The sequence below is a fragment of the Acinetobacter sp. F-1 genome (genome assembly GCF_022869025.1).
In the GTDB taxonomy this organism is placed as follows: domain Bacteria; phylum Pseudomonadota; class Gammaproteobacteria; order Pseudomonadales; family Moraxellaceae; genus Acinetobacter; species Acinetobacter pseudolwoffii.
In genome coordinates, this window is record NZ_JAJKFX010000001.1 from 230,686 (window position 1) to 288,356 (window position 57,671).

At 43.1% G+C, this 57,671-nt stretch carries 53 protein-coding genes and 2 tRNA genes (2 of these 55 only partly in view); 23 read left to right on the forward strand and 32 right to left on the reverse strand.

Going from position 1 to position 57,671, the window contains the following annotated elements; translation table 11 throughout:
- Both LOZ91_RS01220 and LOZ91_RS01225 read right to left on the reverse strand, forming a co-directional pair.
- Positions 1-1,002 carry the 5' portion of a sorbosone dehydrogenase family protein gene (locus LOZ91_RS01220; RefSeq protein WP_244782581.1) on the reverse strand. The gene continues 276 nt to the left of window position 1, outside the view, so only the first 1,002 of its 1,278 coding nucleotides appear in the window; its start codon is at positions 1,000-1,002; its stop codon lies off the left edge, out of view.
- Between the two features lie 499 nt (positions 1,003-1,501).
- Entirely contained in the window at positions 1,502-1,984 is a 483-nt protein-coding gene (locus tag LOZ91_RS01225) for a VOC family protein (protein ID WP_244782582.1), read from the reverse strand.
- A gap of 421 nt (positions 1,985-2,405) precedes the next feature.
- On the opposite strand from LOZ91_RS01225, the gene LOZ91_RS01230 reads away from it, so the two are divergent.
- Positions 2,406-2,987 (forward strand): 5-formyltetrahydrofolate cyclo-ligase, encoded by a 582-nt coding sequence (locus LOZ91_RS01230; protein WP_180075204.1) that lies wholly within the window; start codon positions 2,406-2,408, stop codon positions 2,985-2,987.
- Positions 2,988-3,133: 146 nt separating this feature from the next.
- Complete coding sequence (lon, locus tag LOZ91_RS01235) at positions 3,134-5,560, forward strand: endopeptidase La (RefSeq protein WP_100328791.1); 2,427 nt, start codon at positions 3,134-3,136, stop codon at positions 5,558-5,560.
- Positions 5,561-5,620: 60 nt separating this feature from the next.
- Here the strand turns inward: lon and LOZ91_RS01240 are convergent, their stop codons facing one another.
- Entirely contained in the window at positions 5,621-6,568 is a 948-nt protein-coding gene (locus LOZ91_RS01240) for a M28 family peptidase (RefSeq protein ID WP_100534394.1), read from the reverse strand.
- 151 nt (positions 6,569-6,719) lie between these two features.
- On the opposite strand from LOZ91_RS01240, the gene rlmH reads away from it, so the two are divergent.
- The 3 genes from rlmH (at position 6,720) to LOZ91_RS01255 (ending at position 8,995) form a co-directional block, all read left to right on the forward strand.
- Complete coding sequence (gene rlmH / locus LOZ91_RS01245; protein WP_005096341.1) at positions 6,720-7,202, forward strand: 23S rRNA (pseudouridine(1915)-N(3))-methyltransferase RlmH; 483 nt, start codon at positions 6,720-6,722, stop codon at positions 7,200-7,202.
- A gap of 110 nt (positions 7,203-7,312) precedes the next feature.
- Positions 7,313-8,089 carry a class III extradiol ring-cleavage dioxygenase gene (locus LOZ91_RS01250; RefSeq protein WP_005096339.1) on the forward strand — a complete coding sequence of 259 codons (777 nt, stop codon included), beginning with the start codon at positions 7,313-7,315 and terminating at the stop codon, positions 8,087-8,089.
- A gap of 132 nt (positions 8,090-8,221) precedes the next feature.
- Positions 8,222-8,995: an META and DUF4377 domain-containing protein gene (locus LOZ91_RS01255; protein WP_034609074.1), complete on the forward strand. Its 774-nt coding sequence runs from the start codon at positions 8,222-8,224 to the stop codon at positions 8,993-8,995.
- Positions 8,996-9,060: 65 nt separating this feature from the next.
- Here LOZ91_RS01255 and gdhA read toward each other — a convergent pair whose 3' ends face one another.
- Positions 9,061-10,404, reverse strand: coding sequence for an NADP-specific glutamate dehydrogenase (gdhA, locus tag LOZ91_RS01260; RefSeq protein WP_005096336.1), 1,344 nt, complete (start codon positions 10,402-10,404; stop codon positions 9,061-9,063).
- Between the two features lie 347 nt (positions 10,405-10,751).
- On the opposite strand from gdhA, the gene LOZ91_RS01265 reads away from it, so the two are divergent.
- Positions 10,752-11,543 (forward strand): RnfABCDGE type electron transport complex subunit B, encoded by a 792-nt coding sequence (locus LOZ91_RS01265; RefSeq protein ID WP_218209235.1) that lies wholly within the window; start codon positions 10,752-10,754, stop codon positions 11,541-11,543.
- Positions 11,544-11,547: 4 nt separating this feature from the next.
- On the forward strand, positions 11,548-12,261 hold the full coding sequence (gene nth / locus LOZ91_RS01270) for an endonuclease III (protein WP_244782532.1): 714 nt from the start codon (positions 11,548-11,550) through the stop codon (positions 12,259-12,261).
- Between the two features lie 117 nt (positions 12,262-12,378).
- Here the strand turns inward: nth and LOZ91_RS01275 are convergent, their stop codons facing one another.
- The 4 genes from LOZ91_RS01275 to LOZ91_RS01290 form a co-directional block, all read right to left on the reverse strand.
- The gene (locus tag LOZ91_RS01275) at positions 12,379-12,594 is read right to left on the reverse strand and encodes a hypothetical protein (protein WP_244782533.1); all 216 of its coding nucleotides are present in this window, start codon (positions 12,592-12,594) and stop codon (positions 12,379-12,381) included.
- Positions 12,595-12,680: 86 nt separating this feature from the next.
- A complete protein-coding gene (gene adk, locus LOZ91_RS01280) occupies positions 12,681-13,340 on the reverse strand; it encodes an adenylate kinase (protein ID WP_244782534.1) in 660 nt (219 codons plus the stop codon).
- Between the two features lie 75 nt (positions 13,341-13,415).
- On the reverse strand, positions 13,416-14,732 hold the full coding sequence (locus LOZ91_RS01285; protein WP_005096327.1) for a hypothetical protein: 1,317 nt from the start codon (positions 14,730-14,732) through the stop codon (positions 13,416-13,418).
- 65 nt (positions 14,733-14,797) lie between these two features.
- A complete protein-coding gene (locus tag LOZ91_RS01290) occupies positions 14,798-15,316 on the reverse strand; it encodes a hypothetical protein (protein ID WP_100534399.1) in 519 nt (172 codons plus the stop codon).
- A 238-nt stretch (positions 15,317-15,554) separates the two neighbouring features.
- Between LOZ91_RS01290 and mrdA the strand changes: the two genes are divergently transcribed.
- Positions 15,555-17,606 carry a penicillin-binding protein 2 gene (gene mrdA / locus LOZ91_RS01295; protein ID WP_244782535.1) on the forward strand — a complete coding sequence of 684 codons (2,052 nt, stop codon included), beginning with the start codon at positions 15,555-15,557 and terminating at the stop codon, positions 17,604-17,606.
- Position 17,607: 1 nt separating this feature from the next.
- A complete protein-coding gene (rsmD, locus tag LOZ91_RS01300; protein ID WP_005096323.1) occupies positions 17,608-18,165 on the forward strand; it encodes a 16S rRNA (guanine(966)-N(2))-methyltransferase RsmD in 558 nt (185 codons plus the stop codon).
- A gap of 92 nt (positions 18,166-18,257) precedes the next feature.
- Here rsmD and LOZ91_RS01305 read toward each other — a convergent pair whose 3' ends face one another.
- Complete coding sequence (locus LOZ91_RS01305; RefSeq protein WP_005171910.1) at positions 18,258-18,476, reverse strand: hypothetical protein; 219 nt, start codon at positions 18,474-18,476, stop codon at positions 18,258-18,260.
- A 245-nt stretch (positions 18,477-18,721) separates the two neighbouring features.
- Here LOZ91_RS01305 and LOZ91_RS01310 point away from each other — a divergent pair, with 245 nt between their 5' ends.
- The 3 genes from LOZ91_RS01310 to LOZ91_RS01320 all read left to right on the forward strand — a co-directional run bounded on the left by LOZ91_RS01310 (position 18,722) and on the right by LOZ91_RS01320 (position 20,772).
- Positions 18,722-19,456 (forward strand): sulfite exporter TauE/SafE family protein, encoded by a 735-nt coding sequence (locus LOZ91_RS01310; protein ID WP_100328797.1) that lies wholly within the window; start codon positions 18,722-18,724, stop codon positions 19,454-19,456.
- 99 nt (positions 19,457-19,555) lie between these two features.
- Positions 19,556-20,317, forward strand: coding sequence for a 3-oxoacyl-ACP reductase (locus LOZ91_RS01315; protein WP_159138045.1), 762 nt, complete (start codon positions 19,556-19,558; stop codon positions 20,315-20,317).
- Positions 20,318-20,451: 134 nt separating this feature from the next.
- Positions 20,452-20,772, forward strand: coding sequence for a hypothetical protein (locus LOZ91_RS01320; protein WP_005096317.1), 321 nt, complete (start codon positions 20,452-20,454; stop codon positions 20,770-20,772).
- Positions 20,773-20,850: 78 nt separating this feature from the next.
- Here the strand turns inward: LOZ91_RS01320 and LOZ91_RS01325 are convergent, their stop codons facing one another.
- Positions 20,851-21,399 (reverse strand): 1-acyl-sn-glycerol-3-phosphate acyltransferase, encoded by a 549-nt coding sequence (locus LOZ91_RS01325; protein ID WP_171304324.1) that lies wholly within the window; start codon positions 21,397-21,399, stop codon positions 20,851-20,853.
- 362 nt (positions 21,400-21,761) lie between these two features.
- On the opposite strand from LOZ91_RS01325, the gene LOZ91_RS01330 reads away from it, so the two are divergent.
- Positions 21,762-23,651: a hypothetical protein gene (locus LOZ91_RS01330; protein ID WP_244782536.1), complete on the forward strand. Its 1,890-nt coding sequence runs from the start codon at positions 21,762-21,764 to the stop codon at positions 23,649-23,651.
- Between the two features lie 38 nt (positions 23,652-23,689).
- Here LOZ91_RS01330 and LOZ91_RS01335 read toward each other — a convergent pair whose 3' ends face one another.
- The gene (locus LOZ91_RS01335; RefSeq protein ID WP_244782537.1) at positions 23,690-24,844 is read right to left on the reverse strand and encodes a helix-turn-helix transcriptional regulator; all 1,155 of its coding nucleotides are present in this window, start codon (positions 24,842-24,844) and stop codon (positions 23,690-23,692) included.
- Between the two features lie 229 nt (positions 24,845-25,073).
- Here LOZ91_RS01335 and LOZ91_RS01340 point away from each other — a divergent pair, with 229 nt between their 5' ends.
- Positions 25,074-25,568, forward strand: coding sequence for a copper resistance protein NlpE (locus LOZ91_RS01340; RefSeq protein ID WP_005096313.1), 495 nt, complete (start codon positions 25,074-25,076; stop codon positions 25,566-25,568).
- Between the two features lie 67 nt (positions 25,569-25,635).
- Here the strand turns inward: LOZ91_RS01340 and groL are convergent, their stop codons facing one another.
- The 4 genes from groL to LOZ91_RS01360 form a co-directional block, all read right to left on the reverse strand.
- Positions 25,636-27,270, reverse strand: a complete 1,635-nt coding sequence (gene groL / locus LOZ91_RS01345; RefSeq protein ID WP_005096312.1) for a chaperonin GroEL — start codon at positions 27,268-27,270, stop codon at positions 25,636-25,638.
- Between the two features lie 66 nt (positions 27,271-27,336).
- Positions 27,337-27,624 carry a co-chaperone GroES gene (locus LOZ91_RS01350; RefSeq protein ID WP_005096311.1) on the reverse strand — a complete coding sequence of 96 codons (288 nt, stop codon included), beginning with the start codon at positions 27,622-27,624 and terminating at the stop codon, positions 27,337-27,339.
- 168 nt (positions 27,625-27,792) lie between these two features.
- Positions 27,793-28,569, reverse strand: coding sequence for a metallophosphoesterase (locus tag LOZ91_RS01355; RefSeq protein WP_005096310.1), 777 nt, complete (start codon positions 28,567-28,569; stop codon positions 27,793-27,795).
- Positions 28,550-29,488 carry a diacylglycerol kinase family protein gene (locus tag LOZ91_RS01360; protein WP_244782538.1) on the reverse strand — a complete coding sequence of 313 codons (939 nt, stop codon included), beginning with the start codon at positions 29,486-29,488 and terminating at the stop codon, positions 28,550-28,552. Before LOZ91_RS01360 ends, LOZ91_RS01355 begins: the two co-directional genes overlap by 20 nt.
- 415 nt (positions 29,489-29,903) lie before the next feature.
- Between LOZ91_RS01360 and LOZ91_RS01365 the strand changes: the two genes are divergently transcribed.
- Positions 29,904-31,733, forward strand: coding sequence for a phosphoenolpyruvate carboxykinase (GTP) (locus tag LOZ91_RS01365; RefSeq protein ID WP_005096308.1), 1,830 nt, complete (start codon positions 29,904-29,906; stop codon positions 31,731-31,733).
- Between the two features lie 146 nt (positions 31,734-31,879).
- Complete coding sequence (locus LOZ91_RS01370) at positions 31,880-32,302, forward strand: hypothetical protein (RefSeq protein ID WP_159138049.1); 423 nt, start codon at positions 31,880-31,882, stop codon at positions 32,300-32,302.
- 61 nt (positions 32,303-32,363) lie between these two features.
- Here LOZ91_RS01370 and LOZ91_RS01375 read toward each other — a convergent pair whose 3' ends face one another.
- Together LOZ91_RS01375 and folD are read right to left on the reverse strand one after the other, a co-directional pair.
- Positions 32,364-33,032: a 50S ribosomal protein L11 methyltransferase gene (locus LOZ91_RS01375; protein ID WP_180075192.1), complete on the reverse strand. Its 669-nt coding sequence runs from the start codon at positions 33,030-33,032 to the stop codon at positions 32,364-32,366.
- Positions 33,033-33,167: 135 nt separating this feature from the next.
- Entirely contained in the window at positions 33,168-34,016 is an 849-nt protein-coding gene (gene folD / locus LOZ91_RS01380) for a bifunctional methylenetetrahydrofolate dehydrogenase/methenyltetrahydrofolate cyclohydrolase FolD (RefSeq protein WP_004646309.1), read from the reverse strand.
- 153 nt (positions 34,017-34,169) lie between these two features.
- Between folD and LOZ91_RS01385 the strand changes: the two genes are divergently transcribed.
- Together LOZ91_RS01385 and LOZ91_RS01390 are read left to right on the forward strand one after the other, a co-directional pair.
- Positions 34,170-34,243, forward strand: a tRNA-Cys gene (locus LOZ91_RS01385).
- A gap of 10 nt (positions 34,244-34,253) precedes the next feature.
- Positions 34,254-34,339, forward strand: a tRNA-Leu gene (locus tag LOZ91_RS01390).
- A gap of 119 nt (positions 34,340-34,458) precedes the next feature.
- Here LOZ91_RS01390 and LOZ91_RS01395 read toward each other — a convergent pair.
- The 3 genes from LOZ91_RS01395 to LOZ91_RS01405 form a co-directional block, all read right to left on the reverse strand.
- A complete protein-coding gene (locus tag LOZ91_RS01395) occupies positions 34,459-35,361 on the reverse strand; it encodes a WYL domain-containing protein (RefSeq protein ID WP_244782539.1) in 903 nt (300 codons plus the stop codon).
- Between the two features lie 154 nt (positions 35,362-35,515).
- On the reverse strand, positions 35,516-35,719 hold the full coding sequence (locus LOZ91_RS01400) for a hypothetical protein (RefSeq protein ID WP_005096298.1): 204 nt from the start codon (positions 35,717-35,719) through the stop codon (positions 35,516-35,518).
- A gap of 217 nt (positions 35,720-35,936) precedes the next feature.
- Entirely contained in the window at positions 35,937-36,929 is a 993-nt protein-coding gene (locus tag LOZ91_RS01405) for an NAD(P)H-quinone oxidoreductase (RefSeq protein ID WP_244782540.1), read from the reverse strand.
- A gap of 127 nt (positions 36,930-37,056) precedes the next feature.
- Here LOZ91_RS01405 and LOZ91_RS01410 point away from each other — a divergent pair, with 127 nt between their 5' ends.
- Positions 37,057-37,401, forward strand: a complete 345-nt coding sequence (locus tag LOZ91_RS01410; RefSeq protein ID WP_005171940.1) for a thioredoxin family protein — start codon at positions 37,057-37,059, stop codon at positions 37,399-37,401.
- A 76-nt stretch (positions 37,402-37,477) separates the two neighbouring features.
- Here the strand turns inward: LOZ91_RS01410 and LOZ91_RS01415 are convergent, their stop codons facing one another.
- From LOZ91_RS01415 to cysD, 3 genes are all read right to left on the reverse strand, one after another.
- Positions 37,478-37,747, reverse strand: coding sequence for a hypothetical protein (locus LOZ91_RS01415; RefSeq protein WP_005171942.1), 270 nt, complete (start codon positions 37,745-37,747; stop codon positions 37,478-37,480).
- 146 nt (positions 37,748-37,893) lie between these two features.
- Positions 37,894-39,510 carry a sulfate adenylyltransferase subunit CysN gene (gene cysN, locus LOZ91_RS01420; protein ID WP_244782541.1) on the reverse strand — a complete coding sequence of 539 codons (1,617 nt, stop codon included), beginning with the start codon at positions 39,508-39,510 and terminating at the stop codon, positions 37,894-37,896.
- Between the two features lie 138 nt (positions 39,511-39,648).
- Complete coding sequence (gene cysD / locus LOZ91_RS01425; protein WP_005096294.1) at positions 39,649-40,563, reverse strand: sulfate adenylyltransferase subunit CysD; 915 nt, start codon at positions 40,561-40,563, stop codon at positions 39,649-39,651.
- Positions 40,564-40,874: 311 nt separating this feature from the next.
- Here cysD and LOZ91_RS01430 point away from each other — a divergent pair, with 311 nt between their 5' ends.
- The 3 genes from LOZ91_RS01430 (at position 40,875) to LOZ91_RS01440 (ending at position 44,105) form a co-directional block, all read left to right on the forward strand.
- On the forward strand, positions 40,875-41,417 hold the full coding sequence (locus tag LOZ91_RS01430; RefSeq protein WP_100357254.1) for a hypothetical protein: 543 nt from the start codon (positions 40,875-40,877) through the stop codon (positions 41,415-41,417).
- Between the two features lie 308 nt (positions 41,418-41,725).
- A complete protein-coding gene (locus LOZ91_RS01435; protein ID WP_005096292.1) occupies positions 41,726-42,361 on the forward strand; it encodes a YqiJ family protein in 636 nt (211 codons plus the stop codon).
- Positions 42,362-42,398: 37 nt separating this feature from the next.
- Positions 42,399-44,105, forward strand: a complete 1,707-nt coding sequence (locus LOZ91_RS01440; protein WP_005096291.1) for a flotillin family protein — start codon at positions 42,399-42,401, stop codon at positions 44,103-44,105.
- A gap of 64 nt (positions 44,106-44,169) precedes the next feature.
- On the opposite strand, the gene sucD is transcribed toward LOZ91_RS01440, so the two are convergent.
- From sucD to sdhC, 9 genes are all read right to left on the reverse strand, one after another.
- Entirely contained in the window at positions 44,170-45,060 is an 891-nt protein-coding gene (gene sucD, locus LOZ91_RS01445; protein ID WP_244782542.1) for a succinate--CoA ligase subunit alpha, read from the reverse strand.
- 12 nt (positions 45,061-45,072) lie between these two features.
- Positions 45,073-46,239 (reverse strand): ADP-forming succinate--CoA ligase subunit beta, encoded by a 1,167-nt coding sequence (sucC, locus tag LOZ91_RS01450; protein WP_005096289.1) that lies wholly within the window; start codon positions 46,237-46,239, stop codon positions 45,073-45,075.
- A 172-nt stretch (positions 46,240-46,411) separates the two neighbouring features.
- Complete coding sequence (gene lpdA, locus LOZ91_RS01455; protein ID WP_005096288.1) at positions 46,412-47,842, reverse strand: dihydrolipoyl dehydrogenase; 1,431 nt, start codon at positions 47,840-47,842, stop codon at positions 46,412-46,414.
- A 95-nt stretch (positions 47,843-47,937) separates the two neighbouring features.
- Entirely contained in the window at positions 47,938-49,152 is a 1,215-nt protein-coding gene (gene odhB / locus LOZ91_RS01460) for a 2-oxoglutarate dehydrogenase complex dihydrolipoyllysine-residue succinyltransferase (protein WP_074383084.1), read from the reverse strand.
- An 18-nt stretch (positions 49,153-49,170) separates the two neighbouring features.
- Positions 49,171-51,993 (reverse strand): 2-oxoglutarate dehydrogenase E1 component, encoded by a 2,823-nt coding sequence (locus tag LOZ91_RS01465; RefSeq protein WP_074383181.1) that lies wholly within the window; start codon positions 51,991-51,993, stop codon positions 49,171-49,173.
- Positions 51,994-52,815: 822 nt separating this feature from the next.
- On the reverse strand, positions 52,816-53,526 hold the full coding sequence (locus LOZ91_RS01470) for a succinate dehydrogenase iron-sulfur subunit (RefSeq protein ID WP_005171970.1): 711 nt from the start codon (positions 53,524-53,526) through the stop codon (positions 52,816-52,818).
- Between the two features lie 14 nt (positions 53,527-53,540).
- Complete coding sequence (gene sdhA, locus LOZ91_RS01475) at positions 53,541-55,439, reverse strand: succinate dehydrogenase flavoprotein subunit (protein ID WP_005171973.1); 1,899 nt, start codon at positions 55,437-55,439, stop codon at positions 53,541-53,543.
- A 12-nt stretch (positions 55,440-55,451) separates the two neighbouring features.
- On the reverse strand, positions 55,452-55,817 hold the full coding sequence (gene sdhD, locus LOZ91_RS01480; protein WP_005096282.1) for a succinate dehydrogenase, hydrophobic membrane anchor protein: 366 nt from the start codon (positions 55,815-55,817) through the stop codon (positions 55,452-55,454).
- Positions 55,817-56,215: a succinate dehydrogenase, cytochrome b556 subunit gene (gene sdhC, locus LOZ91_RS01485; protein WP_074383085.1), complete on the reverse strand. Its 399-nt coding sequence runs from the start codon at positions 56,213-56,215 to the stop codon at positions 55,817-55,819. Before sdhC ends, sdhD begins: the two co-directional genes overlap by 1 nt.
- 1,008 nt (positions 56,216-57,223) lie before the next feature.
- Between sdhC and gltA the strand changes: the two genes are divergently transcribed.
- A protein-coding gene (gltA, locus tag LOZ91_RS01490; RefSeq protein WP_005096279.1) for a citrate synthase crosses the window boundary here: on the forward strand, positions 57,224-57,671 show its beginning. Its footprint extends 827 nt past the window's final position; 448 of the gene's 1,275 nt are visible here — the first part of the coding sequence; the start codon lies at positions 57,224-57,226; its stop codon lies beyond the right edge, outside the window.

The window sequence follows — 57,671 nt, forward strand, 5'->3', positions numbered from 1 at the left end:
ATCTGCTGTATAAAAACTTAAGCCCAATGATGCTGTATGATTACCCAAAGCATAGTCTGGTGGAATTGCCCGTGCCACCCGTGCAGGGTTTTGCGGCTTGACCCATGTATCTACATGTTGGCCATAATAACTATAGGGCCAGCCATAAAAAGCACCGTCTTTAACCGAGGTGAGATAATCTGGAACCAGATCATTGCCGAGCTCATCACGCTCATTGACTACCGTCCAGAGTTTGCCACTCTGTGGTTGCCAGTCCATACCATTCGGATTACGAAGTCCGGTTGCAAAAGGTCGTGCTTGAGTATTGGCCAGGTCAAATTCCATGATCAGTGCCCGACCTTCTTCTTGATCCAAGCCATTTTCAGCTACGTTACTGTTGGAACCTACCGTAATATAGAGTTTGCTGCCCGTAGGATTGGCAATGACATTTTTGGTCCAGTGATGGTTTAAACGACCCGCCGGTAAATCCAGTACTTTGGTGCCGGTTGCAGTAATTTGAGTAGCACCTGCTTGATAAGGAAAGCGCATCAGGGCATCAGTATTGGCCACATACAACATATTGCCGACCAGTACCATGCCAAATGGAGAGTTGAGATTCTGTAAAAATACAGTTTTTTGTTCAGCGACTCCATCACCATTATTGTCACGAAGCAGACTAATGCGGTTAGCACTCGGATGCGATGAGCCGGCTCGCTGCATTACCCATTTCATGATTTTGCCTTTAATTCCTTTGCTATCATCAGGCTTAGGTGGTGCATCGGTTTCGGCCACCAGCACATCACCATTTGGCAATACATAGATCCAGCGCGGATGCTGCAACCCTTTGGCAAATGCCTGAACTTTTAAACCTGTAGCCGGAGTGGGTATTTTGCCCTCAGGCCAACCTTTGGCAGGTGCAATATTGACTGTAGGCAGCAAGCTGGATTTTGGTTTGGGTAACTGTGGCTGGGAACCATAACTGTCAGCAATTGGCGACTTGGATGGCATAGTACAAGCCGTCATCGCCAGCAGAAGTGCCAAGCCTGCACCAGGCAAAAAAAAGTGAACCGGCTGAATAGGCATTTTTATCTCTTGTTATTTTTTATCGTCATCGACTTACTTTAAAAAACAATTAGAGATGCCACTAGTGGCTTGATGTTTTTTCTGGTTATGAATTGGTTATCAGTTTTGAAGTAGATTTGTTTTTTTGTCGTAGCAGCATGATGCACAAGAGCTAAAAGAATTCTGATCAGTCATTCGATTCAGGGATTGTTGTAGTTCATCCAAGCACAGCTCCGTTTTAAGGTTTCATATACTGTTCAAAATAAAAGCCCATCTTTTGATGAGCTTCTACGTGCAGATTAGACCTGAATGATCCTAAACCTAGAGAATCTATGAATAAGAGAGTCGGATATTCGTCTGAAATACTTCAAAAAACAATTAAGGGAAGTCCTCCAAACAGCTGGGTAAGATTGTGCTACACAGCCAGATCCACTGGAATGAAAGATAAGATCCGTGGCTCTCAACCACGAAATGCCGCTTCAATCGCGGAGATGTCAATTTTCTTCATGGTCATCATTGCATCAAAGGCGCGTTTGGCGGCGGCACGGTCAGAACTGGTCACTGCCTGAATAAGCACAATTGGTGTAATCTGCCAGGAAATGCCCCACTTGTCTTTACACCAGCCACACTCGCCTTCCTGACCGCCATTGCCAACAATTGCATTCCAGTATCGGTCGGTTTCTTCCTGATCTTCAGTTGCCACCTGAAATGAGAATGCTTCGTTATGCTGGAATGCCGGGCCACCATTTAGTCGAATGCAGCTAATACCCAGCACCCTAAAGTCAACGGTGATGACATCGCCTTCTTTTCCAGAAGGATAGTCTCCGGGTGCAAGGTTGATCGCGCCAATTGAGGAGTCAGGAAATGTCTCGGCATAAAATCGTGCAGCAGCTTCAGCCTCGTTATCATACCAGAGGCAGATGGTGTTCTTCGCAATATTCATCATGTTTAATCTCCATTGATTTAGGTCTTACGCGCTCTGCCTAGGCACAATGTGTTACATCTATCGGGTTAATCAGAGATCTGATCCCTTCTTTATAATTCACTCAAAAACACAAAAAATCGATTTTAGATTTGTACCTTTATTAATCAAAATCTATTTCATGATCATTAAAAGAATTACTTGAAAACTCATGCTTCAAAGAAAACAAAAAAAAATATGACGTTTTAAGCAGCCAATAATTCAATGCCTTTGATTGACCAATTTTAATCAAGTTTCTAGAGATGAGATTCATTATGAAATTTGCTGAACTTAACCAGGTTGCTACCTCGTCATATGAGAATCAAGATCACAATTATTTTTTACTTTTCCAGAATTCCCACTTAGACTAGAGCACACTTTTGTTAGATCCGCTTTTTGCCCTATGACCATTCAAGAATTAAGAAGATACCTGCGTAAAACACGTCGTCATCTTTCTAAATTTGAGCAAAGGCAAGCTGCACAAAAAGTTTTAAATCGCCTTATACGCAGCCCGCAATTTATTCATGCCAAGCACATCGGCATTTATCTGCATGCTTTTGGTGAGATTCATACCCACACCATTATTGAACGCTGCTTTAAACTGGGAAAACAGGTCTATCTGCCTGCGATTTGCGACATGAATCAACAGCTGGTCTGGATTCGAATCAGCCAGCATCAATATCGCAACAAGCGCTTTGCCTATCATCGGCTGGGAATGCGGGAGTCCATGACGACACGTGGTACTCATGTTTCTAAGCTGGATTTATTGATCATGCCGCTGCTGGCCTGTGATCATTCAGGGACACGAATCGGGATGGGTGGCGGTTTTTATGATCGAACCCTGGCTTCTGCGCCCGGGCGTCCATTCCGTCTGGGACTGGCGCATGACTTTCAACTGCTTAGCCAGCCCTTAAAACGGGAAAAATGGGATCAACCCTTGGATGCTCTTATTACCCCGACAGTTTTTTTAGCTTTCAAACGCTAATTTCTCAATTTCCCTGTTGTGAACTACTTTAAAATCACATAATTAGTCATTTTTCATACAATTTAATCTTAACGCCCCTTGTATTTTTTAAATTACCCATCACTATTAAAACATGGCAACACCGTTGTCACTCATTAGGAGTGCTCATGTCTGAAATTATTATGAATCAAGAAACCTTAGAGCCTCAGGTTCCAAGTGTACTACCCCTTTTGGCGCTGCGTGATGTGGTGGTTTATCCGCATATGCAAATTGCGCTGTTTGTCGGTCGTGAAAAATCGATCAATGCAGTTGATGTGGCTCGTAACAGTGACAATCTAGTATTTGTAGTTGCGCAAAAAGATTCGCTTACAGAAGAAATTGATCACGACAATTTATATCAATACGGTACTGTCGCGAAGATTGTGCAAGTTGTGAATCACGAAAATGATGAAAACTGTATCAAAGTCCTGATTGAAGGACTGCACCGTGCCAAACTGAAAACCATCATTGACGAAAATGAGTATCTGACAGCAGAACATGAACTCAGCCCAATGACCGTTACGGTGGATGAAGACACTCAAGCCGTGCGCTTGCAAGAATTACGTGCGCTTTTTGCTCAATATGCAGAAGCGAAACTTCGTAATGCGCGTGAACTGATTACCGCAGCCAACAAAATTGAAGACCTGTTACAGTTATTATTCTTCGTGGCGACCCGTGTTCCATTGAATATTGATGTCAAACAAAAATTCCTGGAACATGATGAATTCGAAGCGCATTTAACTGAGCTGATGACTTATCTATTGCAACAATCTGAAGAACAGCAGATTGAGCAAACCCTGCATGACTCTGTTAAACGTCAGATGGAAAAGAACCAGCGCGAATACTTCCTGAATGAAAAAATGAAAGTCATTCAGCGCGAGCTTTCCGACATGAACGGCGGCGCGGAAGATGATGTCGCTGAAATTGAAAAACGTCTTGCTGAAGCAGATCTGCCTGAGCATGTACGCAAGAAAGCTGAAAACGAATTCCGTAAACTGAAAGCGATGCAGCCTGCCTCAAGTGAAGCAGCAGTTGTTCGCAACTATCTGGAAGTGATTCTGGATACACCGTGGAATAAAGCCAGCAAAGTCAGCATTAACCTGAACAAAGCACAGGAAATTCTGGATGCAGACCACTATGGTCTGGACGATGTCAAAGATCGTATTGTGGAATATCTTGCGGTTCAGTCGCGTGTGAAAAAATTGCGTGGCCCAATTCTATGTTTAGTCGGTCCTCCGGGTGTTGGTAAAACCTCACTGGGTGAGTCGATTGCTAAAGCAACTGGTCGTGAATTTGTGCGTATGGCCCTTGGTGGTGTACGTGACGAAGCCGAGATTCGTGGTCATCGTCGTACCTATATCGGTGCGATGCCAGGTAAAATCGTGCAGTCATTGACTAAAGTTGGGGTGAAAAACCCGTTGTTCCTGCTCGATGAAATCGACAAGATGGCGCAAGATTACCGTGGTGATCCGGCGTCTGCGATGCTCGAAGTCCTCGATCCATCACAGAACAACAAGTTCAGTGATCACTACCTGGATCTAGATCTGGATCTGTCTGAAGTAATGTTTATCTGTACCGCAAACAGCATGAACATTCCTGAAGCCTTGCTGGATCGTATGGAAGTGATTCGTCTTCCGGGTTATACCGAAGAAGAAAAAGTCAATATTGCAGATCGTTATCTGGTACCAAAAGCCATTAAAAATAATGGCCTGCGTGCTAAAGAGTTAACTGTGCATGAAGAAGCGATTCGTGACATCGTGCGCCGTTATACCCGTGAAGCCGGTGTACGTAGCCTTGAGCGTGAAGTATCCAAAATTGCACGTAAAGTGGTCAAAGAAGCGGTGAGCAAAAAAGCCAAAAACCTTCAGATTGAAGTGACAGCAGGCAATCTTCCAGATTACTTGGGCGCACATAAATTTGACTATGGTATGGCGGAAGAAGAAGCACAAATCGGCCGTGTCAATGGTCTGGCCTGGACTTCGGTGGGTGGCGAATTGCTGACCATTGAGGTTGCAGCCGTTCCAGGTAAAGGCAAGTTCATTACCACCGGTTCTCTTGGCGATGTCATGAAAGAATCAATTACCGCTGCCATGACTGTGGTGCGTACCCGTGCAGATGAGCTTGGCATCGAAGCGTCCCGCTTTGAAGAAACCGATGTGCACGTGCATTTACCGGAAGGTGCGACACCGAAAGATGGTCCATCCGCAGGTTTGGCATTGACCACTGCATTGGTATCTGCATTTACCGGGATTCCGATTCGTCCGGATATCGCGATGACAGGTGAAACCAGTCTGGGTGGTCGTGCATTACGTATTGGCGGTTTGAAAGAGAAACTTCTTGCAGCCCATCGTGGTGGCATCAAGCTGGTCTTCATTCCACAAGAAAACGTACGTGATTTGGCGGAAATTCCTGAAAATGTAAAAGATGGTTTAGAGATTAAAGCCGTGAAATCGATTGATGAGATTTTACCGCTGGCCCTCATCTCTTTGCCAAAAGCCTTGGTGAAAGCACCGATTGTAAAAACCAAAGAAGAAGCGAAAGCAGCCCGTCATTAAGATAAGCTGATTTGCCAAAACCCTGCTCCGGCAGGGTTTTTTATTGTGTAAAGAAATTGATTAAGGTTGCAAGGCCATCGCTACCAGCCCATCAATCACATAGGTCATCTTCCTCAGATCCAGTTTATCCAAGGTGTCCAGCTCAGTATTATAATAAGGGTTACGATAATGCGCCGTATCGGTAATTAACATGGTCGAATAATTGAATTTAGCATAATTCAGATAACCAGAAAAATTCATGTCCTGAGCAAAAGTTGGGCTGATAAAACGTTGACATTCCAGACGGTTAAGACTTTGCATGGCAGTACAATAATCTCCGGTCATGCCAGTCGAGGCCAAATGACCAATGGCAGCAATAAAGTTCCCATGATCTGGATAAATCCATTTCAACCCCACCGGATAAGTCTGCACCAGATTTTCATCAAAATAGCCAATTGAATCCAGAATCACCACACCTTTCAGCTTCTGCTTTTTTTTCTTGAGCGACTTGGCATGAATATAGCTGCCCATATGTTCTGTCTTGAAAAAAGGCGGCTCTTCCAAGGTATAAAAAGCAAATTCGATCTCATGTTTGAGCTTGGATTTTTGCAAGGCCAATAATCTTGCGGTTTCCAGTAAACCTGCCACTCCCGAGGCATTATTGTCAGCACCATATCGATCACTAAAGACATCATAATGCGTGCCCATGACCATTTTGGTTTTGGCCTGAGCATTTAAATGGCAAATGACATTTCGATAGCTTAGGCTATTAACTACATAGACCTGAAACTGACAGGGAATGCCAAAACGCTGCATCTGTCCTTTAATCCATGCAGACACTCGGTTCAGTTCTTTAACATTCTTGTAATTTCGAAATTCATCGACACTCATGATCTGGCTGAAAAACAATTCCAGATGAGAAATTTGAGCGCGTGTGTTGGTATTGGCGGTACTGAGACTTGAGCCGATTAGACCGGTGACCAACAGCAGCAAAGTACAACATCCTTTTATGATGACCTTAGTCCGCATTTATTATTATCCATTCCTTTATCAAGCGGAGACTTGAACTCAGGACATTAAAGCAGCACTAAATCCTTCATTTCAATTTCAATTTGTTTCCTGACTCAACTTCGTGTTGTTTGATCGTTATAATGAAGTATCCAATTATTGATCTGTCTGTATGAAAATCCGTATCCTGACCATTGGTCAAAAAATGCCAGCATGGGTGCTGACTGGTTTTGAAGATTATTTCAAACGTATTCAGCCCTTTGTACAGACCCAGATTATTGAACTGCCCATGGCCAAGCGCGGCAAAAACGATTCTGAAGCGGATATCCTGAAATATCGAAATATTGAGGGTGACAGCATTTTAAATGCACTCAAGCAGAACGAAATCCTGATTGCGCTAGAAGTGGGTGGACGTGAGTTCAGTACCGAAAAACTGGCTGAAACCATGAAAGGCTGGATGCTGGAAGGCAATGATGTGGTACTGGCGATTGGCGGGCCAGATGGTCATTCGGAAGCAGTACGTAAAGCTGCTGCATGGCATTGGTCCCTGTCTAAGCTCACACTTCCCCATCCCATGGTTCGGGTGATGCTGATTGAACAACTGTACCGTGCAATGACCATTAACCATAACCATCCTTACCATCGTGCAGGTTAATGACGTTGCTGAAGCGTTCTGTTTATGCAACGTTTTGTTGAATAATTCCTCCTGCTTTTTTCGCTATTTTTAATGCATTATTGAGACATCTTCTAGATGTGGTTTGACTTATGAACTTACAAACGTTGCCCGGCTTATTTATTTCTCATGGCTCTCCTATGCTGGCGCTGAATCCTGAGCAAGTGGGTCCTGCCTTGCATCGTTTAAGCGAAAACCTGCCACGCCCGGAAGCGATTATTATCATGTCAGCGCACTGGGAAAGTGAGGCACTGGAAGTCAGTAGCGGTATTCGACCAGAGACCTGGCATGATTTCCGTGGTTTTCCGCCAGAGCTGTATCAATTACGCTATCCTGCACCAGGAAATCCTGAACTGGCCGAGCAGATCTTGGGTTTGCTGGCCAATGCCGGTTTTGCTGCACATGCCAATAGTACTCGTCCACGTGATCATGGCGTATGGATGCCGCTGCTGCATATGTATCCGGATGCGGATATTCCAGTGGTTGAAATTTCCTTGCCCATGTCGATGAGTGCCGATGAAATCTATAAAATTGGTCAAAGTCTGGCACCGCTACGTGAGCAGCAAATCCTGCTGATTGGTTCAGGCAGTATCACGCATAACCTACGTGAACTGTCTTGGGATGGAACGGCGGCTGATGTACCGGTATGGGCATCAGATTTCCGCAATTTTGTCGTCCATAAACTGGCCCATAGCGATTATGATGCGATACTGGACTGGTCCAATATTCCACACATGGCGCGTAATCATCCAACACTGGAGCATTTTGCCCCGATCTTCTTTGCGATGGGGACCGGAAGCCGCTTTAGTCTGGTGCATAGCAGTTTTAGCATGGGTTCTCTCGGCATGGATGTCTACCGCTTCGATTAATCTTGATTGAAAACTCAAAATTTTAACTTTTAAATTTGGATACATTTTGCAACCAAAATCTGCGATATGTATCCATATCTTTTAGAAATGCATCCGTTATCATTTCAATTCTTTGTTCTTTATTATAAATCCATGAAATTAAAATTTATTGTACTGGCATTATTACCTTTAACTTTTGCAGCCTGTCAGTCGGGTGATATCCAGCAGGCTGGAGATCGTACAGTGGCTACCCTACAACAAAAAAGTGCAAATCAGCTTCTTTCTGCCTACCACTGGCAACTAGATCGCGGGCTGGAACGGCCAATCGTGCTCAGTTTCGATGCTCAAGGCCGCCTGAGTGCCGTGACGGGCTGTAATGGACTCAGTACAAACTGGTCAGTGAAAGATAATATTATCAGCACCAGCGAAGTCATAGGAACCGAAATGGCCTGCGATACCGCACTGATGCAACAGGAACGCTTTGTCAGCCAGCTTTTACAAAAACGTGCAATTCCTTTTGCGCTCAATACCACGAACCTTGACCAGCCGACCCTAACGCTTTCCGCTGCCGATGGTCAAAAATATGAATTTACCGGGAAAATGACTCCGGAAACCAGATATCAGGGGCAAGCTGAAACAATTTTTCTGGAAATTTCCCCAGATACAAAATCATGTACCGGTGTGGCTCAGCAAAGCTGCTTGCAAGTTAAACAGGTTAAATATGATCAAAACGGTCTGAAGACCCAGGTCGATAAGGACTGGACATTATTCTATGACCAGATTGAAGGTTTTCAGCATTCACCGAATGAACGCCAGATTATTCGGCTAAAACGTTTTGAAATTAAGAACCCTGCGGCAGATCAATCTAAATATGCTTATATTTATGACATGGCAGTCGAGCGCGAAGCCGTGAAAGGTTCATTATAAAATATCTATCCATAAAAAAACCGAGGCTATGGCCTCGGTTTTTTTAAAGCGACACTCAATCAGACTTAGAATACGCCTTGAGCAAGCATTGCATCAGCCACTTTTACGAAGCCTGCAATGTTGGCACCGTCTACATAGTTCACAGTACCGTCTTCTTTGGTACCGAATTTTACGCAGTTACGGTGAATTTCTTTCATGATCGCATGTAAACGCTCATCAACTTCCTCAAAGGTCCAGCCTAAACGCAATGCATTTTGCGACATTTCCAGACCAGAAGTGGCAACACCACCTGCATTTGATGCTTTACCTGGCGCATAAAGCGTTTTCGCTTCAACGAATTTCTCTACAGCAGCCAAGGTTGAAGGCATGTTTGCACCTTCAGCGACACAGATCACGCCATTTGCGAGAAGCTTTTCAGCATCCTCCGCATCCAGTTCGTTTTGAGTCGCGCATGGCAGTGCGATATCACATGGAATACCCCAAGGACGTTGTCCTTCCAGATATTCAAAACCATGTTTAGAGGCAAATTCTGAAATACGACCCCGTTTTACGTTTTTAAGTTCCATCACTTCAGCAAGCAATGCTTCAGTGAAACCGTCTTTGACGTGAACCGTACCCGCAGAGTCAGAAAGTGAAACCACTTTCGCGCCCAGATACAACGCTTTGTCAGCAGCATATTGCGCAACGTTACCAGAACCTGAAATTGCGACAACTTTGTCTTTGAAGCTTTCGCCACGAGACTTGAGCATTTCCTCAGCGAAATACACAGTACCGTAACCCGTTGCTTCCGGACGCGCCAATGAACCACCGAAGGTTAAACCTTTACCGGTGAATACACATGCAGTGTCGTTACTTAATTTTTTCATCATGCCGGCCATATAGCCCACTTCACGACCGCCCACACCAATATCACCTGCAGGGATATCTGTGTTCGCACCCAGGTGACGATATAGCTCGATCATTAAAGCTTGGCAGAAACGCATGATTTCGCCTTCTGATTTGCCTTTAGGGTCAAAATCAGAACCGCCTTTACCACCACCCATAGGAAGTGTGGTTAAAGCATTTTTAAATGTTTGCTCAAAGCCTAAGAATTTTAGGATTGAAAGATTCACTGAAGGGTGGAAACGCATACCACCTTTAAATGGACCGATCGCTGAGTTGTATTGTACGCGGAACGCACGGTTTACCTGAGTTTGACCTTGGTCATCTACCCAAGAAACTCGGAACTGGATCGCACGTTCTGGCTCAACTAGACGTTCTAGCAAACCATGTGCTGCGTATTGTGGATTCTTTTGAATGAATGGCCACAAACTGGTCATCACTTCTTCGACAGCTTGAAGAAATTCTGGTTGGTGTGCATCACGTGATTTTACGTAATCTAGGAACTCATTAAGTGTGTTGTATTTCAACGCTTAATCCTCAGCAGAAAATGGATCAAAATTGGTCAAATTTACAATCAATGTTAAATTTTGGCGCAAAATATTAAATATCTTTTGTAACTAATCTACAATACTTTTTTTGAAAATACTTTAAAATTAATTTGATAACAAATATTTATATTGATTATGAATATTTTTTCTATGTCAGGAAATGCCAATTGAATCAAGGCTTAGATTCAGATTTATGCCTAGTAATAAGGCATAACTTGACCCTTAATTGCGCACGACTTAGGAGTTTAAAAATATGTTAAAATGCATAACTCGACATATTTTGTTTCACTTACTGCAAAGCTCAGCATGAGCAGCTCTGGTTATTCATGAATTCGCCAATTTCTCTGGTCCAATCGATTGATGCTTTACTCCCTCAAACCCAATGTGGACTCTGTGGTCATCGTGACGGATGTTTACCTTATGCCCAGTCGATTGCTGAGGGTGAAAATGCCAATAAATGTGTGCCAGGCGGACAGCCTGTTGCCGATGCTTTGGCTGCATTATTAAATCGTCCTGAACTTAGGGCTGAAAAAAGTGTCTGGCCAGTTCAAGCCGACGGTCGCCCGCAGCGCATCAAAGCCGTAATTCGTGAAGATGAATGTATAGGCTGTACCAAATGTATTAGCGCCTGCCCGGTCGATGCGATTATTGGCGCCGGCAAACTGATGCATACAATTCTGACCGATCTGTGTACTGGCTGCGAACTGTGCATTCCACCGTGTCCGGTTGACTGTATCGATCTGGTCGAAGACCCACAGCCTTTACCGACTGAAGCACAGCGTATTGCCGAACAGGACGATTTACGTCAACGCTATTATGCGCATATCCAGCGTGAAGAAAAACGCCGTACTGACCGTAAGGGCCCAGTCGTCCGTGCAGAAATCAATACTGCCCTGTTTGCCCAGTTCTCTGCTTTAAATGAGCAGCTTCCTGTGATTGAAGTCGTGAATAAGCCAGCGGATACTCCGATTACGCTAGATTCTAAAACCACGATTGAACTGGCAAAACTACGCACCCAAATTAAAAAGCTGGAAAAACAGCTTTCGGTTCGTGAAGATGCCAGCAAACGCCTGCAACTGACAGAATTAGCTGAAAAATTACAGACCTTACAGGGATAAGTACATGACCACTGCGAGCACAAAACCTGTAAAGAACATGACCAAAAAACAGATTCAGACCTTTTTTGAACTCCTGCGTGAACAGCGCCCCAATCCGAAAACCGAACTGAATTATGCCAATCCCTTTGAATTACTGGTGGCAGTAACGCTCTCTGCCCAAGCCACCGATGTCAGCGTGAATAAGGCCACGGACAAACTGTTTCCAGTCGCCAATACACCGGAAGCGATTTATGCGCTCGGTGTGGATGGTTTAAAGGAATATATCAAGACCATTGGTTTATATAACTCAAAAGCAGTCAACGTAATTAAAGCCTGTGAGATGCTGATTCAGAAGCACAACAGCGTGGTACCGGATAATCGTGCGGATCTGGAAGCCTTGCCGGGTGTGGGACGGAAAACGGCCAATGTGGTGCTGAATACTGCCTTTGGTCAACCGACCATGGCGGTGGATACACATATTTTCCGGGTTGGTAACCGTACCGGATTGGCTACAGGTAAAAATGTGCTTGAAGTTGAGCATCGACTGGTCAAAGTGATTCCGAAAGAATTTATCATTGATTCTCATCACTGGCTGATTTTACATGGCCGTTACTGCTGTATTGCCCGTAAACCGAAATGTCATGAATGTGTGGTCGCCGATGTGTGTAACTGGCCTGATCGTTTTGAATTTGGTGCAGCGCGCGCAATTGCAGTGAAGAATATCGCTATTTCTGAATAGAATTGCAGAACTAAACTAAGACCGAAAAAAAGGTGATCAATACCTCACCTTTTCTACAATTTTCAGCATACCGCTTTTATTTAAAACTAGACTCAGCTTCCACTGAAGCATGCCGAATTATTTATTCTGATCGTGTTCAGCCTGTTCCTGTTCTTTTTTGCGCTGTTCAAGCTCCGCCTGCAATTTCGGGTGCAACTGGCCTTGTGGATACTTGGCTGCATTTTCTGCACGTTCTTCCTGACGTACTTTATTCAGTATTTTAAAACTCATATAAAACAGACCCATCAACACTGCCAGAAATATAACCATCAACACCAACACGCCAAATTTCATAGCCACAGCACCTGTTCAAATACGCAATAAAAAAGAGCCCTAATATGACTTAGGGCTCTTCAATTGTCAAAATCATCGTTAGCCGATTATTTTGCTTGATCCAGAATCGCGAAAAGCTCAGTCTGAACCTGATCGATTGGACGCAGACCGTTTAACTTGTTGTAAGTCGGTGCATTTCCACCTGATGCTGCACGGCCCTGATAGAAGCCCACCAGTTGCTCCGTTTCAGTATGGTAAGAACCTAAACGCTTACGAATTGTCGCTTCCAGATCATCTGGACGCTGAACCAGATCTTCACCCGTTTCGTCATCTTTACCTTCCACTTTTGGCGGGTTGTAAACGATGTGATACACACGGCCAGATGCCGGGTGCTGACGACGGCCAGAAAGACGTTGTACGATCTCTTCATCTGGAACATCGATTTCAATCACGTGATCGATGTTGATACCTTCGTTTTCTAAAGCTTCTGCTTGAGGAATGGTACGCGGGAAACCATCAAAAATACAGCCATTTACACAATCAGGTTGCGCAATACGCTCTTTGACCAGACCAATGATCAACTCATCAGAAACCAAACCGCCATTGTCCATGACACTTTTAGCTTGTAGACCTAATTCAGTTCCTTCACGAATTGCAGCACGGAGCATATCACCGGTTGAAATTTGTGGGATATTGTAGCGCTTACAGATCAACTGAGCTTGTGTACCTTTACCTGCTCCAGGTGGTCCGAGTAAGATAATGCGCATATATAAACATCCTCATTTAAACAATATGTATGACGCCACGACCACAATCGCCCGATTGTGTCCCCCGGCATCTCATTATAAGAAAGCCACAAACAAATGGATTAAACCCGCGACAAAACCGGTTACCCCACCCAATAAAATCAGAATCCATTCATCTTCCTGAAATGCAGGACGTAAAAGATTCTGAAACTCCTTCGGAGTCAACTCGCGTATGCGGTCTCTAAACATTTGATAGATTTTCTGTGCACGGCTCGCATTAAATGCTGGGTCGCATACAGGCACCATCGTAATTTCAATCGAGCGATCGATCAAGTCCGTCTTGAGTTTTGCATACTCTTTTGGCCCTAAAGACAGCTGTAAAGAGGTCCGAACCAGGGGTGTTTCCATAATTTCATTAATATGACGTTTGACAATGCGGCGGGTTTTGTCTTTTTTCCCGCCATACATCATCTCGGTCATGATCGATTTTAACGTAATCAGATCTTCTGTGACTACACTTGCGAAAACATCAGAGACTTCATCCTGACGTTTCATAAATGCGCCTTGTATGTTATAGGTGCCAATACGCGGAATGACAGGTTTAATCCATGGAAACTTGCGACTTGTGGTACGGCTAAAGAATTGCGGGTACTTTACCGGATGCGGATAGAGCGGGTTGAATACCATCCAGATCGCAATCCAGTTAGTCAAAAAGCCCCAGATGGCAGCCCAGAACGGGACAGTCCAGTGCCACGGCACCACGAACCAGACAATCATCTGGAAAATACCAAAGAACATGCCGATGAGTGCACTGATATGCCAAATAAAATTGATTTCTTTTTGGCCCACTTTCAGGAACATGCGCACCATTAACCGACGGTCACCTTCCATCTGGCTGACCACCATTTCACGCATATCGACAAGTGACTCGACGTTCATGGTCAGCTCGGTCACCAATTCACGCAAAATTGCCGGCATTTGTTTTTGTGCCTGTGCATAAATTCTGCGTTTGATGGCAAAAGGCAGGTTTTCCCAAAGGACTGCATTACGATCCATCATCACTTCATCAATCAGATGTTCAAGTTCAAAACCAACCTGTTCACCAATGATCCGTGCCATATCATCTGGATCCATGGCCTCTAAAAATTCGCGGATGGAACCTAGTTTAGACAAAGTGTTATCGGTAATAATGCCTGAAATACGGCCAGCTTTGCGTGGCACGATCCCCTGCCAGCCGACAGGTACAGGACCGAGATGGACACCCCAAAAATTGATCGGATAAAACACCATTTTCAGTGCCATCCAGACGTGAGCCCACGTTACAAATGCGGTCACCGGAATAATGCTGAGCACGGCCCAAAAATCCGGGCGATTCACAAAGGTTTGCCACAATTCGTTGACGTACTCAAGCATGCATAAGTTCCATATTTAATTTTTTGTTCACAGAATACACATATTTATAAGGTCAAATATTTTGTCTATAAACCGATACTTAAAGTATAGGAAAATTGTAGTCGCGGTTCAGTTTCGGCCACCACACGACCATTTCGATCTTCAAATTTCTCTCCGGCACCAATGCCGACACTAAAACTGCTGATTCGCTCTGAACTCAACAAAACATAGGCCAAATCAATTCCAGCACCTAAGCGGGCCTTGTATTCATTGTCGACGCGTTTGCTTTCAATATGACCCGCATAGCCTCCGATATAATACCCATTTTTATCCTTGCCGGTCAGATGTGCAGGATAACGAAAGCCTACTTGTCCCCCTATCGTTCGATCATCATCCAGAAAAACCCCACCTTTCACATAAGCAATCCCATAAGGATTAACCCATTCAGTATTTAAATGTACCAGCTTCCGGGTAAAACCAGCCCCAACATTAAAGGCTTTTGCCTGAGTAGCTTCTACTTTATCTGCAGTATTATTGATTTGATCATGTGCATAGGCCCCGTTCGCCCACAATGCAAACGCCAACAAAGGGTAAACCTTGTTCATTCCTTCACCATCTTCCTTAATTATAGTTTTTGGTATAGTCCTATTTTTATTCGATTTTACTGTATCAGAATTATCACAACTCTTATATACAGCACTTTACAATTTTCATGTCTGCAAAGTCAAAGCTTAAAGGAACTGATCGTAATGGCAGTTTTTCATTATCAAATCAAGTCCAGTTGCGTTAGAATATTCCACTTTGATTCTTTCCTCCTTTCCTCAGGTCTCAAGTCGATCGCGTATGAAGCAGCACTTTCCTTTAAAAAATGCACAACAAGAAAAGCGCATCTATCGTAGTCGAGTATGGATTTCTGTTGGAATAGTCATCTTTTTTATGCTGCTGCTGGTTAGCCGCTATGCCTATTTACAACTCTTTAATTTCGAGACCTTCAGTACCGCTTCTGACCAAAACCGGATTCGTCTGCAACCTCTGCCTCCAGCGCGCGGTTATATTTATGACCGTAACGGCGTATTGCTGGCCGATAACTACCCGGTTTTTACCGCAACTTTAAGCCGCGCCGATGTGCAGGATATTGACCAGACTTTGGAACGTCTGAAGCCTATTCTGGAGCTGACTGAAGAAGATATTGAACGCTTCCAAAGCCGGATCAAAACAGCACGTAGAACCGAACGGGTTTCGATCAAGCTCAACCTGAATGAAAATGATATTGCCCGTTTTAGCGAGGTCAAATATCAGTTTCCGGGCGTGAATATTGAAACCCAGATGACCCGCTATTATCCGCATGGCGACCTGTTTGCCCATGTGATTGGTTATGTGGGCCGGATTAATGACAAAGAACTCAAAGCCATTGACAAGGATCTGTATGCCGGGACCAACCTGATCGGGAAAATTGGGGTAGAAAAATCCTATGAAGAACTTCTGCATGGGGTGCCAGGAAATGAATCGGTAGAAGCGGATGCTTTTGGTAATGTGCTACGGCATTTGGGCCGTAAGGATCCGGTGCGCGGTAATGATCTGTTCTTGTCACTGGATTATGGTTTGCAGGTGGTGGCTTCAGAGCAACTGGCTGGACGCCGTGGTGCGATTGTGGCGATGAATCCGAAAACTGGGGAAATTCTGGCGCTGGTTTCCAGCCCAAGTTTCAATCCAAATCTGTTTGTGACCGGTATCAGTCATAAAGATTATAGTGATCTGCGTGATAATCTGGATCAACCTTTATACAACCGCGCCGTGCAAGGGGTTTATCCTCCTGGTTCAACCATTAAACCGATGTTTGCATTGGGCGGCCTGCATTATGGTCTGGTGGACTGGGATACCACTATTTCTGATCCGGGCTATTTCAGTCTGCCGGGCGATAGTCACCGCTTCCGTGACCATAAAAAATCCGGGCATGGCGCAGTCAACATGCACAAAGCTCAGGTCGTTTCTTGTGATACTTATTTCTATGTCATGTCCTACCGCATGGGCATTGAGAAAATGAACACCTGGATGCGTCAGTTTGGTTTTGGTGAAAAAACCGGCGTGGATTTACCAAGTGAAAGCTCAGGACTGTACCCGAACCCGGAATGGAAGATGCGTACCCGTAACGCCAAATGGTTACGAGGTGAAACTATTTCGGTGAGTATCGGTCAGGGGGCTTTCACTTCAACGCCGTTACAACTGGCCATGGCAACGGCCATTACCGCCAACCATGGCAATAAAGTCATTCCGCATGTGTTACGTGAAAGTCGCGGTGCCAAAGCGTTCAAGGTACATAATGGTACCCACGGCAAGATCGATTTTAATGGTCAGGAAGAAGACTGGATCAAGATGCGTGATGCCATGGTCGACGTGATTCAATCTGGTACAGGCCGAGGCATCAAAAGTGGCTTACAATATTCCATTGCAGGTAAAACCGGTACAGCTCAGGTGAAGAGCATTGCTCAAGGCAAGCGTTATAATGAATCCTTATTGACCGACCGTCAGCTGGATCATGGCCTGTTTGTCGGTTTTGCACCTGCTGAAAATCCTGAAATTGCGATTGCGGTCATTCTGGAAAATGGTCGTGGCGGTAGTGCAGCCACTATGCTGGCTCGTCCGATTTTTGATTATTGGTTGCTGCATAAAGATAAGAAGCCGGTACGCCCGCAAGGTCATCAGCTCAGTGGTGGTCTGATGACAGCCGGAATCAAGCCTGCTGAATTGCCAAGTGGTGCAGGCATGTTGAGTCAAGATGCAGCAACTGTAGCTCCAGCCAATATTCAGCCACCAGATTCTGCCACCAATCCATCTACAAATGCAGCTGCTCCAGCTGTAGCACCTCCTGCTCCCACACCGATAGAACGAGACTAAAATGAAAAACCAACTTCGAATTATTGGGGGTGACTGGAAACGTCGTCAACTACCTTTTGCCAGCATTGAGGGTTTACGCCCGACGCCTGATCGAGTACGCGAAACCCTGTTTAACTGGCTTATGTGGGACGTACAAAATGCACAGGTTTTGGACATTTGTGCAGGATCTGGTGCCTTGGCTTTTGAAGCCTTATCGCGTGGTGCGGCCTCAGTCGTCATGATTGAACCAGATCGTACTCAGGCACAATTCCTGACCCAGAATCTTGAACTATTACAAGTCACCAAAGCACGCGCCCAATTGAAAATAGCAACGGCGCAGCAAGCTTTAACCAGCCTGCAAACACAATTTGATCTGGTTTTTCTCGATCCACCGTATAGCCTGAACTTATGGGAAGAGCTGGCATTACAGGCAGATCATCTGGTGAAAAATAATGCTTATATTTATGTGGAAGCAGACCGTGATCTACAGTTGCTTAAATTACCAGCGTCATGGCGACTCATTAAAAATACCAAAGCCGGCACAGTGCGTGCAGGGCTTTATCAAAAAAGTGTTTCTTAAATAAAGTCACAATTAAGACCCATTAAAAAAGGATTCCGCGATGGAATCCTTTTTTGTCAATAATAGTCAAACTGAAAGATGCGAGAATCATTTTAGTCACGATCACGGCGCCAATCACGGTTGTCACCTCTGTCACGCTTCCAATCCCGATGATCTCTATGCTCCCGATTTTTCCAGTCACGATCCTTGTGGTCTCGATCATAATGTCCGTTGCGATCCCGGTGATCACGAGAACCATCATCCCATGGATCAACCACACAACCAGTTAATGACACTGCCAATACAGAAAGTAAAATCGCTTTTTTAATCATGTCCCTAATCTCTTTACTGCACCCTATCAGTATCAGGCGAGTTCATGGAGACTAAACGAACTCATTGTTGCTCTGTTGTAGTGATTTATGCATTTTTTATGCAGGAATAAAAAACTCATTCCTTATTTTCGCTTTAATATTTTACGCACATTTGAACTTTAATTTGCATAAATACAGCTAACTAAAAGCTTGGCTTTTGCCCTGATCTTTAGAATACTGCTGCCTTTCCTTCTGACCTTACCTTTATGACCTGGCTGTTATTTATTCTTGGTGCAATGGTCGCTGGTTTCGTACAGGGGCTGACCGGTTTTGCCTTTGCCCTGATTGCCATGTCATTCTGGGTCTGGGTATTGGCTCCGCAACTGGCAGCGCCCTTGCTGGTATTTGCTTCCATCTGGAGTCATTTAATTTCACTGACGCAGGAACAGAAGCCACCCATATTATCTAAACAGTGGCTACTGCCTTATTTAGTGGCGGGTCTGATTGGCGTACCGCTCGGCACTTACCTGCTGCACATCATTCAAGCTGATACATTTAAACTGGTTTTGGGCATTTTTCTGGTGCTCTGGTCTCCGCTGATGCTGCTCAATCCACACATCAAAACCATCCAGCGCTCGGGAAAAATAGCCGACAGTAGTATCGGATTGATGGGTGGAATATTAGGCGGACTTGGTGGTTTTTGTGGAGCCGTCCCTTCAGCATGGGTGATGTTGAAACAACTCCCGAAAGCCCAGCAACGCTATATCTTGAGGCATTTTAATTTTGCAGTTCAGGTCTTCGCACTCGGTACCTATCTATGGCAAGGTATGATCGATCAAAGTCATTTACCCTATATGGCAGTGTTAATAGTTTTTGTCAGTATTCCGGCCATTTTAGGGGCAAAACTCTTCTATAAAATTTCTGAATTGCTGTTTAAACGCATTATCCTAAGTTTGCTGTTCAGCGCCGGCTGTTTTCTTATAGCGTCCCAATTCATTTAAGCTCAATCTCATGCAGAGTTGGTTTACTTTGCCTCAGGCTTGAATCCGCTGACATAACTGCTATGTTAGAGCCAATATTTCGTAATATAGATCATCATTATGCAGATTCGTGATCAGATTGTTCTCGTTACCGGCGGAGCACGTGGCTTGGGCTTGGCGATTACTCAAGCCCTATTGGCAGAAGGTGCTCGCGTCGTCGTCAATTATCATAGCAGTCAGCAAACCGCCGAACAGCTTGCGCAGCAGTATCCTGAGCAGGTTTTTATTTATCAGGCCGATGTCACTCAGGCTGATCAGGTACGGACTTTATTTGCTGCGGCAAAAAAGCATTTCGGGGAAGCGATTCATGCGGTCGTCAATAATGCGCTGATTCAGTTTGAATTTAATGGGGATGATCGTCCTAAGGTTGAAGATTTAACTTGGGAGACCATGTCACGTCAATTCAGTGGTGCAGTACAGGCTGCCCTCAATACCACGCAAGCCGCACTAGATGATATGAAGCACACGGGTTTTGGCCGGATCATCAATATCGGCACAAACTTAGTGCAAAATCCGGTGGTTCCTTATCATGACTATACCGCAGCAAAAGCGGCTTTATTGGCCTTTACCCGCACTACGGCGCAGGATTTGGGACAATATGGTATTAATGTCAATATGCTCTCTGGCGGCCTGTTACAAACCACAGATGCCAGTAAAGCCACACCAGACTTTGTTTTTGATCTAATTGCTCAATCAACTCCTTTACGCCGCGTGATTACACCAGAAGAGTTTGCTGCTGCAATCCTGATGTTTTTATCGCCTTATTCACGTGCCGTGACCGGACAAAACCTGATTGTGGATGGCGGCTTGGTTAAAGGTTAACTGACCAGAGAATAGACCGGGATTTTTAGATTCTATTGTTCTATTTTTTGACCATCTGGTAGATTAAAAAGGTTTTGTGACCGGATTTTACTTCTACAATATGGTGTTCCCATAAAACCTTTTGTCTATTTTCTATGAAATTTATCACGACATTGCTCAGTACCTTATTGCTGGCAGGTTGTATGTCTAGCGATCTGAAAAAATCGGAACAGCTGCTGCAAAATTTCCAGTGCTCCCAGATCGAGATGTCACAGATGTCGCATACCAGCATGACCGATTATTATCAGCATTCGCTCTATAGCACAAAATCTAAGGCCGAAGCGTATATCGAGCATTATCACCAAGGTGAAAAGTTATTTGATATTCCCTTATCGGAAGTTGTGCAACAGCAATATGAGCTGTATAAAAGTGCCTGTCAAAGCCTCGGTGGAATTTTACCCGCTTCTGAAAACTAAGTAGTATTTGTCTGATATTCTTAATTCTTAGGCAATAAAAAAGCAGGGAAAATACCCTGCTCTTTTTACAACGCAATTTTAATTCTGATAATAACGCTGATCGACACTGAAACATTCAGGGAATTTTGGCTGAATATCTGCATAAAATGCCATGATTTCCGCCATATCTTTTTCATAATCCCCTGTCGGATAAACAATTTTACCTACGCCAGTTTTTTTCTTGGCATAGTCCATATAAGCCAAAGCAATCGGCACACCCGCATTGATCGCAACATGATAAAAACCGGTTTTCCACTGTTCCTGTTTGGCACGTGTTGCTTCTGGTGTGACCAGCATGACCAGTTTGGGATGGGTCTTAAATAAATCCGTCATCACCTGCACCATGCTCGGACGCGGTTCACCCGGCTGTTTAGGACGGCGATCAATCCCGATACCGCCCATAGCACGCACAAAAGGCCCAAATGGCAATTTCATGTAACTGTCTTTAATGGTTAAGCGAACATTCACGCCTAATGCTTTTAAGGCCAGTCGCGCATACAGTGCATCCCAATTACTGGTATGAGGAGCAGCAATCATGACACATTGGTCTAAATCTAGGGGCCAATGGTTATCAATTTCCCAACCCATCAGGTTCAGGCTTTGTTCTGCTAACTTCTCAAACACGTCACGCACCAATTCTATTCAAAATTGCGCGAATTTTAGCAACCTCGGCAAATATAGATAGTGCTCTATGATCAATAAATAAACAATTAATCTATATTTGTATAATTAGAATTTTTAAATGAATAGTTGATTATTTTTTCCACCTTCAACTTATCTCATACATCAATTTACGGATAGTTCAGATTGCTTCCCCATATAAATAGGAATTTCTTTCCAATATAAAGGATTCATACATTAAAAAGCTCTTAACCTCCTAATTTTGGGATATGGCAAATATGAGGGTCTTTTTATACTGAATCCACATTATAAATTTCAGGAAGATTCTAATGAAAAAAACTTTACTTTGTATTGCTTTAGCGGGGTTACTTAGTGCCTGCGGCGGTTCGGATAATGATTCGTCTAACATTCCCCCATCCACAACAACTCAAATAGGTGTCCTAACCGATGGCCCTGTTGAAGGTGCAACTTATACCATTAATGGTATATCTAAAACGACAAACGCACAGGGAGAATTTGAATATCAAGAAGGTGATGAAATTACCTTCTCTATCGGTAATATCGACCTTGGAACTGTCACTGGATCTGAACGTATTACTCCAGTCGAGTTAGCTGAGGACGAAACGACACGTACTAATATGCTCATTTTCTTACAATCTTTAGATTCTAATGGTGTGCATGACGATGGAATCCAAATTCCAGATTCAATGCCTCAACTCACTGCCAATTCTATTGATTTTTCCAAACCGACAACAGAGTTTATTGAAAGCTTTCAACCTGTCCTTGCAAGCATAGTCGGTTTTGAAACTAAATCGGTCGTTACAGCGGAAACAGCAAAAGATAACTTTAACCAAGCACTGCTCAAAGATCTTGCCGGTGTCTGGTATGCAAAGAACGATGATTCAGTAATCGTACTTCAAATCACCAAAGATGGTAAATACATGCTTGGTGAACCGATTGTCAGCGCACCTTCAAATAGTGCCAATGGCATGGAGTCTGGTGAGTTATCTATTGATGCATTGTCTGGAGACTTACGGGCTCAATCCTCAATAGACACGAATGAAGATTGGGGTTTAACTGATTCTGGTTCTACACGTGATATGAAAATATCATTCGACGGTACGCAGCTAAAAATTTCAGAAGCCCAAAACCTGAATGAAAGTGCAACTTTTACCAAAGTTCCTCACCATAATTCTGGAATTGTAGGTGCATGGAGTTCAAGCTCAGGTAAGCAATTATTTGTTTTCAATACAGATAATACATATATCATGGTCGATGCTGTAGGCGATGATCAGGTCGAAGTTGGGGAAACACCTTGTGGTGGACCAGGAATCGAATATGGTAATTATCAGCTCCAAAATGGTAAATTATTGGTGAATACTCCCCCTATCATCGATACAAACGGTTGTGCCGGTCTATCCGATAATGATGCACACTTAGGCTTACCAGTCACAATTGCAACTAACTCACTAACGTTCACGGTAAGCGATGAAGGCTCATTTACCCTCTCTAGACTAAATGGAAAAGACACAGAGGTAGAAGACGTCAACCAAACATTCTTAAAAGATATCGCAGGTGTTTGGTATGCGAAGAATGAAGAGTCAGAAGTTGTACTGCAAATCACCAAAGACGGAAAATATATGCTTGGTGAACCGATTTTCAGTGCACCATCAGATAGCGCCAATGGCATGGAATACGGTGAATTATCTATTGATGCCAAGTCGGGAACTTTACGAGCTCAAGCGTCAATCGATACGAATGAAGATTGGGGTTTAACGGATTCTGGTTCTACACGTGATATGAAAATATCATTGAATGGCACTGAATTAAAAATTTCAGAAGCCCAAAATCCAAATGAAAGTGCAACTTTTACTAAATTTCCTCGTCATAACTCAGGAATTATAGGTGCGTGGAGTTCAAGCTCAGGTAAACAATTATTTGTTTTCAAAACGGATAATACCTATACCCTAATTGATGCTGTAGGAGATGATCAAGTTGAAGCTGGGGAAACACCTTGTGGTGGACCAGGTATCGAATATGGTACCTACCAGCTTCAAAATGGTAAATTATTTGTTAATGCTATCGCTATCGATACAAATGGTTGTGCAGGCCTCTCTGATACCAATGCACATTTAGGTTTATCAGGCACTATTGGTACCAATACACTAACATTTACTGTAAGTGGCGAAGGTACTTTTACACTCTCTCGACTAAACTAAACCAAATTAAAATGCTCCAATCATAAGATTGGGGCATTTTATTTAATATGCTCAAAATGAATGGTACAGCCCATCAATAAATGCATCAGTTCGATTTGCGAACAACATTGGGTTTTTTCATAAATATTTTTAAAATACGTCCGTACCGAACTCAACGTAATGCCACACTGTTCTGCAATATCTTCTATTTTATAACCATTAATTAACAACTCGCATAAATCAAACTCTCGTTTGGAAAGCTGGTAACACTGTTGTAGGTAAGCTCTTGACAGGGAATAATGCTGGTTTTTATCTGTCATAAATAAGGCAATCTGATGCTGAGCAGACTGTAAATGTTGCATATTTCTTAATTTTTTAAATGGCACCACCGTCAGTATGAATTGTGAGCCTGCCCCATCACTCAACGCCAAGACTCCACCTACTTCAGTCTGAATGGTCGTATCTTCCAGCAAAGCACTTTCCAGAAGCTGATCAAAACGTACCTGCTGAGCATAATTGGTTTTTAGACGGTTATGTATATCGAGATCCAGACATGAACTCTGATCAAGCATCTTTTGCGCAACAGGATTGGAATAACTTAAACACAGGTTTTGATCGAGCAGTACAATCCCGGTTTTTAAACTATCCAATACGGTATACAAGCTTAAATTATCTTGTTGAATCAAGTTGATTTGCCGGTGAATTTGCAAAGCCCGGCGTAAATGAATACTGATTCGTCGGAGAAAATCCAGCTCTGCCTGTTCAAAAGGCTGCACCTCAGGCGCACGATGGATACCGAGTACGGCCCAGCGATAATGACCTCGATCGAGCAACACGCCTGCCAGATAGCAGACACCTGTTGGCTTTAAACATTTTTCATAAAATACATAATGATCCGTACCGGGCCGCTCTGCATAATGCTGACAATTCTGATTTAGCGCATCCCCCATCTCAATATCATTCCATAAGGGCATATGGAGCTTCATATCAATCACTCTGATACGCTCATCCTGATAGGCAGCCAAACTTTCATTCGGGATATTATACGTGTGAACAAAATCATAGCCTGGATTAAGCTGATCCAGACCGGTAAAGATTGCACTCTTACTTTTAGTGTAGCTCACGATATCTTCGATCACCTCCAGCCACAAAGCTGGCAATAATGCAGCATCATAAATTTTTGCAATAAGATTATTTTCTTGTTCTAATTTCATTGCTGCCTCATTTTTCATAGTTCTTTCTTAATCATAGCGCCAAGCAGCCCTTGGTGAAACGACATAAAATGCCTTTAATATTTTATGAAAATCCCTAAAGTCTATTGATTGATGAATAACTTTGATCTGATTCACCTAATGAATCAAACTTTAACAAGATTGCTCTATTTATCTATACAGACTGCTTTTAATGTAATTAGCTAACAAATAAATCCATAGGATCAAAACAATGAAGAAATTTATATTCACCGCTGCGATGGCAGTCGCTATTTCATCAACGTTGACAGCATGTTCAAAACAGAATGACAATGAGCCAATGAATCATAATGCACCATCCAGCCCAGCGATGACGGAGCAAAATAACCCCGGTACCAATCTGACTCGGGCTGATAGCGCAGAGACCTCATTAGATTGGGCAGGTGAATATGAAGGTGTATTTCCTTGTGCCGACTGTGAAGGCATTAAAGTCGAGTTACAGCTTAATTCAGATAAGACTTATGAACTGAGTGAAGAATATTTAGGGAAAGCTAATAATAATGAATTTGAACTCAAAGGCAGTTTTAGTTTTGATCCTCAGGATCCGTCACTCATCACATTAGATAACAAAGCTGAAAACCGTAAATTCTTTGTTGGCGAAAATTTTATCGAAGCACGTGATGTTGAATCAGGTAAAAAAATTGAGAGTAATTTAAATTATAAATTAGTTAAAAAGTCTTCATCATAATTTTGTAAAGAATAAAAAAATCCCCGCTATTGCGGGGATTTTTTTAAGATCGGATGATCAACATGAATTACATCATGCCGCCCATACCACCCATGCCGCCCATATCAGGCATTGCAGGCTTGTCTTCTGGAATATCCGTAATCATACATTCAGTTGTCAACATTAATGCAGCAACAGAAGCAGCATGCTCAAGTGCAGAACGCGTTACTTTTGCTGGGTCAAGAATACCCATTTCGAGCATATCGCCATAAACACCTGTTGCCGCGTTATAACCGAAGTTGCCTTCGCCATTTTTCACAGCATTGATCACCACTGAAGGCTCATCACCCGCATTCGATACGATTTGACGAAGCGGCGCTTCAATCGCACGACGTAGAATGTTGATACCTACGTTTTGGTCATCATTCGCGCCAGTTACGTTATCCAATACTTTCGCTGCACGTACCAGTGCAACACCACCACCTGCAACCACACCTTCTTCAACCGCAGCACGCGTTGCATGAAGGGCATCGTCTACACGGTCTTTCTTCTCTTTCATTTCAACTTCAGTCGCAGCACCGATTTTGATCACTGCAACACCGCCTGCCAATTTAGCAACACGTTCTTGAAGTTTTTCTTTGTCATATTCAGACGTCGATTCTTCAATTTGCGCACGGATTTGCTGAACACGTTCAGAGATTTGACCTGCATTACCCGCACCATCCACAATCACTGTGTTTTCTTTAGATACAGTCACTTTATGTGCAGTACCTAAATGTTCAAGTGCAGTTTGATCTAGCTGCATGCCAATTTCTTCAGAAATCACCGTACCGCCAGTCAAGATCGCAATGTCTTGCAGCATCGCTTTACGACGATCACCAAAACCAGGTGCTTTAACTGCACATACTTTGATGATGCCGCGCATGTTGTTGACAACCAAAGTTGCCAACGCTTCGCCTTCAACATCTTCAGCAATGATCAAAAGCGGTTTACCAGTTTTCGCAACAGCTTCAAGCACTGTGATCAACTCACGAATGTTGCTGATTTTTTTGTCAACCAGAAGAATGAACGGATTTTCAAGCTCCGCAGTTAGCGTGTCTTGCTTGTTTGCGAAGTATGGCGAGATGTAACCGCGGTCAAACTGCATACCCTCTACCACATCTAGAGAATCTTCAAAGCCTGAACCTTCTTCTACAGTGATGACGCCTTCTTTGCCCACTTTTTCCATTGCTTGCGCAATCAGTTTACCTACAGTGGTGTCAGAGTTTGCAGAGATCGAACCGACTTGTTCAATCGCTTTAGAATCAGACGCAGGTTGAGCAGTTGCTTTAATTTCAGCAACCAAAGATTTAACAGCGATATCGATACCGCGTTTCAAGTCCATTGGGTTCATACCCGCTGTAACGGACTTGATGCCTTCGTTCAAAATTGCTTGAGCCAATACAGTTGCAGTGGTTGTACCATCACCTGCGATGTCATTGGTTTTTGAAGAAACTTCTCGAACCAGCTGAGCACCCATATTTTCGAATTTATCTTTTAGGGTGATTTCTTTGGCAACCGTTACACCATCTTTGGTGATGTGTGGCGCACCGAAAGAACGGTCGATCACAACGTTACGGCCTTTAGGACCTAGTGTTACTTTCACTGCATCTGCAAGGATATTCACACCAGCAATCATTTTGCTGCGCGCTGAATCACCAAATTTTACGTCTTTAGCTGACATTTTTGACTCCAAATACTTTTAATATCTTTTAAATTCTGATGAACATAAGACGACTTTAAACGGAAATTAAGCAAATACCGCTAAAATGTCAGATTCTTTCATAATAAGAAGTTCTTCGCCGTCAACTTTCACAGTTGTACCCGCATACGTACCGAACAATACTTTATCGCCAACTTTTACATCTAGCGCACGTACACCATTGTCAGTGATTTGACCATTACCTACAGCAATGATTTCACCTTGAGCTGGTTTTTCTGCAGCAGAACCAGGAAGTAAAATACCGCCAGCTGTTTTAGTTTCTTCTTCAACACGACGAATAACAACGCGGTCATGTAATGGACGAATGTTGCTCATATTTAACTCCATCAGACTAAGTCTTTTTTAGGTCACTGATGACGACTTAATTATTCCATGGGTCATCATCAAAAATTTTTGATGTCACTTTTATGGAGATGGAATAAAACGCTTCAAGGGCAAAAATGAAAAAAAATTGCTTTTTTTTAACGAATACTGATTTTTCGTCTATTTATTCAACATATCAGGCTTTAACAGAAAGGACTGGGTCACATCATCGAATAAATACTGGGAAATTTTTCCTGATGCATCAATCAGATTAAAACTATTTGGCTCTTTTTTATGTAGCCGATGCGAGGCTGAAGTACCTGCATGTACATCATAAACAGGATGATCTGCCCCCAACTCAAAGATCAGGTTCAAATCATAAACCGCAGGTTGATGCAGATGTCCATGCAAGACTGCAAACAGGCCATGTGCTGCCCAAGCCTCTAAAGCAATTTTGGCCATCAATGGACTATCCTTAAAACCGCGCTTATTTTGAAAAGGCACATAGAACGGTTGATGGCTGACAATAATTTTTAATTTGGAAGAAGGCGCTTGGCCTAATTTCCGATCAATACGCTGAATCTGCTCAAGCGATAAATGCCCTTTGGTGTGATAGCGGCGCCGGATTGAGTTCACCCCCACCAGATAAAAGTTGTCTGTTTCAAGTGTGGGTTCAAGTTCACCAAAAAAAAGCTGATAACGGGTAAATGGATTGAACAGCCGATTCCACAAATGATAGAGCGGAATATCATGATTACCCGGAATTACCAGATAAGGTGTCTCAAGCTGATCTAAAAACCGCTTACAGGCCAAAAACTGACTTAAACGTGCGCGTTGGGTCAGATCACCACTGACGACGACCGCTTCCAGAGGATGAGTCTGACAGAACTGTCGAATTGCCTCTAAACACTCGGGTTTTTCTGTCCCAAAATGCAGATCAGACAGATGCAGGATCATGCGGCACCCTTACACTCAGGCTGTTTTTTAAAACAGAAATATTGAGGGGCGGCGCCATTTCTACGATTTCGCCATCAATCGCCACCATCAATTTCTTGGATCTAGATTCGATACGGACTTGATCGGCTGCAAAACTGTAAACATCCGAAGCCTGATCAATCTTGCCACGAACCAACTGATACACAAGCTTAAATAAAGTTAGCTTATCACTTTTAGAAACCACTACTCCTGCGACTTTACCCTGCTCTGCTGCTTTGGCAATCTGCATTTTCATATCTGCCAGTTGCAAGGGATTGTTGCCAAAAAAGATCAGCGGTGTTTTTACCGGATATTTCTTGTGATCTACCCAGATTTCCAGTTTCAGTTCCTTACGGTCGCGAATCAGCACATCCAGTGCGGAAGTATAGGCATGTAACGGCAATCGACCAAACCGCCGGTTATAATCTTCACGTTTTTTGATAAATAAGGGATACAGGCCCAAACTGGCATTATTCAGATAAATATCCTGATTAATTTGGGCTACATTGATACGTTTAGATTGTCCCGTGGCAATCACTTTAGCGGCTTCAATTAAATCCAGGGGAATATCTAATAATTTGGCTACATAATTAAAAGTACCCAAGGGTAAAATTCCGACAGAAATTTGCGTATTTAATAAATGCTTGGCGACTGTATTTAAAGTACCATCCCCACCTGCTGCCACCACGATGCCTGCTTCATCCGACGCTAAATGTCGTGTCAACACCTCCGCCATAACATGATCAAATTGCTGTGAATCATTGATTTCATAGGCTTTAGTCTGATAACCTTGCGCTAAAAATATTTCAGTCAGTTGTTCATAGATCCCTTCTGGCCCTTGTATGCGAAAACCAGCATTATGATTATAAATAAGCGATAAGGGTTTAGATTGATTAGACATTTTTCGCACAACTTTATGAAGCCTATTGGCATTTTGTCCAATTCATAGACAATTAACAGTAGCTTTATGTAAAATTCAAATGGCAACCATTTATTTAATCAATAACGAATATGAGACGTGCTATAAAATTAATAAATTGATTTTATTAATAATTTTTAAAATAAATACTATTCATAATTAAAATAAATAACCAAGACAATTCAAATATTTAGTTTTATCTTATTGTTTTCATTATATTTACAAATAAAATAGCATTATATGCCAAAAGAAATCTAGTGCTTCTTTGGTCTTATTTTTTTTATCATTTTATGCTTTAATACAGCCACTTTTTTTCATATATCATCCGGGCAACATTTTTATTGCTCGGATTGTACTTTGTACATCCTTTTTGTACACATTTGAGATAGGCCTCACCATGACCCAAGTGAACGCACCAGAATTCGTTCGTCACCCTAAGCTTATTGCTTGGGTGGAAGAGATTGCTAAATTAACAAAACCAGCAAAAATTGAATGGTGTGACGGTAGCGCAGAAGAATATCAACGTTATATCGACTTGATGATCGCTAACGGCACAATGCAAGCACTGAATCAAGAAACTCATCCTGGTTCTTATCTTGCGAATTCTGATCCTTCTGACGTTGCTCGTGTTGAAGGTCGTACTTACATTTGCTCTGAAAACAAAGAAGACGCTGGCGCAACCAACAACTGGGAAGCACCTGCTGAAATGCGTGCTCGCCTCAACGGTTTGTTTGATGGTTCTATGAAAGGTCGTACTTTGTACGTTGTGCCTTTCTCTATGGGTCCTTTAGGTTCTCATATTGCACACATCGGTATCGAATTAACAGATTCTCCTTACGTTGCTGTAAGCATGTCTAAAATGGCTCGCATGGGTAAAGCTGTTTATGACGTTCTAGGTACTGATGGCGAATACGTTCCATGCGTACATACTGTGGGCGCTCCGCTAGAACAAGGCGAAAAAGACGTTGCATGGCCTTGCAACCCTGAAAAATACATCGTGCATTATCCAGAAACGCGTGAGATCTGGTCTTACGGTTCTGGTTACGGCGGTAACGCATTGCTTGGTAAAAAATGCCTGGCTTTACGTATTGCATCATTTATGGGTCGTCAACAAGGCTGGTTAGCTGAACACATGCTGATCCTTGGCGTGACCAATCCACAAGGCGAAAAACACTATATCGCAGCGGCATTCCCATCTGCATGTGGTAAAACCAACTTCGCGATGTTGATTCCACCAGCGGGCTACGAAGGCTGGAAAATTGAAACTGTAGGTGACGATATTGCTTGGATCAAACCAGGTGAAGATGGTCGCTTATATGCCATCAACCCTGAAGCTGGTTTCTTCGGTGTAGCGCCGGGTACAAATACCAAGACCAACCCGAACTGTATGGCAACATTAACTAAAGATGTGATCTATACCAACGTTGCTGTAACTGACAACGGCGAAGTATGGTGGGAAGGTCTTTCTAAAGAAGTACCTGCTAACCTGACCAACTGGAAAGGTCAACCTCACACTGGCGAAGAAAAAGCTGCGCATCCAAATGCTCGCTTCACTGTTGCTGCTGGTCAATGCCCTTCGATTGACGCTGACTGGGAAAATCCAGCAGGTGTTCCAATTTCTGCGTTCATCTTCGGTGGTCGCCGCGCGGACACAGTGCCTCTAATTTCAGAAGCATTTGACTGGGTTGATGGTGTTTACAAAGCTGCAACCATGGGCTCTGAAACCACTGCTGCTGCTGTTGGTCAACAAGGTATTGTTCGTCGTGACCCGTTCGCGATGCTTCCTTTCGCTGGCTACAACATGGCGGATTACTTCACGCACTGGTTAGAAATGGGCGAGCAAGTTGCTGAGAAAGCTGAAGCTGCTGGCAACAAACTTCCTGGCATCTATAACGTGAACTGGTTCCGTCGTGACGCTGAAGGCAACTTCGTATGGCCTGGTTTCGGTCAAAACATGCGTGTTCTTGAGTGGATCATTGACCGCTGTGAAGGTCGTGCAACTGCTGTTGACACACCAATTGGCCGCGTTCCAACTTACGAACAGTTGAACTGGACTGGTTCTGACTTTACTAAAGAACAATTTGACCTTGTGACTGCTCAAGATAAAGATCAATGGATCAAAGAACTTGAAAGCCACACTGAATTGTTCGACAAACTTGGTGGTCGTTTGCCAGAGGCGTTAAAACAACGTCAAGCAGAATTAATTGCTGCGGTTAAATCTGCTTAATTGCTGATTGATCTAAAAGTTTGATTAAAAAAGGTCGCGTAAGCGGCCTTTTTTATTAAATGGATAAACAATTGATCACAATTGACCAGAGCAGCAGTTGAAGCAAACTATGGCATAATTAGCGCAAGACTTTAGGAAATATAAATATGAAAAGAACAACAGTCATTTTAGCTCTGGCTGCAAGCAGCTTCATGTTGAGTGCGTGTCAGACTGCACCACATCAGTTCAACGGAAAAAGTGGCTATGAAATTCTGGAACGTTCAGGCAATACAGCAACCTTGAGCTATACGCTCTCAGGACGGCCCAATCAGGATGAAAGAAAATTGCAGGCAGCCTGTCAACAGACTTTGGGCGGTTCAAAAACCTATAATATCCAGATTTTAAGCACCAATGAAATTTCTAATCCACTTGCGGAGCAGGAACAATATGGCCGCCAATTAGGTAATAGCCGCACGCAAATCAGCTTAAGCAACACCCCAGATCTATATAATAGCGAGAATCTCGGTGCACGCGAAGCCTTAGACGCCCGCCCAACCACGATGCGTGTCATTCGTTATACTTGTTCTTAATATCCGATATATTCAAAGCAACACAATAAAAAGGGCTTATTGCCCTTTTTATTTTTCAAATTCAACGTGTTTTATAAAAACTGACATTACGAAATTCTGGTGATTCATCCAGGTCTGGCCAGGTCGTCGCGCTACGTTCATCCAGCTTTATATACTTTGGATGACTAAAATTTTTGACTCGACTGTCTGCTACCCATACTTCAGGTGCGAATTTTAAAAATTCATCCAAGAAAAAACGGTTGCATTGATCATAGAGCACATCTGCGGCTAACAGAATATCTAGCTGCTCTGCCTTATACAGATCATCCAGATATTCAAGCTCGACACTATTCAGCTCTGCATTGGCACGACATGCATCCAGACTGATCTGGTCGATATCACAGCAAATCACCCGTTTTGCGCCTGCCATTTTCGCTGCGATCGCCACTACACCCGAACCCGCACCAAAATCCAGTACCACCTTGTCTTTGACATGCTGTGGTTCAGCCAATAGCCATTGAGCCATAGACAAGCCAGACGCCCAACAAAAGATCCAATACGGCGTATCATTCCAGATACGACGAATCACTTCATCATCGAGTTTATCTGTTGGAAATACCGGTGGAATGAGCCATAAAGAAATAGGCGTATCGGGAAGCTGCTGCGCCTGTAATTCACAATGTGGAATCACATCATGTAAGGCTTTTAGCAGATGCTGAGGGGCTTTAGGCAATTGAAAGGTACAGCTCATTGGGTTTTCTTTTAATTTATATCTATATATTCAAAAAATCTCCCCTAACCCCTCTTTAGGAAAGAGGGGAACTTCCATCTAAAAATTGATGATTAGCTTCCCTTCTTTGAAAAAGGAGGGTCAGGGAGGATTTAATTAACCAAGCGCTTTTTCAGCAGCTTCTACCGTTTGACGAATCAAAGTGGTGATGGTCATCGGGCCCACACCACCCGGAACTGGTGTGTAAGCAGAAGCAATTTCTTCAATGCCAACAAGTTGGATATCACCTACCCCACCGCCATCACGTGGATGGAAACCAGCATCAACAACCACTGCACCTTGTTTGATCCAGTCTTTTTGAATTAATTCTGCTTTACCTACCGCACCGACAATGATATCTGCTTGCTTAACAAAGCTTGCAAGATCTTGAGTACGTGAATGGCAAATGGTTACGGTTGCATTCGCTTCTAGCAGCATCGCAGCCATTGGTTTACCCAAAATTGCAGAACGACCTACAACTACCGCATGTTTACCCGCGATTTCAATGTTGTTCTCTTTCAGAATCGTCATGATCCCGGCAGGCGTCGCTGAACCATAGGCTGCCTCACCCATTGCCATACGACCATAGCCCAGGCAAGTGACACCATCTACGTCTTTTTCAAGCGAGATTGCATCGAAACAGGCACGCTCATCAATTTGCGCAGGAACCGGGTGCTGAAGCAGAATACCGTGCACATCAGGATTGGCATTTAATTTTTCAATTTCAGCCAATAATTCTTCAGTTGTGGTTTCTTTAGGAAGTTCCACTTTGAGTGAATCCATACCAACACGGCGGCAGGCATTGCCTTTCATGCGAACATAAGTTGCAGATGCACCATCGTCACCTACCAAAATCGTCGCAAGAATTGGAGTACGACCTGATTTTGCTTTCAGCGCTTCTACGCGAGTAAACAAGTCAGCTTCAATTTGCTTCGCCAATGCACGACCGTCTAGAACTAATGCCACGGCACTTCTCCCAAGTGTTGATATGAATCAATTTTGCACATTCTACATGAATAATTTAAATATTTTCCGCCAGATGATGTTTTTATGCGCATACAAATGAATATGCTATTGTTTTTTTTTCTGAGCTTGCTAATATACGCATCAACAAGACGCGGCGGGGTGGCAGAGTGGTCATGCAGCGGACTGCAACTCCGTGGACGCCGGTTCGATTCCGACCTCCGCCTCCATCTTGTTAAAGCCCGAGTGGTGAAATCGGTAGACACAGGGGATTTAAAATCCCCCGCCCACAAAGCGTGCCAGTTCGAGTCTGGCCTCGGGCACCATTTTAATCCTTGTTAAAATGGTGCAATAAAATCTCCAGCATTAAGCTGGTTTTTTTATGTCTGAAATTTAGAAAATAAGTCAAACTATCAATCAAGCCATCTTATACAGACGTGCGATTTTATCCCGCAGAACGTAAATAACGTTCTAAATCTTGCTCCAGTTTCTGCTGAAAATGTACAGGCTCAGTAATCTTGATGTGGGGCATCCAGTAACGCACCAAAGGTAAAAGCTGCATTTCATGGCGAATCTGACAACTGATTAACAACTCTCCCGATGCTGACTCTTGCTCAATCTGTTGTTCCGGAAATAAACGACGCTCTTTAAAAAACATGGCGACTTCTGGCTGAATTTTTACCCAGACTTGTTGTTTCTGCTGCCCAAACCAGATCCCTTCTTCATCCTCCAGAATTTTTAATATTTCAGCCTCATGTTCAAAGGGCTTCAGATCAAGCAACAATTCAACTTGCTGAATCTGACTGAGACGGTAGGTGCCTAGTTTTCCCTGATCTATACCCGCCAGATACCAAATGCCATGATGATGGATTAAACGATAAGGCTGGATATTTCTGGATTCTTCACGATAACGTAAATGAATATAATAACGCTTATGAATAGCAGCGGCTAAAGTTTTAAAATGCTCAGCAAACTGTTTGGTGTCTTCAAAATGATAGCCTTTTGCAGAAAACACCAGATTGGCACGATCATCTAACAATTCACGTAAAAACGACATATCCAACGCCGGATAAAGCTCACTGATCCCGGAAAGTTGAGCAAAGTTTTGAATATCTTGTAGCTTAAACCGTCCCAAATAAGAGGGTTCCAGATAATATCTTTTTTGTTCATCCTGAAGTAAAGGCAAGTAAGAGCTTAGCCGATCGAAATCACGCTCTATGGTGCGGGTGCTGACCTGGAATTCTGCAGCCAATTCGGTAGCCCGGAGTTGATATCCGACGTTTAATTTGGTCAAAATTCTGGCTAAACGCTCTGCAAGACGCTCATGTGTTGAAGCTGGGCGCTTCATAAATCCCCACTTAATACACTGTTATGTACTTACTTATAGCTAAATATTTGATTAATTATACTCAATTTCAATAAGTGAGTAATATTAGGACAAAGTCTAAGACATTTCTCTATATAAATTCCTCGTTATCTATTGACTATAAAAATATCACTGCTTATTTAGATTTTCTGGATCGCTTTTGACCTGAATGACTATTTTGGGTGGTTAATCTTTCCACATAGCGCTCTAGATGCAGCATCGCACCATATAATTCATGTAGTTTTGCCCAAGTGATTGTCCCGCGTATAATCATTTTATGAATACGCCCTAACGCTTTTGAACCATGTTTAGGACTATAAGGTGCTGAAATAATTTTCATATATTTTTCCATCTCATATTCATGTGAATGTTGAATCTTTTAGTCGGAATTATCTATCAGTGCAATTTACCTATCATTCTTGACAGGTTGTGTCGCATAGTTGTTGTTTTTTAACTTTTATTCAAAATTCTATACATTTTTTTGTTGTTAAATTTTTATTTAAAACCAAAAAAATACCAGTGAAATCACTGGTATTTTTTGACTCGATCACATTCGATCAAATTACTTCAACCACCACTTTACCGACATGTTCCCCAGTATCCATGGCTGCATGTGCATCTTGGATTTGATCAAACTTGAAAGTTTTATAAATCATAGGCAGACATTCACCTTTCGCCCATAACGGTGCCACTTGTTCTTTGAGACCTTGTGCAATTTCAGCTTTTTCAGCCGTAGTACGTGCACGCATGGTCGAACCCGTAATGGTCAGACGTTTCATCATGATAGGACCTAAATTAACCTCTTTGGCTTTACGACCGCCCAAAAAGGCGATATACACCAGACGTCCATCACGACGCAGCAAACTCAGGTTCTGCTCTAAATATGGCCCACCCACCATATCCAGAATGACATCGACCCCGCCATTGTCAGTTGCTTCATTAATCACTTGCTCAAAGTCTTGCGTTTTATAGTTAATCGCATAAGTTAACTCTGAAATAGCTGCAACCTTGTCATCCGTACCGACAGTCGCAAAGCTTTTGATTCCGAGTGCTCTACATAACATTAAAGCAGTAGTGCCAATGCCGCTGCTCCCGCCATGAATCAGCACGGTTTCGCCTGCTTTGGCCTGCCCCATCTGGAACACATTGGCCCACACGGTAAAAAAGGTTTCAGGAATGGCTGCCGCCTGTGTAAAGCTTACACCTTCCGGAATATTCAAGGTCTGGCTTTCTGGTACGACACAATATTCTGCATAACCACCACCATTGGTCAAGCCACAGACTTTATCACCAACTTTAAACTGGCTTACCTCAGCACCGACTGCAATCACTTCACCCGCGACTTCAAGACCCGGGACTGGTGTTATGCCTTTTGGCATTGGATACAAACCTTGACGTTGCAAAATATCTGGACGGTTAATTCCGAAAGCATGGACTTTCACCAGAACTTCATCTGCTTTGGCTTCGGGGATTGCAACCGTTTCATAAGCCAATTTATCGATATCGCCCGGTTCTGTAATAATGACCTGTTGCATGCTTGCTTGTGACATATATTTCCCTGCTTATTGAATATTCAAGATACTTGGCTTTATTTGAACATAGTTAAGCTGAGGAATGAAGCCAAGTCGGACTTATGTATAATCAAGTCACTATTCAAAAAATTGATAGGAGATGGATATGAGCGAGATCATTGAGTATAACGAGAATAATTACAGTAATTTTGAATGGTTCGAAGGTTTTGCAGTCATTCGCTTTTATGCCGAATGGTGTAAGCCTTGTATTCAGAATTTTCCGGTCTTTAATGAACTGGCAGCGCAATATGCTGAAAGCAAGCCCGAAATCAAATTTGGCAAAGTAAATATCGACCAATCTCCAGTATTAACCTTGCGCTATCATGTTTATGGTCTACCTTCTACGCTTATTTTTAAAAATGGCACAATCATTAAAAGGATTGCTGGCGCAAAAAGTCTAACGGAGATAAAGACGATTCTATCTCAATCCCTAACTGATTTTTCTGAATAATTGAAGCATACATATCTGAAGATAAACTGTAGAGAAAATTTCGTTTTTACCCCTCGGTAAAATCCGGACTTGGTAATTAACCACGGCTTTTATACTCTTTGACCATCCGATCACTGACATCTTCCGGATAACACAAAGGTGCATGCCCACCCGCCCGATTATATGCACTACGTTTACCACAGCGACTGCCATTACTGGCCGTATTGTAAGGACATGGACAATTCCCCGGATAACGATCAATCGACTGCTGGATAATTTTTTGCTTAATTGCATCTGTACTGGTCGCCTGTTTAGCGTCCACCCCAAAAGCCAAACACAACCCGATTAAAATAAATATTTTTTTCATAAACACCCCTCAATATTTGTATTATATCGAGAAGAAATTTAAGTGAAAGTTCAACATTCACACGGCTGCACATTATTTACATACTTAAAAGCATCCAAATAAAAAACCCGCTTTACAGCGGGTTTCTTTTTTAAATCGACTCAGTCTTATAATCGAACCAATTCAACAATCTTATCAGCAAGCTCTTCGACTGCTTCCACAATTAAAGTGGTGTCTGTACCTTCAGCAGTATCGGTAATCACCACCACACCTGTTTCACGAAGCAATGCAACTTGTGCAGCATCAAGACCCGCTCTGGCAATTGCCACGATGCCTTGCTGAATCAGTAAACTTTCAAGTACCTGAGCATTTTCCAAAGCTTTTGCCGAGACAGTCAGCGCAGCAGGTTTTTGACCCAAACGCGCAGCACGCACTTCAGCAGTCACAGGCTCATCATGTGCAGACCATTCAACTGATTCTTCCACCATACCTGCACCAATCGTCACGTTATTTAAACGATCAATAAAGATAAATGAACCGGTATAACGGCTGTCTTGATAACGATCAAAGACCACGGGCGCATCAAATTCAACAGTCACATTGGCAATCGCATTCAGCTCAAGATTTTCGACCTGAACTTTCTCCAGTGTGTTGACGTTGGTACGGTAATGAATCGCTGTCACTTTTGCAGGAACAGTCTGTGTACCAATCTTAATGTTGTACAGCTTGCCAATCACCAGCGCTTGATCCGCCATCCACACCACAGTCGCTTGAACTGAACGAGAAATATTTGGAACCGCTTGATCAGCACGAATTAACACGTTACCACGTGAAATATCAATTTCATCGTTGAGCGTTAAAGTCACAGCTTGACCTGCAACAGCACGTTCAAGGTTGCCATCAAAAGTAACGATTTCTTTTACTGTTGATGATTTACCTGATGGTAAAGCCGTTACGGTATCGCCAACGTTGATATCACCAAGTGCGATCGTGCCGCAGAAACCACGGAAATCGAGGTTTGGACGGTTGACATATTGCACTGGGAAACGAAAATCTGCTTTTGCCGAAGTACGGTTAATTTCTACCGACTCAAGCGTACCCATTAACGTTTCACCGGTGTACCACGGCGTATTGGCGGACTTGTTCACCACGTTATCGCCATTCAATGCAGAAATTGGCGTAAAGATGATGTTCGATGGTTTGCGATCGCCCAACTGCGCAACGAATGCTGCATATTCTGCCCGAATTTCATTGAAGCGGGCTTCAGAGAAGTCCACCAGGTCCATCTTGTTGATCGCAACAACAATATTTTTAATACCAAGTAAGCTTGCAATAAAGGTATGACGACGGGTTTGAGTTTGCACACCATAACGCGCATCAATCAAGATAATCGCAAGGTCGCAGGTCGATGCACCTGTTGCCATGTTACGGGTGTACTGCTCATGTCCCGGAGTATCGGCAATGATGAACTTACGCTTTTCAGTCGAGAAATAACGATAGGCGACATCAATGGTAATGCCCTGCTCACGTTCTGCCTGCAGACCATCTACCAGAAGTGCCAAGTCAGGTGCATCGCCTGTGGTACCGACTTTTTTCGAGTCACGGGTGACGGCTTGCAATTGATCTTCATAAATCAATTTTGAATCGTAAAGCAGTCGACCAATTAGAGTCGATTTACCATCATCTACGTTACCGCAAGTCAGGAAACGCAACAGGTCTTTATTTTCATGTTGTTTCAAATAGCCCAAAATATCTTGGCTAATCAGTTCTGATTGATGAGACATTGCCCAAAGCTCCACATATTCTTTAGAAATCGGTTTTGAATCCCTCTAAGTCTCCCTTTATAAAAGGGAGACTTCCTCCACTTTTAAGCCCCTCTTTCTCAAAGAGGGGTTTGGGGAGATTTTTAGGGGGAGATTAAATTAGAAGTAGCCTTCCTGCTTCTTCTTCTCCATCGAGCCTGCTTCATCATGGTCAATCATACGACCCTGACGCTCAGAGCTGGTTGCCAAGAGCATTTCTTGGATAATTTCCGGCAAGGTATCTGCAGTTGATTCAACTGCACCTGTTAATGGATAACAACCTAAAGTACGGAAACGTACCGATTTCATTTGTGGAACTTCACCTTCTTTTAAAGGCATACGTTCGTCATCAACCATAATAAGTGTACCGCTACGCTCAACCACAGGACGTTCTGCAGCCAGGTAAAGTGGCACAAGTGGAATACTTTCCAAATAGATGTATTGCCAGATATCCAACTCGGTCCAGTTTGATAACGGGAATACACGAATACTTTCACCTTGATTCACTTTACCGTTGTAAAGGTTCCAAAGTTCAGGGCGTTGGTTTTTGGGATCCCAACGATGTTTATCATCACGGAATGAATAGACACGCTCTTTGGCACGAGATTTTTCTTCATCACGGCGCGCACCACCAAAAGCAGCATCAAACTTGTATTTATTTAAGGCTTGTTTTAAACCTTGGGTCTTCATGATGTCAGTATATTTTGAACTACCATGATCGAAAGGATTGATGCCTGCCTCGACTCCTTCTTTGTTTTGATGCACGATCAAATCAAAACCATGTTTTTTTGCCATGTTGTCACGGAAAGCAATCATGTCTTTAAATTTCCAACCCGTGTCTACATGCAGTAGCGGGAATGGAAGTTTGGCTGGATAAAACGCTTTCAGTGCAAGATGCAGCATGACTGCTGAATCTTTACCAATGGAATAAAGCATGACTGGATTTTCAAATTCAGCTGCTACTTCACGGATAATATGAATACTCTCAGCTTCAAGCTGTTTGAGATGAGTAAGTCTTTCCTCATTTAACGACATGGACAACACCAGCTTAGAAAAACGTGTACTTATGACACTTTTGAAAATTTATATTCATTATAGTGATTTACTTATCTTAGCCATTGCTTGTTTTATGATATTGATATATCAAAAGCTCATATAAAAATTCACTAATAACAAATATCAGTTTTTATGAATCAATAATGAACGTCACCACATCTGACTATTTTTGCTGTATTAATTTTTAAAATCACCCATAAAAGTATAGATAAATAATCTAAAGTAGTGGTTTCCAAGATGCTGAAAAATTAATAGAGTAGGCTAAATTCTCCCTTTGATATATTTTGCTTATGGCTTATAGCGCTTTTGATCTCTCCACTCTAAAAACTCGCCTGGAACAAGCAGAGCTTGCAGGTTACATTTATCAGCATCAGCAACACATTTTAGTCTTACAAGAACCTTTCAGTGAAGACGGCAAGCCTTTAAATATCTATTTGCAACATGAATTGACTGCCGACCAGATCGGATTACAGTTTGGTCTGCGTTTGCAAGAAGGTCATTGGGAATTCTTATTGGGTGTGACGTATAGCAACCAGAATGCAGCTTATGAAATCGGTGCGGGTAATCTTAAAGGTGATCAAAAAGCCTTTAACTTACTCTATGCATTTTACAATTACCCTAAAGCATTCTATCTGGTGGCATTGCCTTTAACCAGCAATAGCCAGATGCTGGAGCAGACTTTGGAACAGCAACTTTTCAGTCAGCCAGATTTAAAGTTTCTGGATACTGCGATCAAGGTGAACCCGATGGGTGAACAGATCACATGGATAAAAAACTATATTCTGCAACAGACTCTGGATATGAAAGTCCGGATTCAGACTGCCTTACTCTAAGTCTTTAAGAAAGAAATATAGAGATACTAAGGCACAGTATTTCTATATTTCTCAGAAAAACCAATCCACACAACCTTAAAATTCACACAACATATTGAAAATAATTAATTTTTTAGCAGATCCTAAATAAACTTATAGTTTACTATTAACTTTAATAGTTCAATAATTATTAAATACATAATATATTCAATCCTTGTTTATAAGGTTTTTTGTTATTTTTTTGCATACAAAATTAATAATTACTGCTATCGTTATAGCATCAGAGGCTTCCTTACACTTTTCCTAAAACATAATTATAGAGATAAAAAATGTGGGAACTGTTTACTCATCCGTCAAATATCGTATTTAGTATCAGCCTGAGTCTGATGCTGATGTTTGCTGCACTGGAATGCATATTACTGCTGCTCGGTGGCGGCTCGCAGAATATGTTAGAACAGTTTTTGCCTGAAGACCCCCTGCAACCAGAAATTAATCCAGATCAACATCCCGGCTTTTTCACCAAAGTATTTGACTGGTTATATCTGGGACGTCTGCCTTTATTTATCTGGCTCATCATTTTTCTGACCAGTTATGGCCTGAGTGGCTTATTGATTCAGGGAATATTTGAACGCCTGACCAGCCAGCTCTTCAATGTATGGCTAATTTCCCCAGCCTGTCTGTTTCTGTGTATGCCGATAGTGCGCTGGCTTGCCATGGCTGCCAGCAAGCTTATGCCTCAAGATGAAACTTCTGCCATTTATAGTGACGAGCTTATTGGGCGTACCGCAATCATTATTCTGGGTGATGCCAAAGTCAACTCTCCTGCACAAGCCAAAGTCCGGGATCAGCATGGCCAGACCCATTATGTTTTAGTCGAACCAGAAACCAATCAAATTTTAAATCAAGGTCAGAATGTCGTACTGACCCATAAAACCAAAAATGGCTTTCAAGCCACTGCACTCTAATTTTATTCAGCCAGAACCAAACTGAGACTTTATAACAATGTTAACTTTTGATTTATATAATATTTTAATTATTTCTGGAATTATTTTTGCAGCACTGGTGACCTTCGGTCTCATCATTGCGCGTCTATACCGCCGGTCCAGTAAAGAAATCTCCTTTGTGCGTACCGGTTGGGGTGGTGAAAAAGTGATTTTGGGCGGAGGCGCAATCGTGCTCCCAGTCTTGCATGAAATTATTCAAGTCAATATGAACACTCTGCGTCTTGAAGTGCGCCGTGCAGATGATCAGGCACTGATTACCCGTGACCGTATGCGCGTGGACGTCATGGCCGAATTCTATGTGCGGGTCAAACCTACTGCTGATTCAATTGCAACAGCCGCACAAACGCTCGGGCAAAAGACCATGTCACCGAATGAATTAAAAAATCTGGTCGAAGGCAAATTTGTCGATTCACTGCGTGCAGTAGCAGCAGAAATGGCCATGGAAGAACTGCATGAAAAACGGGTCGACTTTGTACAAAAAGTACAGCAAGTGGTTTCAGAAGATTTGCATAAAAATGGTCTGGAACTGGAAACCGTTTCCCTGACTGGCCTGGATCAAACTGGATTTAAATATTTCAATCCACAAAATGCCTTTGATGCTGAAGGCCTGACCAAGCTCACTGAAACCATTGAAGATCGTCGTCGCAAGCGAAATCATATCGAGCAGGATACCGACCTGGCGATCAAAACTAAAAATCTGGAAGCAGAACAGGCGCGCCTGCAAATCATTCGTGAAGAAGAATATGCCAAGCTGCAACAGGAACGCGAAATTGCCATTCGCCGTGCCGAGCAACTGGCTGAAATTTCTGCTCAGGAAGCCGGTAAAAAACGTGAAGCAGAAGAAGCACAAATTGCTGCTGAACGAGAAGTCGACCTCAAGCGTATTTTAGCGGCCCGTGATGTCGAAAATGAAAATATTCAAAAGGCCCAGCTGATTCAAAAAGCACAGGTCGAGCAAAAGAAAACCATTGAACTGGCTGAACAGGATCGCGCCATTGCTATTGCGGAAAAATCACGTGCTGAATCTGAAGCCAAAGCGCAAGCCGATCAGGCACGTGCTCAAGCGGTAAAAGCGGAAGAAGAAGTCATCACTGTACGCCAAATCCAGCAGGCAGAGCGTCAAAAAGCGGTTGAGCTGGTCGCAGCCAAAGAACACGCAGAAAAAGATGCAATTGCGATTACGGTTGCCGCTGAAGCCGGAAAACAAGCCGCAGCAGATGATGCCGAAGCAGTACGTATTGCTGCTGAAGCTGAAGCCGAAAAGGTTCGTCTTAAGGCCAAAGGTGAAGCGGACGCAAAAATTCTACTGGCTCAGGCGATGGAAAAACAGTATCAGGTCGATGCAGAAGGTACCCGTGCAGTCAACGAAGCCAATAATGTGCTGTCACCTGAACAGGTCGAAATGCAGATTCGCCTAGCCATGTTGAAATACTTGCCTGAAATTATCCGGGAAAGTGTTAAACCGATGGAAAATATTGATGACATCAAGATTCTTCAGGTCAATGGCCTGCATGGCAGTCATGCCGGTTCCTGTCAGACAGATGCACATCATGAAAATGGCAATGTTGCCCTGTCAGATCAGGTGGTAAATAGCGCCCTGCGTTATCGCAGCCAAGCACCCTTAATTGACAGCCTAATGAATGAACTTGGTATTCAGGGTGGTGATATTAATGGTATGACCCAGAGTCTGAAGGCTAAAACTTAAAAATAGAATGAGATATAAAAAAGCTCCCAACTGGGAGCTTTTTAGTGCATGTTTAATCTATAAATCAAACCAAACCTTTATCTTTCAATACTTGCAACATGGTTGAACCAAGTTCCGCAGGACTGCGGGTATATGCCATACCCGCACGCTCAAAGGCAGCAAATTTTTCTTCAGCAGTTCCTTTACCACCTGAAATAATTGCACCCGCATGCCCCATACGCTTGCCTTTAGGTGCGGTAACACCTGCAATATAACCGACCACAGGCTTGGTGACATGAGCCTGAATATATTCCGCTGCCTCTTCTTCTGCGGTACCACCAATTTCACCAATCATAATAATGGCTTCAGTCTGAGGATCGTCTTGGAACAGTTTCAAGCAGTCAATCTGGTTCATGCCCGGAATCGGATCTCCCCCGATCCCGATACAGGTCGACTGACCCAGTCCAAGCTTGGTGGTCTGCGCTACGGCTTCATAGGTCAAAGTCCCTGAGCGCGAGATAATTCCAATTTTACCCGGCTGATGAATATGACCGGGCATGATCCCGATCTTACATTCACCCGGCGTAATAATGCCCGGACAGTTTGGCCCGATTAAACGCGTGCCATTACCATTGGTTTCCAGATAACGCTTGGCTTTAAGCATGTCGATGGTCGGTACACCTTCAGTGATCACCACAATTAACTCAATGCCCGAATCAACCGCTTCAACAATAGAATCCAGCACAAATGGTGCAGGAACATAAATCACCGAAGCATCTGCGCCAGTTTCTTTCACCGCTTCGCGCATGGTATTGAATACTGGTAATTCCAGATGGGTTTGACCACCCTTACCCGGTGTTACACCACCGACAACTTTGGTGCCGTAAGCCAAAGCCTGCTCAGTATGAAATGTGCCGTTTTTTCCTGTAAAGCCCTGTACCAATACTTTGGTGTCTTTATTCACTAATACGCTCATGATTGATACTCCTTAAGCTTTTACAGCAGCAACGATTTTTTCTGCAGCGTCAGCAAGACCATTTGCAGAAATCAATTTCAAACCTGATTCATCCAGTAATTTTGCACCCAGTTCCGCATTGTTGCCTTCGAGGCGAACAACCACAGGAACGGTCACATTTACTTCCTGAACCGCCGCAATAATTGCTTCTGCAATCATGTCACAACGTACAATTCCACCAAAAATATTAATCAACACACCCTGCACAGAGTGATCTGCCAGAATAATTTTAAAAGCTTCAATCACGCGCTCTTTGGTCGCACCACCACCGACATCGAGGAAGTTGGCAGGTTGACCACCATAAAGCTTGATAATATCCATGGTTGCCATCGCAAGACCGGCACCATTCACCATACAGCCAATGTTCCCTTCCAATGCCACATAGTTCAGATCAAATTCAGATGCTTTGAGTTCACGTTCATTTTCCTGAGACTTATCACGTAGCGCAGCCACTTCAGGCAAACGGTACAGTGCATTCGAATCAATCCCGATTTTGGCATCCACACACAGAATATCGCCATTTTCACGTACCGACAGCGGATTGATTTCAAAAAGTGCAAAATCATTGTCTACAAATGCCTGATAAGCAGCAGTCATGACTTTAACAAATTGATTAATTTGGCCATCTTTGAGTTTTAGGGCAAAAGCCACTTCGCGAGCCTGAAATGGCATGAGCCCCACTAAAGGATCAACTTCAACTTTAATAATTTTTTCAGGGGTTTCTTCGGCCACTTTCTCAATTTCAACACCGCCTTCAGTCGATGCCATAAAAGTAATGCGGCGGGTTGAACGATCGACCACCGCACCCAAATAAAGTTCGCGCTCAACAGGATAAACATCCTCAGATACTAAAATGCTATTTACCGGCTGACCATTGGCATCGGTCTGATAAGTTACCAGGTTTGAACCGATGATCTGGTTGGCATATTCAGCAGCCTCGGTAGCCGATTTAACGACTTTTACACCACCGGCCTTCCCACGACCACCTGCATGCACCTGAGCTTTCAGTACTGCGAACTTTCCACCTAACTGCTCAAAAGCATGTACCGTTTCATCGGCATTGGTGGCAAGTATCCCTTCCTGTACCGGCATACCATATTTTTTTAATAGCGCTTTTGCTTGATACTCATGTAAATTCATTCAATAACCTTTTATTACTTCTTTGCCTTGTTATAAACCCACCAGTACCCAGACGTCCGTCAAAGCAGTACCAGCATTTCTTAAAATCGTTATCTTTATTTTTAGATGATTGTTCCCATAAAAACAACCATGAAATGTAAAAAGAGCGACCTAAGCCGCTCTTTTTTTAATTTTATTTACGTTTGCGTTGAATCGCATGAATCGCACGACCATCGACCGCAAGTGCAGCTTCGTGTACCACTTCAGAGAAAGTTGGATGACCAAAAGTCATCAACTGTAGATCTTCAACTGAAGATACAAACTCAAGTGCAATCATACCTTGGTGTACGATGTCAGACGCAGCAGGTCCAATCACGTGCATACCCAATAGACGATCTGTTTTCGCATCAGCAACAAACTTCACAAAACCAGCATTTTCGCCAGCAGCCATTGCACGGCCGTTTGCAGCAAAACCGAATTGACCGGTTTTCACTTCGTGACCTTTGTCTTTGGCTTGCTGTTCTGTTAAACCAACCCACGCCGCTTCCGGATGGGTATAGATGACAGAAATAATCGTGTCGTAGTTGACTTGAGCGGCATGACCGTGAATACGTTCAACGGCCATTACGCCTTCTTCCATGGCTTTATGCGCAAGCATAGGACCACGAACCAAGTCACCAATTGCGTATACGCCGTCCACAGACGTTGCACACCAATCGTTCACTTCAACCAGACCACGCTCAGTCAGTTTAATGCCGCAATCATCCGCCAATAAACCTTCAGCATAAGCACGACGGCCTACACATACGATTAACTTGTCGAAAGTTTGAGTCTTGTCTTCACCGCCCTGAGTGTACTTCACAGTCACTTCAGAACCGTTCACTTCAGTACCAGAAACTTTCGCACCAACGCGAATATCAAGACCTTGCTTAGTCAACAGTTTTTGGTAGTCTTTTGCCAAGGCTTTATCAGCCATTGGTAAGAATGCATCCATTGCTTCAAATACAACAACTTCAGCACCCAGACGACGCCAAACTGAACCTAATTCAAGACCGATAACGCCCGCACCAATTACGCCTAATCGTTTCGGTACTTCTTGGAATTCAAGTGCGCCAGTTGAGTCAACAATAATGTTTTGATCAACAGGTGCAGATGGGATATTGATTGGCACAGAACCAGTCGCAAGAATCACGTATTTTGGTTCTAAAATTTGAGTTTCGCCTTCATGAGAAACGAACTCAACTTTTTTACCGGCAAGTAATTTACCTGTACCTTTTAACCATTCGATGCCGTTGCCTTTCAGCAAGCCATCAATACCCATGGTCAATTGGTCAACGATTTTGTCTTTACGCGCTAAAAGTTTAGCAAGATCAAATTTCACTTCACCCGTGGTAATACCGTGATCATCTAGATGCTGCACTGTATCTTCGTAACGGTGAGAAGAATCAAGCAAAGCTTTAGACGGGATACAACCCACGTTTAAGCAGGTGCCACCTAAAGATGGCTTGCCTTTATGAATACGTTTTTCGATACACGCAACTTTGAAACCAAGTTGAGCTGCACGAATTGCTGCTTCGTAGCCGCCCGGGCCACCACCAATTACGACTAAATCGAATTGAGACATGTTTATCTCCAAATAATCCCCTTTAATCTCCCTTCAAAAGGGAGACCTAAGCCCTCTTTTTAAAAAGGGATTAGGGAAGATTCTTAATAAATAAATTACAGATCAAGGATAAGACGCGCTGGCTCTTCTAACAATTCTTTGATTGTTACAAGGAAACCGACTGCTTCTTTACCATCGATTAGACGGTGGTCATAAGACAATGCAAGGTACATCATAGGCAAGATTTCTACTTGACCATTCACTGCCATCGGACGTTCCTGGATTTTATGCATACCCAGAATCGCAGTTTGTGGCGTGTTCAAGATCGGAGTAGATAACAATGAACCGAAAGTACCACCATTGGTAATCGTGAATGTACCGCCAGTCATGTCTTCGATGCCTAATTTGCCATCACGCGCTTTCGCAGCGTATGCACGAATACCGTTTTCAACTTCGGCATAGTTCATGCGGTCTGTATCACGAAGTACAGGAACCACCAGACCACGCTCAGATGAAACTGCAACACCAATGTCATAGTAACCGTGATAAACAATGTCATCGCCATCGATTGATGCGTTCACTGCCGGATAGCGTTTTAGCGCTTCAGTTGCTGCTTTAACAAAGAATGACATGAAGCCAAGACGTGCTCCATGACGTTTTTCAAACACATCTTTGTATTGAGCACGCATTTCCATGATTGGTTTCATGTTCACTTCGTTGAACGTGGTCAACATTGCAGTTTCTTGAGTCGCTGCAAGTAAACGTTCAGCAACACGCTTACGAAGACGTGTCATTGGAACACGTTTTTCGATACGTTCGCCCACAGCAACGCTTAATGGCGCAGCAGCAGGAGCAGCTGGTTTCGCTTGGTGGTTTGCCACATCTTCTTTGGTGATGCGACCGCCACGACCTGTACCCGCAACATCAGCTGCTGCAACACCAGATTCAGTCAATGCTTTACGCACTGCTGGCGCTTGGTCTTGTACTTGCTGACGTTCAACGATTGGTGAATTACCTGCTTCAGTATTCGCCGCAGCTTGTTCAACTTTCTCTTCAGACTGAACTGCTTGAGTTTGAGCAGCGCCAGAAACAGCACCTTCTTCAAACTGTGCAATGACTTCAGCTGAAAGTACAGTGTCGCCTTCATTTTTAATGATAGAGGCAATTGTACCGTCTGCAGGAGCAACAACTTCTAAAACAACTTTATCAGTCTCAATATCACAGATCACTTCATCACGTGATACTGCTTCACCTGGTTGTTTGTGCCAAGTTGCGATCGTACCGTCCGCAACTGACTCTGGGAATACCGGTGCTTTAATTTCGGTTGCCATTACTTAGAATCTCCTGGATTATTCAGCGTCGATCGCAAGCGCGTCGTTGATGAGCTGAGCTTGTTGTTTTGCATGCAAATATGGTGAACCACAAGCCGGTGCAGCAGATGCTTCACGGCCAGCGTAGCTAATACGGACTTGTTTATCCGCTTTCATCACATCGTCATATAGACGCGGAGCGATGAACAACCAAGCACCTTGGTTTTTAGGCTCTTCTTGTGCCCAAACCAGTTCTTTCACATTTGGATATTGTGCAAGGACTTCTGTCAGGCGTTTTTCTGGGTATGGATATAATTGTTCAATACGCACAATCGCAGTATTGTTCAATTCTTTTTCACGACGTTTTTCAATCAGGTCGTAATACACCTTACCACCACACAGAACCAGACGGGTTACATCTGACTTGTTGATGTTGTCCACTTCATCAATCACGGTCTGGAAGCTACCGTTTGCAAGTTCTTCTAGCGTAGACGTTGCAAGTTTGTGACGAAGAAGAGACTTCGGTGAAGTCACGATCAATGGCTTACGGATTGGACGAATCGCTTGACGACGTAAAGCATGATAAATCTGTGCAGGTGTGGTCGGTGTGATCACTTGCATGTTGTCTTCAGCACATAGCTGTAAGAAACGCTCTAAACGTGCAGATGAATGTTCCGGACCCTGACCTTCAAAACCGTGTGGAAGAAGCATGGTCAAACCACAGACACGTTCCCATTTGGTTTCACCAGACGAGATGAACTGGTCAATCACAACCTGTGCACAGTTCGCGAAGTCACCGAATTGCGCTTCCCAAATGATCAAGCTCTTAGGAAGAGTCGTCGCATAACCATATTCAAATGCCAATACCGCCATTTCTGACAACAATGAGTCATAGATTGCAGTACGCGGCTGGTTTTCTTTCAGGTTACACAGCGGAAGATAAGTTGAACCATCGACCTGGTTATGCAATTTTGCATGACGGTGCGAGAAGGTACCACGACCTACGTCTTCACCGGTTAAACGAAGCAAGTAACCATCATCTAGTACAGTTGCATACGCCAGAGTTTCAGCAGCACCCCAGTTCAGTGGCATTTCACCCGTTTGCATTTTCAGACGGTCATCGATCACTTTCGCAACCTGACGCTGCATCACGAAGCCTTCAGGAAGTTCGCGCATTTTCGCGCCAAGTTCTTTTAGACGCTCGATCGGGAAAGTCGTATCCCATTCGTCTGTGTAGTCATGACCCAAGTAAGGCGTCCAGTCCACAAACATTTTCTTGTTCGGTTCAAGTACCAGCGCATTGGCAACGTGATTACCCGCTTCCAGATCTGCACGGTAATTTTCAACCATTTGATCTGCATTTGCACGATCAAGAACACCCTGTTGTACCAGTTGATCCGCATAAAGCGTACGCGTGGTCGCTTTCTTGCTAATCACTTGATACATCATTGGTTGAGTTGCAGCTGGCTCATCCGCTTCGTTATGACCACGACGACGGTAGCAGAACATGTCAATCACAACGTCTTTACGGAAAGTATGACGGAAGTCATGTGCCAATTGTGAAATGAACACCACAGCTTCAGGATCATCCCCATTGACATGGAAGATCGGCGCCTGAATCATTTTCGCGATATCAGTACAGTATTCTGTAGAACGCGCATCACGTGGATCAGAAGTGGTGAAACCCACCTGGTTATTAATCACAATGTGCACTGTACCACCCACGGTATAACCGCGAGTTTGTGACATCTGGAAAGTTTCCTGGTTGACGCCCTGACCTGCAAATGCAGCATCACCATGTACGATTAATGGCAATACGTCATCGCCGCCAATGTCTTTACGACGTACTTGACGTGCACGTACCGAACCCTCAACCACAGGGCCAACGATTTCCAAATGTGACGGGTTAAACGCCAATGCCAAGTGAACTTCGCCACCTTGGGTCATCACGTTTGAAGAGAAGCCTTGATGGTACTTAACGTCACCAGAACCTTTCTTGTGAATCGATTTACCTTCAAACTCACCAAACAGGTCAGCCGGGTTTTTACCCATGATGTTAACCAGAAGGTTTAAACGGCCACGGTGAGGCATACCGATTACAACTTCTTTACAGCCAACAGAACCTGCACGCTGAATAATTTCGTTAACCATCGGGATGAATGATTCACCCCCTTCAACGCCAAAACGTTTTGCGCCAACAAACTTATTACCTAGATATTTTTCCAGGCCTTCAGCTGCGGTTAAACGTTCAAGGACATGTTTCTTTTGTTCAGCATTAAAACCATATTGACCGCGTGCACTTTCCAGACGTTGTTGAATCCAACGTTTCTCTTTGGTGTCCACGATGTGCATGTATTCAGCACCGATTGAACCACAGTAAGTGGCTTCCATTGCCTGAACCATCTCAGCCAAAGTCGCTTCTTCTTTACCGATCGCCAGGTTGCCAGTATTGAATACCGTATCTAGGTCCGACTGAGTTAAACCATGCGCAGCAAGATCTAGATCAGGCACAACTTCACGTTTCGCCAAACCTAATGGATCCAGTTTTGCTTTCTGGTGACCACGATTACGGTATGCAGCAATCAGCTGTAACACGCCAATTTGGCGACGTTCATGCTCTGAGCTGACAGTTGATTGAACAACAGGCTGAATACGGCTTGAATTACGACCTAAAAGTAGGAATTGCTCACGTACATTACTGTGTGGTTGATCACCTTTTGGGAATTTACCGAAGTATTCTTGCCAGTCAGCACCTACTGAATCCGGAGCCGTCAAATACTGCTCATAAAGTTCTTCAATATACGCTGCACTATCAGCGCTAAGTTCAGTGTCAAGACGCAGAGCGTCAGCAACTTCTTGCATTTGTGGACCCATTTCCTATTGCAAAAACATTTTCAGGATGCTTTTTAAGCAAAACCCAGGATTATTAGCGTCAGATTGGTAATATGACACTAGTCCCCCATAAGGCATAAGCCATGAGGCGTTATCACCACACCAAGAAAATCTTGATATGTTTAATGAACAATAACACCCCTCAGCGGTATCATTACTCATTGAATACCCGATCGAAACCGGGCAATTTTTTGCAAATCGACTTAGAAAAAAACAAGTAGGAACAAAGATTTTTTCTAAAGCGACTCAAGCCTACCTTTATATACCAGTCCCTGGTTATGCAATGTTTAAAAAATGTACCTGAAATGGCATTTTCTAAAGATAGTCATAGGCTAAATGCTAACATGTTCTCAAGTTTTCAATTGATTTTTTTGACACATACCTTTCATAAATTGGCTAAATACAGTTCAGATATTTTACTCTAACCTATGGTGCTTTATCTCAAAAATAGATTCAATGTAGACTTAAGTCCTAAGCATTTCCGATAAATAAAAAGAGAGCAAACCTTTCAATCCACTCCCTCCTTAAATTTCCGTTATATAATAACATCGTTCTTGTTATTTTTCAGGTCAGTTTTACAGCTAAAAATCATAAATACCCCAAATAATTACATGTTCTTGTTCTATGGCACTTAACATCACCCGTCATTTCCTGACTACCTGACTCAACTTTATACATTTTAAGTATAGTATCTTTATTTTTATCCGATGATTTTTTATTTTGCTTCAATGGTTTGCACAAAAAAAGCACACCTTGTGGTGTGCTTTTTTCCAAACTGCTATCAGCAGCCTATTAACCTGCCATATCTAAAAGCATATTACGGATGTGACCGATTGCTTTAGTTGGGTTCAAACCTTTAGGACACACAGATACACAGTTCATGATGCCTTTACAACGGAACAATGAGAATGGATCGTCAAGACGAGCCAAACGCTCTTGTGTTCCAGTATCACGCGAGTCAATGATGAAGCGGTAAGCGTTCAACAATGCTGAAGGACCTAGGAACTTGTCCGGATTCCACCAGAATGACGGGCATGAGGTTGAACAACATGCACATAGAATACATTCATACAGACCATCAAGATGCTCACGCTCTTCAGGAGACTGTAAACGTTCCTTTGGAGGCGCAGGCTGGTTGTTGATCAAGAATGGATGGATCTTGTTGTACTGATCGTAGAACTGGTTCATGTCAACCACCAGATCTTTCACTACAGGAAGACCAGGCAATGGACGAACAGTAATTTCATTTGGTAAATCGTTCAGGTTCCAAAGACACGCCAAACCATTTTTACCATTGATGTTTACACCATCAGAACCACAAATACCTTCACGACATGAACGACGGAACGTTAAAGATTCGTCTTGTACTTTTAATGCTAGAAGTGCATCAAGCAACATACGGTGCTTGTCAGTCAATTCCAGTTTAAAAGTCTGCATGTACGGTGCTTTATCCTTGTCAGGATCATAGCGGTAGATATGAAATGTACGAGTACCTCTACTCATCTGAATTCTCCTGATTAGAATGTACGTGGTTTAGGTGGAATCGCGTCAACCGACAATGGACGGTAACGAACTGGCTTGTACTCAAGACGGTTGTCCACAGAGAACCATAATGTGTGCTTCATCCACTCATCATCACGACGACCATATGGATAATCCGCATGATCCGGTGACAATTCGAAATCTACCACAGTATGCGCACCACGACATTCTTTACGCGCAGCAGCTGAAATTAAGGTCGCTTTTGCAACTTCATACAAGTTTTCAACTTCTAATGCTTCAACACGTGCAGTGTTAAATACTTTAGATTTGTCTTTCAAATGAATATTACGAACACGTGGCTCAATTGCAAGAATCTGCTTTACACCTTCCTCAAGTAGTGCCGATGTACGGAATACACCTGCATGATCTTGAACGATGTCACGAATCGCATCTGCAACTTCCTGAGCATTCTCACCTGTTGTGGATTCGTCAAGTTTACGAATACGCGCAACCGTTTGCTCAAGTACAGTTGTTGGTAGTGGCTCGTACTCATCACCGTGATGCTTAGTCACATAATCGATGATGTGTTTACCCGCAGCCTTACCAAATACCACCAAGTCAAGCAGTGAGTTGGTACCTAAACGGTTGGCACCATGTACAGATACACATGAACATTCACCAATTGCATAGAAACCTTTCACTGGCTTAGTGAAATCACGTTCGGCTGCATTGGTCGAATAAACATCGGTATCCTTGTTGTAATGTGCCGCCAGCGCTTCAGTTTCGCGTGACTCAGGCACAACAACCTGACCATGAATATTGGTTGGAATACCACCCATTTGGTAATGGATTGTTGGTACTACTGGAATTGGTTCTTTGGTGATATCCACGTTCGCGAATTTCTTGCCAATCTCGAATACCGATGGCAGACGCTTCATGATCGTATCCGCACCTAAATGCGTCATATCAAGCAGGATATAGTCACCTTTAGGACCACAACCACGACCTTCTTTGATTTCTTGGTCCATAGAACGTGATACGAAGTCACGTGGCGCCAAGTCTTTCAAAGTTGGAGCATAACGCTCCATGAACGGTTCGCCATCTTTGTTACGAAGGATTGCACCTTCACCACGACAGCCTTCAGTCAACAATACACCTGCACCCGCAACACCCGTAGGGTGGAACTGCCAGAATTCCATATCTTGCAATGGAATACCTGCACGCGCCGCCATGCCAAGACCGTCACCAGTATTGATATAGGCATTGGTAGATGCACGGTAAACACGACCCGCACCACCGGTAGCAAACAATGTGGCTTTACCTTGGAATACAGCAATTTTACCAGTTTCCTGGTCAATTGCAGTGACACCAAGTACGTCGCCTGCTTCGTTACGGATCAAATCAAGTGCGATCCATTCTACGAAGAATTGTGTACCCATTTTCACGTTGCTTTGATAAAGCGTGTGAAGAAGTGCGTGACCTGTACGGTCGGCAGCAGCACATGCACGTGGCACCGCTTTTTCACCGTAGTTCGCAGAGTGGCCACCGAATGGACGCTGGTAAATTGTACCATCAGCGTTACGGTCAAATGGCATACCCAAGTGTTCTAATTCGTATACCACTTGAGGTGCTTCACGCGTCATAAATTCGATTGCGTCTTGGTCACCTAACCAGTCCGAACCTTTTACTGTGTCGTAGAAATGGTAGTGCCAGTTATCTTCTTGCATATTACCAAGAGATGCACCAATACCACCCTGCGCTGCCACAGTGTGAGAACGGGTTGGGAAAACTTTGGTCAGTACCGCAACTTTCAAACCAGCTTGAGCAAGTTGGTAAGATGCACGCATACCTGAACCACCACCACCCACGATGACTGCATCGAAGGTTTCGTGTGGAATATTTGTGTAATCTTCTTTAGGGTTTATAGCGCCCATGATTGTTTCCTATCAATTCGCCCAAAAAATCTGGATCGCCCAGATTGCATATGCCAACACAGCAATAATCACTGCTGAAGTCAGTACAATACGCAAACCATTCGCCGAAGGACCCATTTGACGAGTCGTCACATAGTCTGTGAAAACTTGCCACATACCAATCCAAGCGTGTGCAACAAGAGATAAGACTGACAATAAAGATAGAATCTTCATTGGAGTTGTCATCATGAAGCCATACCATTGTTCATAGCTGAATCCACTGTTACACAGGATCCAACCCAAAATAACAACGGTATAAACAGCCAAAATAACAGCACTAACACGTTGGAGAAACCAATCGCGAGAACCTGAACCTGTTAAACCAGTAGCGCTTTTCATTAGAGTACGATCCATACAAATGCTGCAACAATACCGATTGCAGACAAGATTAATGCGATAGTAGATGCGACACGGCCACTTTCTAATTCTTCAGCAACGCCAATGTCAGCAAGTAAATGCTTAACACCCGCAATAAAGTGAAAAATCAAGCCGGCGACAAATACCCATACAATGAAGCGAACAATGAAACCATTCATGATTTCTTGAACTTGCGCAAAACCTTCAGGTGAAGACAGTGATTTGTCTAAAATCCAGAGAAGGACCGGTACGAGTAAGAATACGATAACACCTGAAAGACGGTGTAGAATTGATGCAATAGCCACGGGCGATTTTAAGTTTACTTCTAAAACTTGACCCATGGACAAATTGACAGGTCTGTTGCTTTTCACAGCGGGCATCCTGTAAGTAAAAACTCCATCCGGAGTTTGTTGGAATTAATTCGAAGGAAAGCTGGCATTCTTAGGCAAATACATGCCTAAAATCAAAACGACACTGAATTATAAAACGTCAACTATTAAAACACAAACAGATGGATTTGGCTTTTTCAAGAAAAACCCTTTAAATAAGAATCATTAACAACAACATATGAGGTTCTTTAGTGACTAAGAATCCACTAACTTTCATCTATATAATTGTTTTTAAATAATTAACTTGATCAATTTACTCTGTTATTCTTTTTAAAGCCAATTACCGCTATTTAGACTAAAGATGCACAGTTGCAGCACAAATCTTATTTAAAATCTCGATTTAATTTAAATGGAAATCAAGCTCATACAGGTAGTGCAGCAGTTATTAAGATGGGTCTGCTTTCAGGTATAATTATAACCTGAGCTTAAAGAGTCACTTAGACTGCACTCGATGATGGATTTTTTGATCGCTTTAGAGGATTTGGATTCGAAAAATCACTCATTTATTTTTAGACTGGGGACCTTTGCTACAAAGTTGGCCATTTATTAAGCTATTTTTTAATCAATTGAATCAAGTCAAAAATTTAATTAATTGCTTTTATTTATAATTCTGCATGTGCAAAGGAAATGAGTAAAAACCATGTAAGTTATGAGATTTATATAGTTTTAACAACTCCCAATAAGATCAGCGATACTTTTTCGCAGCATTTCTTAGTCTGAAAAAATGCTTACAAATAATTCAGGCCCTCTATTTTTTTCTGCACCTCTGTTTAAATTTGACTTATTATAGAGGTTTGATGCTGTGATTTTACTGAACTTTTTATACCAAGATGGTGTGACTAAGCCGCTGTGCAAGCGTCATTTTTTCATCCATAAGTATAATTGACAAAATTTCAGTACTCACTAATCTTATAGCAAATTTTTGATCCATCCGTTTTGTGCATTAAAAGATTGATAGACAACTCGGATATACATTCACCAGGACAGGAGATCTATTGAATGTCTGAAGCAACTGGCAAGAAAGCCGTTTTACAGCTTGATGGCAAAGAAATTGAACTACCAATTTACAGCGGCACATTGGGCCCAGATGTAATCGACGTTAAAGATGTGTTGGCTGCAGGTCACTTTACTTTTGATCCTGGTTTTATGGCAACAGCGGCGTGCGAGTCTAAAATCACCTTCATCGACGGTAACAAAGGTGTACTTTTACACCGTGGCTACCCAATTGATCAATTGGCGACTAAAGCTGATTACCTAGAAACTTGCTATTTACTTCTTAATGGCGAACTTCCGACTGCTGAGCAAAAAGAAGAATTCGACGCTAAAGTACGTAACCACACAATGGTTCACGACCAAGTTAGCCGCTTCTATAACGGTTTCCGTCGTGATGCGCATCCTATGGCGATTATGGTGGGTGTTGTTGGTGCGTTATCTGCGTTCTACCACA

Excerpts from the sequence above, each read along its gene's own strand:
- LOZ91_RS01320 (WP_005096317.1), top strand. The coding sequence starts at position 20,452 with ATGAAATTTATCACGACATTGCTCAGTACCTTATTGCTGGCAGGTTGT.
- lon (WP_100328791.1), top strand. The coding sequence starts at position 3,134 with ATGTCTGAAATTATTATGAATCAAGAAACCTTAGAGCCTCAGGTTCCA.
- LOZ91_RS01315 (WP_159138045.1), top strand. The coding sequence starts at position 19,556 with ATGCAGATTCGTGATCAGATTGTTCTCGTTACCGGCGGAGCACGTGGC.
- LOZ91_RS01275 (WP_244782533.1), bottom strand. The coding sequence starts at position 12,594 with ATGAAATTTGGCGTGTTGGTGTTGATGGTTATATTTCTGGCAGTGTTG.
- LOZ91_RS01255 (WP_034609074.1), top strand. The coding sequence starts at position 8,222 with ATGAAATTAAAATTTATTGTACTGGCATTATTACCTTTAACTTTTGCA.
- LOZ91_RS01440 (WP_005096291.1), top strand. The coding sequence starts at position 42,399 with ATGTTAACTTTTGATTTATATAATATTTTAATTATTTCTGGAATTATT.
- groL (WP_005096312.1), bottom strand. The coding sequence starts at position 27,270 with ATGTCAGCTAAAGACGTAAAATTTGGTGATTCAGCGCGCAGCAAAATG.
- nth (WP_244782532.1), top strand. The coding sequence starts at position 11,548 with ATGACCACTGCGAGCACAAAACCTGTAAAGAACATGACCAAAAAACAG.
- LOZ91_RS01465 (WP_074383181.1), bottom strand. The coding sequence starts at position 51,993 with ATGCAAGAAGTTGCTGACGCTCTGCGTCTTGACACTGAACTTAGCGCT.
- LOZ91_RS01365 (WP_005096308.1), top strand. The coding sequence starts at position 29,904 with ATGACCCAAGTGAACGCACCAGAATTCGTTCGTCACCCTAAGCTTATT.
- LOZ91_RS01250 (WP_005096339.1), top strand. The coding sequence starts at position 7,313 with ATGAACTTACAAACGTTGCCCGGCTTATTTATTTCTCATGGCTCTCCT.
- LOZ91_RS01435 (WP_005096292.1), top strand. The coding sequence starts at position 41,726 with ATGTGGGAACTGTTTACTCATCCGTCAAATATCGTATTTAGTATCAGC.
- LOZ91_RS01395 (WP_244782539.1), bottom strand. The coding sequence starts at position 35,361 with ATGAAGCGCCCAGCTTCAACACATGAGCGTCTTGCAGAGCGTTTAGCC.
- LOZ91_RS01310 (WP_100328797.1), top strand. The coding sequence starts at position 18,722 with ATGACCTGGCTGTTATTTATTCTTGGTGCAATGGTCGCTGGTTTCGTA.
- LOZ91_RS01400 (WP_005096298.1), bottom strand. The coding sequence starts at position 35,719 with ATGAAAATTATTTCAGCACCTTATAGTCCTAAACATGGTTCAAAAGCG.
- LOZ91_RS01375 (WP_180075192.1), bottom strand. The coding sequence starts at position 33,032 with ATGAGCTGTACCTTTCAATTGCCTAAAGCCCCTCAGCATCTGCTAAAA.
- LOZ91_RS01230 (WP_180075204.1), top strand. The coding sequence starts at position 2,406 with ATGACCATTCAAGAATTAAGAAGATACCTGCGTAAAACACGTCGTCAT.
- rlmH (WP_005096341.1), top strand. The coding sequence starts at position 6,720 with ATGAAAATCCGTATCCTGACCATTGGTCAAAAAATGCCAGCATGGGTG.
- lpdA (WP_005096288.1), bottom strand. The coding sequence starts at position 47,842 with ATGTCTCAATTCGATTTAGTCGTAATTGGTGGTGGCCCGGGCGGCTAC.
- LOZ91_RS01325 (WP_171304324.1), bottom strand. The coding sequence starts at position 21,399 with ATGGGTTGGGAAATTGATAACCATTGGCCCCTAGATTTAGACCAATGT.
- LOZ91_RS01265 (WP_218209235.1), top strand. The coding sequence starts at position 10,752 with ATGAATTCGCCAATTTCTCTGGTCCAATCGATTGATGCTTTACTCCCT.
- LOZ91_RS01410 (WP_005171940.1), top strand. The coding sequence starts at position 37,057 with ATGAGCGAGATCATTGAGTATAACGAGAATAATTACAGTAATTTTGAA.
- LOZ91_RS01355 (WP_005096310.1), bottom strand. The coding sequence starts at position 28,569 with ATGATCCTGCATCTGTCTGATCTGCATTTTGGGACAGAAAAACCCGAG.
- LOZ91_RS01290 (WP_100534399.1), bottom strand. The coding sequence starts at position 15,316 with ATGAACAAGGTTTACCCTTTGTTGGCGTTTGCATTGTGGGCGAACGGG.
- sucC (WP_005096289.1), bottom strand. The coding sequence starts at position 46,239 with ATGAATTTACATGAGTATCAAGCAAAAGCGCTATTAAAAAAATATGGT.
- LOZ91_RS01305 (WP_005171910.1), bottom strand. The coding sequence starts at position 18,476 with ATGATTAAAAAAGCGATTTTACTTTCTGTATTGGCAGTGTCATTAACT.
- rsmD (WP_005096323.1), top strand. The coding sequence starts at position 17,608 with ATGAAAAACCAACTTCGAATTATTGGGGGTGACTGGAAACGTCGTCAA.
- sdhA (WP_005171973.1), bottom strand. The coding sequence starts at position 55,439 with ATGGGCGCTATAAACCCTAAAGAAGATTACACAAATATTCCACACGAA.
- LOZ91_RS01350 (WP_005096311.1), bottom strand. The coding sequence starts at position 27,624 with ATGAGCAACATTCGTCCATTACATGACCGCGTTGTTATTCGTCGTGTT.
- LOZ91_RS01405 (WP_244782540.1), bottom strand. The coding sequence starts at position 36,929 with ATGTCACAAGCAAGCATGCAACAGGTCATTATTACAGAACCGGGCGAT.
- cysN (WP_244782541.1), bottom strand. The coding sequence starts at position 39,510 with ATGTCTCATCAATCAGAACTGATTAGCCAAGATATTTTGGGCTATTTG.
- LOZ91_RS01285 (WP_005096327.1), bottom strand. The coding sequence starts at position 14,732 with ATGCTTGAGTACGTCAACGAATTGTGGCAAACCTTTGTGAATCGCCCG.
- LOZ91_RS01415 (WP_005171942.1), bottom strand. The coding sequence starts at position 37,747 with ATGAAAAAAATATTTATTTTAATCGGGTTGTGTTTGGCTTTTGGGGTG.
- LOZ91_RS01335 (WP_244782537.1), bottom strand. The coding sequence starts at position 24,844 with ATGAAATTAGAACAAGAAAATAATCTTATTGCAAAAATTTATGATGCT.
- adk (WP_244782534.1), bottom strand. The coding sequence starts at position 13,340 with ATGCGCATTATCTTACTCGGACCACCTGGAGCAGGTAAAGGTACACAA.
- odhB (WP_074383084.1), bottom strand. The coding sequence starts at position 49,152 with ATGGCAACCGAAATTAAAGCACCGGTATTCCCAGAGTCAGTTGCGGAC.
- sucD (WP_244782542.1), bottom strand. The coding sequence starts at position 45,060 with ATGAGCGTATTAGTGAATAAAGACACCAAAGTATTGGTACAGGGCTTT.
- LOZ91_RS01360 (WP_244782538.1), bottom strand. The coding sequence starts at position 29,488 with ATGTCTAATCAATCTAAACCCTTATCGCTTATTTATAATCATAATGCT.
- cysD (WP_005096294.1), bottom strand. The coding sequence starts at position 40,563 with ATGTCGTTAAATGAGGAAAGACTTACTCATCTCAAACAGCTTGAAGCT.
- LOZ91_RS01225 (WP_244782582.1), bottom strand. The coding sequence starts at position 1,984 with ATGAATATTGCGAAGAACACCATCTGCCTCTGGTATGATAACGAGGCT.
- LOZ91_RS01430 (WP_100357254.1), top strand. The coding sequence starts at position 40,875 with ATGGCTTATAGCGCTTTTGATCTCTCCACTCTAAAAACTCGCCTGGAA.
- sdhC (WP_074383085.1), bottom strand. The coding sequence starts at position 56,215 with ATGCCCGCTGTGAAAAGCAACAGACCTGTCAATTTGTCCATGGGTCAA.
- LOZ91_RS01330 (WP_244782536.1), top strand. The coding sequence starts at position 21,762 with ATGAAAAAAACTTTACTTTGTATTGCTTTAGCGGGGTTACTTAGTGCC.
- mrdA (WP_244782535.1), top strand. The coding sequence starts at position 15,555 with ATGAAGCAGCACTTTCCTTTAAAAAATGCACAACAAGAAAAGCGCATC.
- LOZ91_RS01340 (WP_005096313.1), top strand. The coding sequence starts at position 25,074 with ATGAAGAAATTTATATTCACCGCTGCGATGGCAGTCGCTATTTCATCA.
- LOZ91_RS01470 (WP_005171970.1), bottom strand. The coding sequence starts at position 53,526 with ATGAGTAGAGGTACTCGTACATTTCATATCTACCGCTATGATCCTGAC.
- sdhD (WP_005096282.1), bottom strand. The coding sequence starts at position 55,817 with ATGAAAAGCGCTACTGGTTTAACAGGTTCAGGTTCTCGCGATTGGTTT.
- LOZ91_RS01240 (WP_100534394.1), bottom strand. The coding sequence starts at position 6,568 with ATGCGGACTAAGGTCATCATAAAAGGATGTTGTACTTTGCTGCTGTTG.
- LOZ91_RS01370 (WP_159138049.1), top strand. The coding sequence starts at position 31,880 with ATGAAAAGAACAACAGTCATTTTAGCTCTGGCTGCAAGCAGCTTCATG.